This is a genomic window from Streptomyces glomeratus, from assembly GCF_021462825.1.
In the GTDB taxonomy this organism is placed as follows: Bacteria; Actinomycetota; Actinomycetes; order Streptomycetales; family Streptomycetaceae; genus Streptomyces; species Streptomyces glomeratus.
Genome location: NZ_JAKEEB010000016.1, coordinates 1 through 56,065, shown reverse-complemented (window position 1 = coordinate 56,065; position 56,065 = coordinate 1). Strand labels below are relative to the sequence as shown.

Genomic DNA, 56,065 nt, shown 5'->3' with positions numbered 1-56,065 from the left:
CCCCGGCCTGGATCACCAGGCCGTACGGGCGGACGTAAGCGCCGCGCTCCGTAAGCGCCGCGTCCGTGAGCGCGGGAGTCACGGTGGCCCCTGGCAGCGGCCCGGCGCCCTCGCGCCCACCCCGTGAAAAAATCGGCATTGCGTCCCGAATCTTTACGCGTAATCATCGAATTAGCGCCGGGTTAACGCCGGGCAGATTCCCACATTCTTCTGCCCGTTCTTCCGCAGGCTAAACGCAAAGATTCTGCGAACATCAGGCGGCACAATTCGAGCAGATTCCGTGATGATTGCGCGAGTGTGACCGACTCCACAACTCACCTCTTTTGCCCGGTATTTTCCGGGCATTCAGGCCGTAAACGCGCCCCACCTCACGTGCAGGCACGCGCCCGCGCGATAACACACACATCGCCGGTCCGTAACCCCGCCCGGCGATGCAATTTTCAATTCTCCTGGGTAAGTTGCAACGACATGACCGCCGCACAAGCAGACCTGCAAGCGGAATTCCTGGAAATGCCGGAAGGACTGCGGATCGACCGCCCGGAGGTGGCGGACGGGGCCGCACTCTGGCGCATCGCCAGGGACTCCGGAAAGCTCGACCTGAACTCCTCCTACAGCTATCTGCTGTGGTGCCGTGACTTCGCCGGCACCTCGGCGGTGGCACGCAGCGGACCCGAGGGCCGGCCCGTCGGTTTCGTCACCGCCTATCTCCGGCCCGACCGTCCGAGCACCCTCCTGGTGTGGCAGGTGGCCGTGGACGCCGACCAGCGCGGGCGCGGTCTTGCGGCACGGCTGCTGGACGGACTGACGGCACGGGTCGCGCACGAGTACGGGGTCACCGCGATCGAGACGACCATCACACCGGGCAACACCGCCTCCGAGCGCCTGTTCACCTCGTACGCCCGGCGCCACGGCGCTGCCGTCGAGACGGAGGTCCTCTTCGGGACGGACCGGTTCCCCGACGGACCGCACGACCCCGAAGTCCTCTACCGCATCGGTCCGCTCTCCGTCTGACTCCCCCACGACCTCTCCGTCTGGCTCCGCCCACGACACCCCCTCCGCCCACCCGTACTCACCGGACCCACTCCCCCCCCCACGCACGAGGAGCGATTTCGCCGTGACCATCACCCAGCCGGACCTCAGCGTCTTCGAGACCCTCGAGTCGGAGGTGCGCAGCTACTGCCGCGGCTGGCCCACCGTCTTCGACCGCGCGCGCGGCAGCCGTATGTACGACGAGGACGGCCACGAGTACCTGGACTTCTTCGCAGGCGCGGGCTCCCTCAACTACGGCCACAACAACCCCGTACTCAAACGGGCCTTGATCGACTATCTGGAGCGGGACGGCGTCAGCCACGGCCTGGACATGTCCACGGTCGCCAAGCGGTCCTTCCTGCAGACGTTCCAGGATCTGGTGCTGCGGCCCCGCGACCTGCCGTACAAGGTCATGTTCCCCGGGCCCACGGGTACCAACGCGGTCGAGTCCGCCCTCAAGCTGGCCCGCAAGGTGAAGGGGCGCGAGGCCATCGTGTCCTTCACCAATGCCTTCCACGGGATGTCCCTGGGCTCCCTCGCCGTCACCGGCAACGCCTTCAAGCGCGCCGGGGCCGGGATCCCGCTGGTGCACGGGACGCCCATGCCCTTCGATCACTACCTGGACGGCAAGGTCCCGGACTTCCTGTGGTTCGAGCGGCTGCTGGAGGACCAGGGGTCGGGGCTCAACCAGCCCGCCGCCGTGATCGTCGAGACCGTGCAGGGCGAGGGCGGCATCAACGTCGCCCGGCCCGAGTGGCTGCGCGGGCTCGCCGACCTGTGCGCCCGCCGTGACATGCTGCTGATCGTCGACGACATCCAGATGGGCTGCGGCCGTACCGGCGCCTTCTTCTCCTTCGAGGAGGCGGGGATCGTGCCGGACATCGTCACCGTGTCCAAGTCCATCAGCGGCTACGGGCTGCCCATGTCGCTGTGCCTGTTCAAGCCCGAGCTGGACGTCTGGGAGCCGGGCGAGCACAACGGCACCTTCCGCGGGAACAACCCGGCGTTCGTCACGGCCACCGCCGCCCTGGAGACGTACTGGGCCGACGGGTCCGCCATGGAGAAGCAGACCCGGGCGCGTGGCGAGCAGATCGAGCAGGAGCTGATCTCGATCACCGAGGAGAACCTCGCCGACGTCAAGGAGTACCGCGGGCGCGGACTGGTGTGGGGCCTGGAGTTCCACGACAAGGAGCGGGCCGGCCGGGTCGCCCGCCGCGCCTTCGACCTCGGGCTGCTCGTGGAGACCTCGGGCCCCGAGAGCGAGGTGGTCAAGCTGCTGCCCGCGCTCACCATCTCCCCGGAGGAACTGGACGAGGGCCTGAGCACCCTCGCCCGGGCCATCCGGGAAACCGTCTAGCCGTCCGGCCGTCCAGCAAGGAGGAAGAACACCACCGTGATCGTCCGCTCGTTCAAGGACATCGAAGGCACTGACCGGCATGTGAAGGCGGCGTCCGGGACCTGGGAGAGCAAACGCATCGTCCTCGCCAAGGAGCGGGTCGGCTTCTCCCTGCACGAAACGGTCCTGTACGCCGGCACCGAGACGTCGATGTGGTACGCCAACCACGTCGAGGCCGTCGTCTGCGTCGAGGGCGAGGCCGAACTCACCGACCACGAGACCGGGAAGTCGTACTCGATCACCCCCGGAACCATGTATCTCCTCGACGGGCACGAGCGGCACACGCTGCGCGTCAAGGAGGACTTCCGCTGCATCTGCGTGTTCAACCCGCCCGTGACCGGACGGGAGGACCACGACGAGAACGGCGTCTATCCGCTGCTGACCGAGGAGGTGTGAAGTGACCGTGACCACCAACGTCACCGACCTGTACCCCAGCCGCGGCACCACCGAGGTGTCCGTCCCCCGCCAGGACCCCGTCGTCTGGGGCTCCCCCGACACACCCGGCCCGGTCTCCACCGCCGACCTCCAGGCGTACGAGCGCGACGGCTTCCTCGCCGTCGACCAGCTGATCACCCCGGACGAGGTCGAGGTCTACCGCCGTGAGCTGGACCGGCTCGTCGCCGATCCGGCGATCCGCGCAGACGAACGGTCGATCGTGGAGGCGAAGTCGAAGGAGATCCGCTCCGTCTTCGAGGTCCACAAGATCAGCGAGCTGTTCGCGGGGCTGGTCCGCGACGAGCGCGTCGTCGGCCGGGCGCGGCAGATCCTCGGCTCGGACGTGTACGTGCACCAGTCGCGGATCAACGTCAAGCCGGGCTTCGGGGCCGGCGGCTTCTACTGGCACTCCGACTTCGAGACCTGGCACGCCGAGGACGGCCTGCCGAACATGCGGACGGTGTCCGTCTCGATCGCGCTGACCGAGAACCACGACACCAACGGCGCGCTCATGATCATGCCGGGGTCGCACAAGACGTTCCTGGGGTGCGCCGGGGCGACGCCGAAGGACAACTACAAGAAGTCGCTGCAGATGCAGGACGCGGGCACGCCGTCCGACGAGGCGCTGACCGAGATGGCGAGCCGGTACGGCATCAGGCTGTTCACCGGGAAGCCCGGTTCGGCGACCTGGTTCGACTGCAACTGTATGCACGGCTCGGGGGACAACATCACCCCGTTCCCGCGCAGCAACGTCTTCATCGTGTTCAACAGCGTGGAGAACGTGGCCGTGGAGCCGTTCGCGGCACCGGTGCGGCGGCCGGAGTTCATCGGCGCCAGGGACTTCACGCCGGTGCGCTGAGCGGGCGTGAATCCCGGAACGATCCGGGCCGGGGCCTCCTCGTGTGGGACGGGAGGCCCCGGTCCGGTTGTCATCCGGCCAGCGCGTCCAGCAGCCGGTCGACGTCCCCGGGCGTGTTGTACAGGTGGAAGGCGGCGCGGAGATTGCCCTCGCGGTCGGAGACCTCGATGCCCGACGCGCTCAACTCGCCCTGCCGGTGGCCGAGTCCGGGTACGGAGACGATGGGGGAGCCGGGCGCGGGGAGCGGCTCGTGGCCGAGCGGGCGCAGTCCGGCGCGGAACCGTCCGGCGAGGGCGAGGTCATGGGCCCGTACGGCGTCCACCCCGAGTTCCTCGACGAGCTCCAGGGAGCGACGGGCGCCGACGTAGGAGAAGAGGGCCGGACTCTCGTCGAAGCGCCGGGCGGAGTGGGCGAGTTCGCCGACCGGGCCGTAGCAGCTGTCCCAGGGCCGCTCTCCGGCCACCCAGCCCGCGAACAGCGGGCTGAGTCCGCCGAGGTCCTCCGGGACGACCAGGAAGGCCACGCCCCGCGGGCACAGGAGCCACTTGAAGGCCACGGAGGCGACGTAGTCGTACGCGCCGGCGTCGAGGTCCAGCCATCCCGCGGCCTGCGAGGCGTCGAGGTATGTACGCGCCCCGTGCGCGCGGGCCGCGTCGCGGATCGCGGGCAGGTCGGCGACCCGGCCGTCGGCCGACTGCGCGGCGCTCACGGCGACCAGCGCGGTGCCGGGCCGCACCGCCTCGGCGACCTGCTCCAGGGGCACACTGCGCACCTTCAGATCGCGGCGGACGTGAAAGGGGTTCACCACGGAGCTGAAGTCGCCCTCCGCGGTGACCACCTCGGCCCCCTCGGGCAGCGAGGCGGCGATCAGCCCGGTGTAGACGGCGACCGAGGCCCCGGCCGCCACCCGGCGGACGGAGACCCCGGCCAGCCGGGCGAACGAGGCGCGGGCGGCCTCGACGTCCGCGAACATGTCGGTCGGCTGCCCCGCGGCCGCCGCCTCCAGGGCGGTCCGCATGGCGTCCACCGTGCGGGCGGGCATCAGCCCGGTGCTCGCGGTGTTCAGATAGGTGTTCTTCGGGGCGAACTCGGCACGTACGAGGGTCTCGAAGGTCTCCATGGGACAACTGTGCGGCCCCGTGAAGTTCCCGTCCATTGCGGATTCTTGCGTGGTTCCGCGAAGCAACGCTTATACGACCGCCGTGACCTGCGTCGTTGCTCAGCTACGGGGAACCGCGCAGCCGTCCGGACCGCAGGCTTCCGCTCCGCCGTCCTCGATCAGCCGCAGCGGAGAGCGGTCGCCCCACGCCTGCGTCAGCGCCTGGGTGAAGACCTCGGCGGGCTGGGCACCGGAGACACCGTAGGTGCGGTCCAGGACGAAGAACGGTACGCCCCTCGCGCCCAGCTCGGCGGCCTCGCGCTCGTCGGCGCGCACGGCGTCGGCGTACGCGGTGGGGTCGGCGAGCACCTTGCGGGCGTCGTCGGCGTCGAGTCCGGCCTCCACGGCCAGCTCCACCAGCCGGTCGTCGCCCCCGGAGAAGAGGGAACGTTCCTCGGCGAAGTTCGCCCGGTACAGGATCTGGATCAGCTCGTCCTGCCTGCCCCGCTCCCTGGCGAAGTGCAGCAGTCGGTGCATGTCGAAGGTGTTGCCGTGGTCCCGGCCGGTGGTGCGGTAGTCCAGGCCCTCGGCGGCGGCCTGCGCTCCCAGGTTGTTCTCCCCGGCCTGCGCCTGCGCCTCGGTCATCCCGTACTTCTCGGCCAGCAACCCCAGGACCGGCTGGACATCGCCCTTGGCCCGATCGGGGTCCAGCTCGAAGGAGCGGTGCACCACCTCGACCTCGTCCCGGTGCGGGAAGGCCTCCAGCGCCTTCTCGAAGCGGGCCTTGCCGACGTAGCACCAGGGGCAGGCGATGTCGCTCCAGATCTCGACGCGCATGTTCGGCTTCTCTCCACTCCGTACGGGTGCGGAGCCTCCCTCCGCGGCGTACGTGAACGTTCGAGGGCCCCGGATTCATTCCCGGGGAACCGCGTACCGGAGGAAGAGGTGGTGGTCCCCCTCGGCGGGCGGGTTCTCCGGGTCGGGGACCCAGCCCAGACGGCCGTAGAAGGCCTGCGCCCGCCCGTTGTCCACGTGCACGTCGAGGACGGCCGTCCGCCTGCCGTCGGCCTGCCACTGCTCCACACAGGCCGCGTGCAGTGCGCTGCCGATGCCGTGGCGCCAGTGGCCGGGGTCGACATGGAACTGGAAGAGCCTGACGGTGTCGGCGGGGGAACCGTCCGGCGTGCGGAAGGAGGCGATGCCGACGATGCCGCCCTGTTCGACGGCGCACAGCACATGCCCGTCCGGCCGCCGGATGGCGCTCTGCCAGGCGTCGAGCCAGTCGATGCCGTCCTGCGGCAGGCCGTCCGGGTAGTAGGTCGCCCGGGCTCGTGCGTGCAAGTCGGCGACGGCCCGTGCGTCGGCGCGCAGCGCGGTACGGATCACGCGGCGTCCGGTCATACGATCCCCGATCATGCGACGGAGGACGCGGCCGCACCCGGCGCGGTTCCTACGAGCCGTCCCGCAGGCCCTCCGGCCAGGAGTCCCGGTACTCCAGATGGTCGAAGGTGACCACGCACCCCTCCCCCACCGGCGACTGCGCCAGGAAGCCCACCAGCGCCGCCGAGGTCGGCTCCTCGTCGGCCAGCGTGAACAGACGGACGAACGTCCACCGCTTCCCGTCCCTGGACGCGTGGAACGCGAACGCCCGTCCCGTCCTGCTCACCCGGAGCCAGACCGAACTTCCCTCCACCGTGAAGGAGTTCGCGTCGTCGGAGTGGCCGCGGGTGACCACGGTGCAGACGGTGGGCACGTCCGGCGAGTACTCCAGGCACAGCTTCGCCCAGGACCGCTCCCCCACGTGCACATACAGCACGCCCGCGTCGAAGGACGCGCCGAACCCGACCGTGACGCGGGCGATGAGCTGGAAGTCGCCCTCGGGGGCACCGAGCAGCCGGGGTGCGTCCGAGGCCGGGTCGAGCCCCTCACCGGTGGGCGGCACGAAACGGTCCTGCCGGGCCCCCGCCCAGCCGGTGAGCACCCCGTCCTCGTAGGACCAGTGGCCGTCGGGCCCATATGTGCGCAGAGCGAAGAGGAGTTCGGGAAGTTCGAGGTCCATGGGGAGAGTGTCCCAGGCCGGGCCCCGGAGGGCGGGACCGTCAGCGCTCCAGAAGCCCGTCGAACCGCCGCGGCAGTCCCAGCGGGTTGTCGTCCCGCAGCTCCGGTGGCAGCAGCGCCTCGGGGGCGCCCTGGTAGACGACGGGCCGCAGCCACCGCTCGATGGCCGTGCCGCCGACCGACGTGGACGTGGAGGTCGTCGCCGGGTAGGGACCGCCGTGGTGCTGGGCGGGCGCCACCGCCACCCCCGTGGGCCAGCCGTTCACCAGGACGCGGCCCGCGAGCGGGGTCAGCTCCGCGAGGATCTCCGCGCCGCGGCCCTCACCGGCGGCCTCCTCCGTGGACAGGTGCACGGTGGCCGTGAGGTTGCCGGGGAGCCGGGACAGCACGGTGTTCGCCTGGGCCTCGTCCTCGTACCGGGCCACCACCGTGACCGGGCCGAAGCACTCCTCGAGCAGCAGGTCCCAGGCGCCCTCGGCGGTCAGCCTCCCGGCCGGGACCGTCAGGAAGCCCGGCCTCACCGTGTGCTCGCCGCCCGCACCCGGCATCACCGGGGCCTCCACGTCCGGCAGTCCGGCGCGCTCGGCGACCCCGGCGAGGAAGGTGTCGCGCATGCGGTGGTCCAGCAGGAACCCCGCCTCGACGCCGCCCACGGCATCCGTCAGGGACTTCACCAGCCGGTCGCCCGCCGCGCCGGCGGGGGCGAGAACCAGACCGGGCTTCACACAGAACTGGCCGACGCCCAGGGTCATGGAGCCGGCGAGCCCCGCCCCGATCGCCTCGGCGCGCTCGGCGGCCGCCGCCTCGGTGACCATGACCGGGTTGAGCGAGCCCAGCTCGCCGTGGAAGGGGATCGGCACGGGGCGCGCGGCCGCCGCGTCGAAGAGCGCGCGGCCGCCGCGCACGGAACCGGTGAACCCGGCCGCCGCGACCAGCGGATGCCCGACCAGCTCCACGCCCGCTTCGAAGCCGTGGACGAGGCCGAGGACGCCCTCGGGGATCCCGTGCTCGGCGGCGGCCCCGCGCAGGGTCCTCGCGACCTGCTCGGACAGGGCGGGGTGGTCCGGGTGGGCCTTGGCCACCACCGGGCAGCCGGCCGCCAGCGCGCTCGCGGTGTCACCGCCGGCGACCGAGAAGGCGAAGGGGAAGTTGGAGGCGGAGTAGACCGCGACGACGCCCAGCGGGACCTTGTAGCGGCGCAGGTCGGGGATCGGCGGGGTGGCCGTGTCGTCGGGGTGGTTGATGATCACGTCGAGGAAGGCGCCCTCGTCGACGATGTCCGCGAACGCCCGCAACTGGTAGCAGGTCCGGGCGAGTTCGCCGGTGAGACGGGCCGGGCCCAGCGCGGTCTCCGCGTCGGCGGTCTCGACGAGCCCCTCCCCCGCGGCCTGGAGCCGTTCGGCCGCGGTGCGCAGGAAGGCGGAGCGCACCGTGCGGTCGGCGAGGGCTCCGCGCGCGGCGTGGGCCGCGCGGACGGCGGCGTCCACGGCCTGGGCGGTGGCCTCCACCGCAACCTGGTCACGCTGCTTCCCGGTACGGGGGTCGACACTCCAGACTGGTGCTGCTGCCACCTCGGGTCCCTCCAGATGTCATGCCGCAGTTCGTCCGCCGCCCATCAGAGTCGTTCGATATACTGAACGGCGTCTCTGATGATGAATATGCTGCTCGGAGACTATATCTCCGGCTTCCCGTCGAACGAAGGGTCAAGGGCGATGTCGGCAGGCGAGACAGGCGGCGGAGCACAGGTCAAGTCCGCGGTGCGGACGGTCGAGTTGCTCGAGTACTTCGCCGGCCGCCCCGGCATGCACTCCCTGGCCGCGGTGCAGGAGGCGGTGGGGTACCCGAAGTCCAGCCTGTACATGCTGCTGCGCACGCTCGTGGAGCTGGGCTGGGTGGAGACGGACGCGACCGGCACGCGCTACGGGATCGGGGTGCGGGCGCTGCTGGTGGGCACCTCCTACATCGACGGGGACGAGGTGGTGGCGGCGGCCCGGCCCACCCTGGACCGGCTGTCGGACGACACGACGGAGACGATCCACCTGGCGCGGCTGGACGGCACGAACGTGGTGTACCTCGCGACCCGCCAGTCGCAGCACTACCTGCGGCCGTTCACCCGGGTCGGCCGCCGGCTGCCCGCCCACTCGACCTCGCTGGGCAAGGCGCTGCTGAGCACCTTCACGGACGAGCAGGTCCGCAAGATGCTCCCCGAGACGCTCCCCGCGCTCACCGAACACACCATCACGGACCGGGAGAAGCTCATAGAGGAGCTGCACCAGGTCCGCGAGCAGGGCTTCGCCGTCGACCGCGAGGAGAACACGCTCGGGCTGCGCTGCTTCGGGGTCGCCATCCCCTACCGCACCCCGGCCCGCGACGCGATCAGCTGCTCCGTCCCGGTGGCCCGGCTGACCCCGGCCCACGAACAGATGATCAAGGATGCGCTGTTCGATGCCCGGGACCGGCTGACGCTGGCGACGCGGAGGCTGTGACATGGAGGTCGCGCTGCGCGAGGTCCACGACAGCGACCTTCCGGCCTTCCAGCGCCAGATGAACGACCCCGTGGCGCTCCGGATGGCCGCGTTCACCCCGGAGGACCTGGCCGATCCGGCCGGATTCGAGGCCCACTGGGCACGGCTGCGGCGCTCCCGTGACGTCGACGTGCGGACGGTGCTGGCGGACGGTGACGTCGTGGGCAGCGCGGCGGTGTACGGCGAGCCGGGCGAGCGCGAGGTCACGTACTGGATCGACCGCGCCCACTGGGGCCGGGGCATCGCGACGGCCGCCCTGCGGATGCTCCTCGAGCAGGTGCCGGAGCGCCCGCTGTACGCCCGGGCGGCGGCCGACAACGTGGCCTCCGGCCGGGTGCTGCGCAAGTGCGGCTTCGAGGAGGCGGCCCGGGCCAGGGAGTACGCCCAGGCCCGTGGCGAGGAGATCGAGGAGGTCGTCCTCGTCCTGAAGGGCTGAGCGTCCTGAAGGGCTGAGCGCCGGTCCCCGTTCATGAAGTCCCGATGAGAAAACGGGGCGGAAGGGAACGATCCACACGTTCCCGTACGTCTCCTGGACGGGATGAACAAGACGATCAGGCGCGCCTCGGTCTTCGCACTGCTCCTCGTGTTCGCTCTGCTGGTCAGAGCCACCTGGGTGCAGTTCTACGACGGCAAGGCGCTCGCGGATGACAAGGACAACCGGCGGAACGCGATCGACACCTACGCGGCCCCGCTCGGGAACATCATCGTGGCCGGCCGGTCGATCACGGGCTCGGCGCGCACCGACGGCAGCGACCTCGCGTACAAACGCACGTACACGGACGGCACGCTGTACGCGGCGGTGACGGGCTATGCCTCGCAGAGTTACGCGCCGACCCAGCTGGAGGGCATCTACCAGGACGTGCTCAACGGCACGGACAGCCGGCTGAAGACCGCCATGGACGCCCTCACCGGCAAGCGGGCCGGGCCGGGCAACGTGGTGACGACGGTCGACCCGGACGTCCAGAAGGCGGCCTACCGGGCACTGGGGAACAAAAAGGGCGCCGCCGTGGCCATCGACCCCACCACCGGCCGGATCCTCGCGGTCGTGTCGACCCCGTCCTACGACCCGTCGGCACTGACCGACGCCGACACCGCCGGGGCGGCCTGGAAGCAGCTCAACGCCGACCCGGGCAAACCGCTCACCAACCGTGCGCTGCGCCAGCCGCTCCCACCCGGCTCGACGTTCAAGCTGGTCGTCGCGGCGGCCGCGCTGGAGGACGGGCTGTACTCCTCGGTGGACCAGAAGACGAACAGCCCGGACCCCTACACCCTGCCGGGCACGACCCGCGCCCTGTCCAACGAGAACCCCGACGCCCCCTGCACGAACGCCTCGATCCGCGTGGCCCTGCGCTACTCGTGCAACAACGTCTTCGGCAGGATGGCCGTCGACCTCGGCCAGGACAAGGTCAGGGCGATGGCCGAGAGGTTCGGCTTCGACGACGACCGGCAGGACGTGCCGGTGCGCGCGTACCCGAGCGTGTACCCGAAGGGCATGGACCAGGCGCAGACGGCCCTGTCGGGCATCGGGCAGTTCGACGTCACGGCGACCCCGCTGCAGATGGCCATGGTGTCGGCGGCGATAGCCAACGACGGAAAGCTGGTGTCGCCGCATATGGTCGCGCAGATCACCGACAGTGGTGGCGATGTGCTGAAGGACTACGACGACAGCCCCGAGAGCCGGCGGATCGTCAGCTCGTCGACCGCCGAGCAGCTGCGGTCCGCGATGCGGACGGTGGTCGAGCGGGGAACCGGCACGAATGCGCGGATCCCCGGCGCGACGGTGGGCGGCAAGACGGGGACGGCCCAGCACGGCGAGAACAACAGCAAGACGCCGTACGCCTGGTTCACGTCGTACGCGAAGTCCGACACGAACGGCAAGGAGGTCGCCGTCGCGGTGATGGTCGAGCAGTCGGACGCGGCGCGGTCGGAGGTCAGCGGCAACGGGCTGGCGGCACCGGTCGCCAGGGCCATGATGCAGGCGGCTCTGAAGAACTAGAGCCGGTGGGGACGGCCCCGGCCGGGCTCGTCCCCACCGGGGCTCCCCGGCTCACTTGACGCCGAGGATCTGTTCCACCGGATCGATCGCGAAGTACACGAGGAACAGCGCCGACACGGCCCACAGCAGCCAGTTGACCTCCCTGGACTTGCCGAGAACCGCCTTGATGACGACGTACGACACGAAGCCGGCACCGATGCCGTCGGTGATGGAGTACGTGAACGGCATGGCGGCGATGGTCAGAAAGGCCGGGATGGCGATCTCGTACCGGTCCCAGTCGATGTGCTTGACGTGCGTCATCATCAGGAAGCCCACGGCGATCAGGGCGGGCGCCGCCGCCTGCAGCGGCACGATGGTCAGCAGCGGGGTGAGGAACAGCGCGAGGCCGAAGAGACCGCCGGTGATCAGGTTGGCGAAGCCGGTGCGGGCCCCCTCGCCGACGCCGGCCGCCGACTCGATGTAAGCGGTGTTGGACGAACCGGAGGCGACACCACCGGCCACAGCGGCGGCACCGTCGATGAACAGGACCCGGCCGATGCCCGGCACCTTGCCGTTCTCGTCGAGCAGCCCCGCCTCCGCGCTGATGCCGACGATGGTGCCCATCGCGTCGAAGAAGTCCGACAGGATCAGGGTGAAGACCAGCAGGACGACGGTGAGCGCACCGGCCTTCCCGAAGGCGCCGAACAGGCTGAAGTGGCCGAGGAGTCCGAAGTCGGGGGTGGCCACGATCTTGTCGGGCACCTTGGGGGTGGTCAGGCCCCAGTTCGTGATGCCGGCCACGGAGTCGATGACGATGGCGACGACCGTCATGGTCACGATGCTGATCAGGATCGCGCCCTTGACCCTGCGCGCGAGCAGGGCGATGGTCAGCAGCACACCGAGGCAGAACACCAGCACGGGCCAGCCGGTCAGCCGCCCGACGGCACCCAGCTGCACCGGCACCGTGGTGTGGGCTGCGTCCGGGATGCGGCTGACGAACCCGGCGTCGACGAAGCCGATGAACGCGATGAAGAGGCCGATACCGACACCGATGGCCTGCTTGAGCTGCTGCGGGATCGCATTCATGATCGCTTCCCGGAGTCCGGTGACGACCAGGACACAGATCAGCACGCCCTCGATGACGACCAGGCCCATGGCGTCGGCCCAGCTCATCAGCGGGGCGAGCTGGAAGGCGACGACCGCGTTGAGGCCGAGGCCCGCGGCGATGGCGAGCGGCAGATTGCCGCCGACACCCATGACCACGGTCATCACACAGGCGACCAGTGCGGTCGCGGTGACCAGTTGGCCCGCGTCCAGGTGATGGCCGAACTTGTCCTTCCCGCTGCCCAGGATGATCGGATTCAGGACAAGGATGTAGGCCATGGTGAAGAACGTGGCGAAGCCGCCGCGTATCTCACGGCCGAAGGTGGAGCCTCGCTCCGATATCCTGAAGAACCGGTCGAAACCGTTCACTTCGGGGGGTGCGGTGTTCGACCGTTCGGCCACCTGCTGTCTGTCGGGCATGGCGACACTCCTCGTTGCCTGGGGAACCGGTGCGGGATGCTGGCTGGATTGTTCCCCCGGTGAACCCGTTTCAGGTTTTCTTCGTGTTACGGGTCAAGCTCGGTCCGGATGCGTCCGCGCCCCGTGTCTCCGCGGACCGTGTCTCCGCGCCCGCGTCTCCACACCGGAAGAACGTGGGTGGCGCGGGCAACCCCCGCCGCGCCGCTGCCGTCCTACCGGGCGGAGCTGCCGGCCTGAGCCCCCCTCGGCCGGACAGCAGGAACGCCCCCGCCGGTGACGACCGGCGGGGGCGTTCGCCCGGATGGGCCCGTTGAATCGATCAGGTCCGTTCGGGCCCGTGGAGGGGCCTAGCCGACGAAGTACGTCGGGTTCGGCAGCTTGTACGTCTTGTCGGCGTGGCCCCCGTCGAGGTCCGAGTACTGGTCGCCGAAGTCGGCGATGATGTCGTACCCGAGGTCCTCGATGTGCTCGCGGGTGCCGGACTTGTACTGGACGGTCGTGCAGGTCCAGGTGCCCGGAGTGGCGCAGTCCTTGAGGTAGGACGGCGGGTTGTCCGCGTTCTTGAGGAACATGTGCTCGGCGTCGAGGTTGATGTCGGCGCCGACCTTCTTCAGGTTCGCCACGGCCGCGGAGCGCTGCGACTCCTTGAGGCCCGAGTTGTAGAAGACCTCGACGCCCTTGTTCTCGGCGTACCGGACGAGCGCCGGGGTGCCGGGGACGGCCGGGCGGTCGGCCTTGGCCACGTACTCGGCCCAAGTGGTCGAGTTGTACGTGTAGTTGGTCTTCTTCTCGTAGTCGAGGCTGAGCAGCAGCGTGTCGTCGATGTCGAACACGACCGCCGGCTTCTCGCCGTGGCGGTGCGCCTTGCGGGCCGCCCTGTCGATGTAGCGCTTGGCGTCGGACTCGATCCGGGCCAGGTCCTGGGCGTACGGGCTGTCAGCGGACGCCTGGTAGACGCCGTTGCTGTCGAGGGTGGCCCCGTAGTAGGTGTCGATGTCCTTGACCAGGAGCCCGATGTTGTAGGGCTCGTGGGTGGAGTTCGCCGTCGACTGACCGGCGGTGGCCGCGCCGGCGCCGTACAGGGCACCGCCGGCGAGGGCACAGGCGGCGACGAGGGCCGCGATGCGAAGTGGCTTATGCATGACAGGTTTTCTACGCGCGTCACCCCTCCGAGCGCGAGGCTCGTTGCGTGATCGATACCTTTTTGGCCGATGTGACGGGCCGGTGCCCGGGGCACCCGGCGGGCGAGCGCGCTTGTCGTCCCGGTGCCTCCGCATGTCGGCGCCGCAGCCGCGGACTTGGCCCCGCCGGTGACCGGGCACCATGGGACGTCGCGCGTCCCTCAGGCGGCCGTCCGATCGGGGGCGGCGGCGGGCCGCCCGCCGCGCACGAGGTCGCGCAGCGAGGGCCCACCGCGAAGACACCACAGGGCGATCACCGGGTCACAGATCGCGCAGCCCAGCGACGAGTCGTGCCCGAAGGGGATGATGGGGCTGCCCTTGAGATGGTGCACGACGTCCCAGGCGGTGTGCAGCAGCCAGCCGATGCCGATGAAGGTCCACGACTCCAGGCCCCGGTAGGCGACGTAGGTGAGGAGCGCGGTGAACGCGAACTCCCAGCCGCCGAGGCCGCCGCCGCCGATGTAGACGGCGCCCGCGCCGGCGATCATCAGCGCGTTGAAGTGCCTCCGGTGCGGTTCACGGAGAACGGAGTTGAGGAGCGCGTAGAGAACGCCGATGACGACCGGCGTGACGTACTGCATGGGTGCCTCTTCCTGGAGTCGTGCGGGCTGCGCGGCCGGCCTGCGCGGGAACGGACACCCACGTTAGGACCGCGTGCCGGCACACCCCAGGGGCATTACCGACAGGTTCCAACGGGTTCCCGTCCGGCGGCCCGGGCGCGGCGGTGCCGGCGGCCGTGGCACCGGCTCAGAGCACGGCGAGCGCCGTCCGTACGGCCTCCAGGTCGCCGTCGGACGCCAGGCCGGCGTGATAGAGCCGCAGCTGCGTGGCACCCAGCTCCGCCGCCGCCCTCGCGTCCCGCTCCAGCGTCGCCGGGCTGCCTCCCATGCCGGAGACCACGGTGAGATTGGCCGCGAGGACGGCGCCGTCCCGGCACTGGTCCGCGAACGGCGTCAGCAGGCCCGCGCCGCCCGTGCAGGGCACCACCACCCCGTCCGCGAAGGACAGGATGTGCGCGGGGTCGACGCCCGCGTTCGCCCCGCAGTGGTACGACGCCGGGTCCGCGTGCAGCAGCACCTGGAAGCCCTCGGGCGCCACCGCGCGGACCGCCGTCACCGCCGCCTCCTGGAGGGTGCGGGCCATGTGGTCGCGCCACGCGCGCGTGGCGGCCGCCCTGGTCTCGCCGAGGAGCCTCTCGACTCCCGTCCACCCTCCCCCGCTCCCGGCCTCGCCCGCCCGGGCGCCGCCCCCGCCGGAGGGCGCCCCGCGCCAGAGGGGTTCCAGCGCGGCCCGCACCGCCGTCGCGAGCTCGTCGGCGACCAGGCCCCGCGTCGCGTAGCCCTCGCGGCACACGGCGCAGAAGCACAGCGACATCAGGTACTGTCCGGCCTCCCCGAGCCCCACCCCGCCGGTCTTGTCGTGGGCGTGCAGATGGGCGAGGCCGTACCAGCCGAGCGACTCCAGCTCGGTGCCGCGGGCGCCCGGCCGCACGGCCGCCTCGGCCGCGAGGTCCACCAGGTACGCGCGGGTGCCCGGTTGCGCGATGCACGGCGCCCACGGGTAGCGGTCGCCGTAGGCGTTGACGACCGAGGTGGACGGATGCTCCTCCCCCAGGCGGGAGTTGTGCGCCAGCACCACCCAGGTGTGCACGTCGAGGCCGGCCTCGGTGAGCGCCTTCGCCGCCTCGCCGAAGGCGTCGCCCGGAGCCCAGTCCCCGGCGGGGTACGGCCGCAGGGCGCGGCCGTCCCAACGGGCGTCCGGCGGATAGAACACGGCGGCGTGACGGGCCGTCACGACGCGGTGGCGCGGATGGCGGGGCGTGAGGGCGCGCGTGGAGTGGTAGGCGGACGCGAGCGTCGCCTGGCGTACGCCGAGCGCGGCGACGCGGTCCGCCGCTTCCGGGTCACCGGCGATGTCCCAGGGGTAGAGGAACGCCGACGACCTCACATGCCCTCCCGCAGCAGGGCGTGGCCGCGGTCGACGAGGCGGGCGAGCCGTTCGATGTGCTCCTCGCTCGGCTCGTGCAGCGGCGGCCGTACCTCGCCGACGTCCAGACCGCGCAGCCGGACGCCCGCCTTGACGAGCGAGACGGCGTAGCCGAGACCCTCGGCGCGCAGTTCGACGAACGGGCGGTAGAAGCCGTCGAGGAGGCGGTGGACGGTGGTGTCGTCGCCGGCGTTCAGCGCCTTGTGGAAGGCCAGGGCGATCTCGGGGACGAAGCAGAACACCGCGGACGAGTACAGCGTGATGCCGATGCCGCGGTAGGCGAGCTGGGTCTGTTCGGCGGTCGGCAGCCCGTTGAAGCAGAGGAAGTCGCCGGGGACCTCGGTTCGTACGGCGCTGACGATGCGCTGCATGAGGTCCAGGTCGCCGAGTCCGTCCTTGATGCCGATGACACCGTCCGTGTGGGCCAGTTCGACCACGCTCTCGGGGGTGAAGACGGCATTGTCGCGCTGGTAGACGACGACCGGCAGCGAGGTCGCCGCGGCCAGTTCCCGGTAGTGCCGCAGCAGACCCTCCTGACCGGCGACCACCAGATAGGGCGGCATGGCGAGCAGTCCGTCGGCCCCGGCCGCCTCGGCGAGCCGCGCGTAGCGCACCGCGAGCGCGGTCCCGTATCCGGTGCCCGCCACGACCGGCACCCGCCCGTCGGCCGTCTCGACGGCCGCCCGTACGCAGTCCTGAAACTCCTCGGGAGTGAGCGCGTGGAACTCGCCGGTGCCGCAGCAGGCGAAGACGGCGGCGGCGCCCGCCTCGACGCCCTTGCGCACATGCGCGCGGTAGGCGTCGAGGGCGAGGGAGCCGTCGGGTCCGTACGCGGTCACGGGGAAGAACAACGGCCCGCTGGGGATGCTGAGCCGAGCGGCGAGAGGGGCTGACGTCACGGGCTCTCCCTTTGAACAGGCGCGGACACGTGCAACGGTCCCGGATAGGTACACGTTTCTGATCCGTGTCCATATGTCTGAACGCGTCTACGTTAGGGCGCCACCTCGGGGCGGGTCAAGCGCGCAAACCGGCAATAGGGAGGCGTATTCCACGTCGGCGCGCGACACTTGACGGGCCGGTTCGCGGCTCCCTAGCGTGTCCACGAGTGTGAATTCTGTACATGAGTGCGGCCTGTGAGTGGGCCGGAGGGGCGCGCCGGCGCCCCGGAGGCGAACGAACCGGAGAACAAGGAGATCTCGAGGATGCCCGCTCCCCGTACCGTTCTGCTCACCGGCGCCGCCGGCGGACTCGGCACCCTGATGCGGGGACTGCTGCCCCGGTACGGCTACGAGCTGCGGCTTCTGGACCTCAGGCCGATCGAGGACGAGCCGGACGCGATCACCGCGGACCTCGCCGACCGGGACGCTCTGCGGGAGGCCGTGCGGGGCGTCGACGCGATCATCCATCTCGCGGGCATCTCCCTGGAGTCCACGTTCGAGAAGATCCTCAAGGCGAACATCGAGGGCACGTACCACCTGTACGAGGCGGCGCGCGAGGAGGGCGTGCGCCGGGTCGTGTTCGCCTCCTCCAACCATGCGGTCGGCTACACCCCGCGCCCCCGGGGCGACGACCCGCTGATCCCGGTCTGCACCCCGCGCCGCCCGGACACCTTCTACGGACTGTCGAAGTCCTTCGGTGAGGACCTCGCCCAGTTCTACTGGGACAAGCACGGCCTGGAGACGGTCTCGGTGCGCATCGGCTCCTGCTTCCCCGAGCCGACCAGCGTGCGCATGCTCTCCGTCTGGATGAGCCCCGGGGACGGCGCCCGCCTCTTCCACGCCGCCCTGACCGCCGAGAACGTCGGACACACCGTCGTCCACGGCTCCTCCGCCAACACCCGCCTGTGGTGGGACCTCACCAGCGCACGGGCGCTCGGCTACGAGCCGCAGGACGACTCCGAGCCCTACGCCGCCGAGCTGATCGCCGAGCAGGGCGAGCTGGACCCGGGCAACCCGGCGCACGCGTACCTCGGCGGCCACTTCGTCACCGACCCGCCGATCTGGCCGTACTGACCCGGCCCTCCGGGGCGGGCGGGCACCGAACGGGCCCGCCCGCCCCGCACGCCGGGCACGCGGGCTGCCCGATCCCACCGGCCACCGCGCTCCGGCGCAGGTCCGCGACGGGCACCGCATCCGCCGAACGGGCGGGATCGGGCACACACGGGCAGGGAACAGACCTGGTCACCACCGCACACCCGCTGTAGAAAAGCCCCCAAGGGCCCCACCGGGCCCGAACGGGCACCGGCCGGAGCTCCCAGGAACGGAACAAGCCATGGCGAGACCCGGCCACGCGGAACAGCGGATTCAAGGCGGGAGGCGACGATGACGACGAGGACCACGGAAGAACGCCGGCGCGAGATCGTCAGGGCCGCCCGCCGCACGGGCTCGGTCGACGTCACCACACTCGCCGCGGAACTGGGCGTGGCCAAGGAGACCGTCCGACGCGATCTGCGTGCCCTGGAGGACCACGGGCTCGTCCGCCGTACGCACGGCGGCGCCTATCCCGTGGAGAGCGCCGGTTTCGAGACGACCCTCGCCTTCCGCGCCACCAGTCATGTGCCCGAGAAGCGCCGGATCGCGGCCGCCGCGGCCGAGCTGCTGGGGGACGCCGAGACGGTCTTCGTGGACGAGGGGTTCACCCCCCAGCTGATCGCCGAGGCCCTGCCGGCGGACCGGCCGCTGACCGTGGTCACCGCGTCGCTTCCGGTCGCGGGCGCCCTCGCCGGGTCCGGGAACGTGTCGGTCCTGCTCCTCGGCGGGCGGGTCCGCGCCGGCACGCTGGCGACGGTCGACCACTGGACGACCAAGATGCTGGCCGGCTTCGTGGTCGACCTCGCCTACATCGGCGCCAACGGCATCTCCCGCGAACACGGCCTGACCACCCCCGACCCCGCGGTCAGCGAGGTCAAGGCCCAGGCCATCCGTGCCGCACGTCGCACCGTCTTCGCGGGCGTGCACACCAAGTTCGGGGCGGTCAGCTTCTGCCGGTTCGCCGAGGTCGGCGCGCTGGAGGCGATCGTGACGAGCACGCTGCTGCCGGCCGCCGAGGCCCACCGCTACTCCCTGCTGGGCCCTCAGGTCATCCGGGTCTGAGCGTCGAACCCGCCCACCCACAGGGCCGCTCCGTCCCGATGAGCGCCCCTTGTATCCCGATACATCCAGGAGCGATCCATGCGAACCCAGAGCCGACGAAGGCCGCGAGCCATGCTCGCCACGGCCGCCGCAGGGACGCTGCTCGCCCCGCTGATCTCCGGCTGCTGGGTCGGTGCGGGCGGCTCCGGTTCAGGCGGCGACTCCCTCGACGTCCTGATGGTCAACAACCCTCAGATGGTGGAGTTGCAGAAGCTCACCGCCGCGAACTTCACCAAGGAGACCGGCATCAAGGTGAACTTCACCGTCCTGCCCGAGAACGACGTCCGCGACAAGATCAGCCAGGACTTCGCCAACCAGGCGGGGCAGTACGACGTCGCCACCCTGTCCAACTACGAGATACCGATCTACGCCCGCAACGGATGGCTGCACGAGATGGACTCGTACACAGCCAGGGACCCGGCCTACGACGAGCAGGACGTCCTCAAGCCCATGCGCCAGTCCCTCACCGGCGACGACGGCAGGCTCTACGGCCAGCCCTTCTACGGTGAGTCGTCCTTCCTGATGTACCGCAAGGACGTATTCGCCGCGAAGGGCCTGACGATGCCCGCGCACCCCACCTGGCGGCAGGTGGCCGGCCTCGCCGCGAAGGCGGACGGCGCGCAGCCCGGTATGAAAGGCATCTGCCTGCGCGGGCTGCCCGGCTGGGGCGAGCTGATGGCACCGCTCACCACCGTCGTGAACACCTTCGGCGGCACCTGGTTCGACAAGGACTGGAAGGCCCGTCTCGACTCCCCCGAGTTCGAGAAGGCGACAAAGTTCTATGTCGACCTCGTCCGCAGCCACGGCGAGTCCGGCGCGGCCCAGTCCGGCTTCGCCGAGTGCCTCAACGACATGACCCAGGGCAAGGTCGCCATGTGGTACGACGCCACATCAGCGGCCGGACTGCTGGAGGCGGCCGGCTCACCGGTCAAGGGCAGGCTCGGCTACGCCCCCGCCCCCGTGGAGAGGACGGACTCGTCCGGCTGGCTCTACACCTGGGCCTGGGGCATCCAGAAGGCCTCCCGCAATCCCGACAAGGCCTGGAAGTTCGTGTCCTGGGCCTCGAGCAAGGGCTATGAGCAGCTGGTCGGCCGGACGAGCGGCTGGCCGAACGTCCCGGCGGGCAAGCGGGCGTCGACGTACACGAACGCCGACTACCGCAGGTCGGCCGCCGCCTTCCAGGAGATGACCAGGCAGGCCATCGAGAGCGCCCGCCCGAAGGACCCCGGCGTGCAGCCGCGCCCCGCGCCCGGCATCCAGTTCGTCGGCATCCCCGAGTTCACCGACCTCGGCACCAGGGTCTCCCAGGAGATCAGCGCGGCCATCGCCGGGCGCCAGTCCACAGGCGCGGCCCTGAAGAAGTCCCAGCAGCTCGCCGAGAAGATCTCCAAGGAGTACGAGGGACGATGACAGCGACGACGGCTCCCCTCACGACCGCCCCCGTGCGGGCGGTGAAACAACCCTCGGCCCGGCTGCGCGCCTGGGCCACCCGGGCCCCGCTGCTGCCGGCCCTGGTCTTCATGATCGTGGTGACCCAGCTGCCGTTCGTGGCCACGCTGGTGATCTCCTTCTTCGACTGGAACGCCCTCTATCCCAAAGCCCGCCACTTCACCGGCGTCGACAACTACCGCCAGGTGCTGACCGACGCGGCCCTGCGCCACTCGGTGTGGACGACCGTGCTGCTCACGGTGGCGGTGGTGCTGGCCAGCCTGGTCCTCGGCCTGGCACTGGCCCTGCTGCTGGACCGTGGGTTCCGCGGCCGGGGTGTCGTCCGCACCCTGCTCATCGCCCCGTTCCTGGTGGTGCCCGTGGCAGCGGCCCTGCTCTGGAAGCATGTGCTCTACAACCCCGAATACGGCTTGATCAACGGGTTGTTGCACTCTGTGGGCGGCCCCCAGCCGGACTGGCTCTCCAACAGCCCGCTGCTCGCGGTCGAGGCCTCCCTGGTCTGGCAGTGGACGCCGTTCATGATGCTGATCCTGCTGGCCGGGCTGCAGAGCCGGGACCAGCAGCAGATCGAGGCCGCTCGGGTCGACGGCGCGAGCGACTGGCAGATCTTCCGTCATCTGACCCTGCCCCACCTGCGTCGCTACCTCGAACTCGGCGGCCTGCTGGGCTCGATCTACATCGTGCAGAACTTCGACGCGGTCTTCACGATCACGTCCGGCGGACTGGGCACGGCGAACCTGCCGTACACCGTGTACCAGAGCTTCTACCAGGCCCATGAGAACGGCCTCGCCTCGGCCGCGGGCGTCCTGGTGGTCATCGGCTCGATCATCATCACGACCTTCGCCCTGCGCGTGGTCTCGTCCCTCTTCCGCGAGGAGGTGTCCCGCGCATGAGCACCACGGCTCCTCGGCGCCGGGTACGCAGAGGCAGCAGCCTGGGCCTGGTGGCCTGGCTGGCCGGCATCGTCTTCTTCCTGCCCATCGCGTGGATGGCCCTGACGTCCCTCCACTCGGAGGCGGACGCGGCGACCAACCCGCCCTCCTTCACCGCCTCCCTCACCCTGGACGGCTACCGCGAGTTCTTCGGGTCGGGCGGCGGGGCGAGCCCGTGGCCGGCGCTGATCAACTCCACGGTGGCCTCGCTGGTCTCGACGCTGTGCGTCCTGCTGCTCGCCCTGCCGGCGGCGTACGCGCTGTCGATCCGGCCGGTGAGGAAGTGGACGGACGTCCTGTTCTTCTTCCTGTCCACGAAGATGCTGCCCGCCGTGGCGGGCCTGCTGCCCGTCTATCTGTTCGCCAAGAACGCCGGACTGCTCGACAACGTCTGGCTGCTGGTCATCCTCTACACCTCCATGAACCTGCCGATCGCTGTGTGGATGATGCAGTCCTTCCTCGCCGAGGTGCCCGTCGCGGTGATCGAGGCGGCTCGGGTGGACGGAGCGCGCCTGCCGGTGATCCTCGCCCGGGTGGTGGCCCCGATCGCCCTGCCCGGCATCGCGGCGACCGCCCTGATCTGCTTCATCTTCAGCTGGAACGAGCTGCTCTTCGCCCGAGTCCTGACGGGCGTGGTCGCCGAGACCGCCCCCGTCTTCCTGACCGGCTTCATCACCAGCCAGGGCCTGTTCCTGGCGAAGGTGTGCGCCGCGTCGCTCGTCGTCTCCCTGCCGGTGCTCGCCGCGGGGTTCGCCGCCCAGGACAAGCTGGTCCAGGGCCTGTCGTTGGGAGCCGTGAAATGAAGGCCGCCGTCATCGAGTCCGTGGGCCGCGCCGTCGTCACGGAGATCCCGGACCCGGCGCCCGGCGCCCGGGAGGTCGTCGTGGAGGTCGCGGCGTGCGGACTGTGCGGCACGGACCTGCACATCCTGCAGGGCGAGTTCGCACCCAAGCTGCCGATCGTGCCCGGGCACGAGTTCGCGGGCGAGGTGGTCGGGGTCGGCGCACAGGTCACGGAGGTGTCGGTCGGCGACCGGGTGGCCGTGGACCCGTCCCTGTACTGCCACGAATGCCGTTACTGCCGTACCGGCCACAACAACCTCTGCGAGCGGTGGGCCGCGATCGGCGTGACGACGCCCGGCGGGGCGGCGCGGTACGCGGTGGCGCCGGTGGCCAACTGTGTGAAACTCCCCGAACATGTGCGCACCGAGGACGCGGCACTGATCGAACCGCTGTCCTGCGCGGTGCGCGGCTACGACGTCCTGAAGTCCCAGCTGGGCTCGCATGTGCTGATCTACGGTTCCGGGACGATGGGCCTGATGATGCTGGAACTGGCCAAGCGCACCGGCGCGGCGAGCGTGGACGTGGTGGATGTGAACCCGGCGCGCCTGGAGACCGCGCGCCGGCTCGGTGTCACCGGGACCGCGGCGAACGCCGACGAACTGGACCGCCCGCAGGGCTGGGACCTGGTGGTGGACGCCACCGGCAACGCGGCGGCGATCCAGGACGGCCTGGGACGGGTGGCGAAGGCGGGCACGTTCCTGCAGTTCGGGGTCGCGGACTACGCGGCACGGGTCACGATCGACCCGTACCGCATCTACAACCAGGAGATCACGATCACCGGTTCGATGGCGGTGCTGCACAGCTTCGAGCGGGCGGCCGAACTGTTCGCGGGCGGGGTGCTCGATCCGGACGTGTTCATCAGCGACCGTGTCCCGTTGGAGCGGTACCCGGAGGCGCTGGAGCAGTTCGCGGCGGGAGTGGGGCGGAAGATCGTGGTCGTGCCCTAGAGGCCGGGCCGGGGGTCCACGGCCTCAGCCATACGGCCGTCGGTAAGGGAACGGTAAAGCGGCCTCGCTCGTTCACGGGGCATGACAGCTATGACCCCCGGCTCGAACATCCAGCTCGGAGCCACCCGCGTGACCGTCGACGTCGCCGCCCCGGTACGGCTCGACGTATCGGCCCTGCTGCTCACCGCCGACGGCAAGGTGCGCTCCGACGACGACTTCATCTTCTACAACCAGCCCATGGGCCCGGGCGTCACCTACCGCTCCGGGGGCGGTACGAGCCCCGACTCGATCACGGTCGACACGGCCGCCGTTCCCACGGGCATCGAGAAGATCGTCGTCACGGCGAGCCCCGACGCCGCGGGCCAGACCTTCCAGGGCATCGAGCCGACGGCCACCATCCGCAACGCGGACGACAACAGCATCCTGGGCACGTTCACACCGCCGCAGCTCGGCACCGAGACGGCCCTGGTGGTCGCGGAGGTCTACCTCAGAGGCGGCGTGTGGAAGGCCCGCGCGGTCGGGCAGGGGTATGCGAACGGGCTGGCGGGGATCGCCACCGACTTCGGCGTCACGGTGGAGGAGCCGGCCGCGCCTCCGCAGCCCGTTAGCCCGCCCGCGCCCGCGACGCAGCCTCCGGCTCCGCCCGCCACGGTCGCCGCCCCGGTCGCCGGCGCGGGCGCGGGCGCGGGCGCGGGGAAGATCAACCTCGACAAGGGCCGGGTCAGCCTGCAGAAGAACCAGACGGTGTCCCTGGTCAAGGGCGGCCGCCCCCTTCTGTCGCAGGTCAGGATGGGCCTCGGCTGGGAGCCCGCGTTCAACGGCAAGGACATCGACCTGGACGCGTCGGTCATCGCGTACGGCCCGCAGCGCAATCACATCGACAGCTGCTATTTCGGCAAGCTGACCATTCTGAACGGAGCGGTCAAGCACTCCGGCGACAACCTCACGGGCGAGGGCGGAGGCGACGACGAGGTCATCACGGTCGACCTCGGACGCCTTCCCCAGGAGGTCACGGGCCTGGTCTTCACGGTGAACTCCTTCTCGGGGCAGAAGTTCACCGAGGTCGCCAAGGCCTACTGCCGTCTCGTGGACGCCGCGACCGGCCAGGAGCTGGTCCGCTTCGACCTCACGCACGCCGAGCCGCAGACGGGCGTGATGATGGCGAAGCTGATCCGGCAGTTCTCCGGGGAGTGGGACATGACCGCGATGGGCGACTTCGTCGGGGCGCGCACGGTGCGGAACATGGTGAACCCGGCGGCGCAGGCCCTGTAGGCCCGGTCGCACGCCACCCTGCGGGCCCTCGGGTCCGCAGGGTGTGCCCGCCGGTGTCAGGGCCGCAGTCCCTCCGTCAGCAGCGACAGATAGCGGCTGATGTGCCTGCCCTCCCCGTCCGCCAGCTCCGAGGCCGTCGCCACCCCGTGCGCCAGCCGCAGGACCTCGATCGGCTCGACGTCCGGGCGCAGGGTCCCCTCCCGCTGCGCCGCCTCCACCAGACGCGTCGCGGCCCCCTTGATCGAGGTGCCGCAGACCGTGAGCGCCGCCGAGCCGCCATCCGCCACGGCCGACCCGACCAGGGCCTTGAGCCCGCGCACCTGGATGGTTCCGACGCAGAGTTCGTTCAGCCACTCCGTCAGCGCCTCGCCCGGCGGCAGTTCCGCCGCAAGCTCGTCGGCCCTGGCCGCGATCGCCTCGATCCGGCCCAGGTAGGCCGCCTCCAGGAGGTCCTGGCGCGTGGGGAAGTGCCGGTAGAGGGTGCCGGATCCGACTCCCGCCCGCTTGGCGATGTCGTCGAGCGACGCGTTCTCTCCGTGCTCGGCGAAGGCGACGGCCGCCGCCTTCAGCAATCGCTCGTAGTTGCGCCGGGCGTCCGCTCGCATGGGCCTGACCTGTGACATCCGGATACTCCTCGCGAACCGGGGATCCCGCCGTACCCTATCGGGCAACGGCCGGAGACAATCCCCGATTCCCTCGAGCGGAAGCGGTGCCACCCGGTCCGGGCGAGGCCCGGACCGGCTGGCGGTCGCCGGATGTCAGTCGCGCTTCTGGCGCTTCCAGGGGCCGGTGATGGCCAGCATGATGCCGGGCTCCTGGATGTTGGCGAACAGGGTCTTTCCGTCGGGCGAGAAGGTGACGCCCGTGAACTCGCTGTACTCGGGCTCCTCGGCGGAGCCCATGTTCAGCTCGTTGCGTGCGATCGGATACGTGCGGCCGCTGTCGGTGGCACCGAAGAGGTGCTGGACGCCCTCGCCGTCCTCGGCGATGACCAGACCGCCGTACGGCGAGACGGTGATGTTGTCCGGGCCGTCGAAGGCGCCGTCCCGTGCGGGGTCCGTGTTCACGCCGAGCAGGACCTTCAGGGTGAGGGTGCGGCGCCGGGGGTCGTAGAACCAGACCTGGCCGTCGTGCTGGACGGGGCTCTCCTCGCGGGCGAACGAGGAGACGATGTACGTACCGCCGTCGCCCCACCACATGCCCTCCAGCTTGCGGGCGCGGGTGACCTCGCCGGACGCGAACTGCTTGCGGACGGAGACGGTCCTGGCGTCACGGTCCGGGACGTCGACCCAGTCGACGCCGTAGACCGTGCCGATCTTCGTCGCACGGGAGAGGTCGTCCACGTACCGGCCGCCGGAGTCGAAGCACTTGAAGACCTGGAGACGGCCCGCGTCGTCGGCGAGGGTGCGCAGCCTGCCGCGGCCGTGGCTGAAGCCCTCGGGCGGGGTCCAGCGGTACAGCAGGCCGTTCGGGCCGGACGCGTCCTCGGTCAGGTAGAGGTGGCCGCGCTTGGGGTCGACGACGACGGCCTCGTGGGCGTAGCGGCCCAGCGCCTTGATCGGCTTGGGGTCGCGGTTGGCCCGACGGTCCTCCGGGTCGACCTCGAAGACATAGCCGTGGTCCTTGGTCATGCCGTTCTGGCCGGCCTTGTCCTCGGTCTCCTCGCAGGTGAGCCACGTTCCCCACGGGGTGTTGCCGCCCGCACAGTTGGTGGAGGTGCCCGCGATGCCGACCCACTCGGCGACATGGTCGTGGCGAACCTCGACGACGGTGCAGCCGCCGGACGCGGCCGGGTCGTAGACGAGTCCCTCGGTGAGCGGCACGGGGTGCGCCCACTTGGCGCGCGGGCCCTTCAGCTCATGGTTGTTGACGAGGAGGGTCGCGCCGCGCGGGCCGTCGAAGGTGGAGGTGCCGTCGTGGTTGGAGGGGGTGAACTCCCCGGACTCCAGCTTGGTCTTTCCGCTGTAGGTGATGATCCGGTACGAGAAGCCGGCGGGCAGCGCGAGGATGCCGTCCGGGTCGGGGAGGAGCGGTCCGTAGCCGATGCGGGGCTGGCGGTCCTCCTCGTGGTCGCCCGCGGTCTCGGCGTCGGTGGAGGCGAGCGCGCCCGGAGCGGTGGCGAGGGCACCGACGCTGCCGGCGAGGGCGATACCTGCGCCGGTGAGCGCGGACCGTCTGGCGAAGTCCCTACGGGTGAGCGACATGCTGTCTCCTGGGGAAGGCGAAGTCGGTCGGGGGGTGGCTCGGCGGACCTCGATGCCGCGCACACCGTCCCGCCCCGGCCTGAACGCCGGTTGAACACGGACCGACGTCCGGGGACGCAGTTCCATGAACCCCCCAAGCGCTGCCCAGGAAGCGGGCATGCATCTCAACGACGGTCCATGCACCGGCAATGTCCGCGGACCGCCCGCCTCACGACAGGATGTCCGCCCACGTCCGACCGCGGGACGTTCGCCTGTGTCCGACCGTGGGAGGCTCGCCCATGGCCGACCGCGGGACGTTCGCCTGTGTCCGACCGCAGGATGCCCGCCCAGGGGGTCGCGCCCCCGGCGCTCTCAACCCCCGTGCTGCGAACGCGCCTTGAACGCCGCCTTCCGGGCCTCCTTCGCCAACTTCTTGTCCGGATGCAGGCGTCCCATCGCCTCGAGCACCTCCGGGGTCGCCGGATGGTCCACCCGCCACGCCGTGGCGAAGAAACCGCTGTGCTGTGCCGCCAGGCCCTCCACCAGTCCCTGAAGCTCCGTGGAGTTGCCCTCGGCCGCCAGCTGTGCGGCCACGGTGTCGATGGTCAGCCAGAAGACCATCGCCTCGGTGGGTGCGGGCACGTCGGCCGCCCCCCGCTCGGTGAGCCAGACCCGCGCCAGGCCGCCCAGTTCCGCGTCGTCCAGCACCTCGCGCAGCGCGGGCTCGGCCTCCGGCCCGACCAGGGACAGCGCCTGCTGACAGCGCAGCCGGCGCAGTGGCGCGCCGGCGTCCGAGCCGCGCGCCGCCGCGAGCAACTCGCGTACGGCCTCGAGCGGTTCCCGGCGGACCAGCCACTGCTCGGTCTCGGCCTGCGCCGCCGCCGGGGGGAAAGCGGACGTGCCGTCGAGCATCGCGTCCGCGCCCTTGTCCGCCAGTTCCCCGACCGCGGGAGCGGTCATTCCGGCCTCCCGCAGCCGCTCGCGCATCCCGAACAGACCGAGGGGGGTGAGCCGCACCATCCCGTACCGGCTGACGTCCGTCTCGTCGACGGGCGCGGCCGGCTCCTCCTCGGCGCCGGCCATCAGGGCCTCGTCGACCGGCTGGAAGTCGACGAGCCCGATCGGCTCGAGCATCCGGAACTGGTCGTCGAGCCGCATCATGGCGTCCGACACCTGCTCAAGGACGTCATTGGTGGGTTCGCCCATGTCCTCGGGCACGATCATCGACGCGGCGAGCGCGGGCAGCGGAACCGGAGCGTCGCCGGGCCGTTCCGCGCTGACCGACAGCAGGTAGAGATTGCCGAGCACACCGTCCAGGAACTCGGCCTCCGCCTCCGGGTCCCAGTCGAGGGAGGAGAAGTCGATCTCGCTGCCCTCGTCCAGGGCGTCGACAAGGCCGTCGAGGTCGGGCACGCTCGCGTCGGCGAGCACGGTCTCCAGCGCGGTGAGCCACACACCGAGTACGTCGTTCGGGCTTCCGGAGGTCAGCAGCGCGAGCTCGGCGCCCGCGGTGACCGTCCCCTCCTCCTCGTCGACGATCTCGACGAGCCCGGTGTCCACGGCGGTCCGCCAGGCCTCGCCGGCGTAGGCGGCGGCGTCGTCGCCGGTCAGCCCGAGCACCTCGGCCGCGGCGGGCAGCTGCTCCTCGATGAGCTCGCCCCCGCCGCCGACGCGCGTGTCCGGTCCGGCCCAGCGGGCGAGCCGGGCGGCACGGGAGAGCAGCGGTGTGGCGAGCGCGTCCCGTGCGAGCTCCGCTTCGGAGCGCAGCCGAACCGGCGGCAAGGGGGAGCTGTCTGACATCGGCTGGGTCTCCTTGGACGTACGTAGTGACCGAGGGGGCGCCCCGAAACACACGGCTCAGCCTAGACGGATTTCCACCCATGCCGCCCGGTTCATCTGCCCGCCGGGCGGCGTACATGGCCGAAACCTTGACAACTGGCCTTGCTACACAGGAGATTGACGCGCGTAGAAGTCGGCGGACACTTGTTCACCGGGATGCGGTCGACGCTCATCGGGCGTCACCGGCATCCACCGCCTTCTACGCGCGTCGCCACCGCCCCACCGGTCGCGGCCGCCACGGCTCCACATCCACTTTCGTCCCGGCGCCCACGTATGTCCCCGGAGGGATCCCGTTGCCGAGCAAGTCTTCCGCGCGTCTCGCCGCGCTCACCGTCGCCGCCGTCTGTTCCACGCTGTCCGGCGTGGTCCTCATCACGCCGGCGCACGCGGACACCGTGCGTATCCATGACATCCAGGGCACCACCCGTGTATCGCCGCTCGCGGGCCAGAAGGTCACCGACGTGGCCGGAATCGTCACGGGGGTGCGGACCTACGGCTCCTCGAAGGGGTTCTGGGTCCAGGACCCCGACCCGGACGACAACCCGGCCACCAGCGAGGGCGTCTTCGTCTTCACCAGCTCCGCCCCGAAGGTCGCCGTGGGCGACTCGGTCACCGTGACGGGCACGGTCTCGGAGTACGTCCCGGGCGGTGCCTCGTCCGGCAACCAGTCGGTCACCGAGATCACCAAGCCGACGGTGACGGTGGTGTCCAGCGGCAACGCCGTCCCGGCGCCCACGGTCATCGACGCCGGCTCGGTGCCCGCCGAGTACGCCCCGTCGGGCGACGCGGCCGCGAACGGCTCGGTCAACGGTCTCCCCCTCGAGCCGTCGGCGTACGCCCTGGACTACTACGAGTCCCTGGAGGGAATGAACGTCCAGGTCGCCGACGCGCGTGTGGTCACCGCCACCGACCCGTACACCGAGCTGTGGGTCACGGTGAAGCCGCATGAGCACGCCAACCGCCGCGGCGGCACGGTGTACGGCTCCTACGGCTCCCAGAACACCGGCCGGCTCCAGATACAGTCGCTCGGCGCGACCGCCGACTTCCCGGCCGCGAACGTCGGCGACACGCTCACGGGCGCGACCACCGGCCCGATGGACTACAACCAGTTCGGCGGCTACACCCTCGTCGCCGGCAAGCTGGGCACCCTGAAGAGCGGGGGCCTCCAGCGCGAGACGACCCGCAAGCAGGCGCGCGGCGAGCTGGCCGTGGCGACCTACAACGTGGAGAACCTGGACCCGTCCGACACCACCTTCGCGGCCCACGGCTCCGCGATCGTGAACAACCTGAAGTCCCCGGACATCGTGTCCCTGGAGGAGATCCAGGACAACAACGGCGCCAAGGACGACGGCACGGTCGACGCGAGTCAGACGGTGAACAAACTGATCGACGCGATCGTCGCGGCGGGCGGCCCGAAGTACGACTGGCGTTCGATCGATCCGGTCAACGACCAGGACGGCGGCCAGCCGGGCGGCAACATCCGCCAGGTGTTCCTGTTCAACCCCGAGCGGGTCTCGTTCACCGACCGTCCGGGCGGCGGCTCCACGACCGCCGTGGACGTCACCAGGGTGCACGGCCAGGCGGAGCTGACGGCCTCCCCGGGCCGGATCGACCCGGCGAGCGACGCCTGGAAGTCCAGCCGCAAGCCGCTCGTCGGCGAGTTCGTCTTCCGTGGCAGGACGGTCTTCGTGATCGCCAACCACCTCAACTCCAAGGGCGGCGACCAGGGGCTGACCGCGCAGTACCAGCCGCCGGTGCGCAGCTCCGAGACCCAGCGTCACCTCCAGGCGACCGAGGTGAACACCTTCGTCAAGAAGATCCTCGACACCCAGAAGAACGCCAGGGTCATAGCGCTCGGCGACATGAACGACTTCGAGTTCTCCGACACCGCGAAGATCCTCGAGGGTGACGGCGACCTGTGGTCGGCGATCAAGTCGCTGCCGAAGAGCGAGCGGTACACCTACGACTACCAGGGCAACAGCCAGGTCCTCGACCAGATCCTGGTGAGCCCCGCCATCCGCCGCGGCTGTGACCTCGACTACGACAGCGTGCACATCAACTCGGAGTTCCACGACCAGATCAGCGACCACGACCCGCAGGTGCTGCGGTTCCGTCCGTAGCACCCGCGGGCGTGCTGGGCGGGGTCAGGCGTAGACCTCGTCCAGCCACTGCTGCCAGGCGAGTTCGTTCGCCTTGGCGTCGGCGTCCGCGGCGAAGTCGTGGACGCTGATGCCGACCGGGGCGCCCCAGTGGTTGCGGCCGAAGAATCGGATCAGGGCACCCTCGGTGCGCAGCCCGATGAAATACGGGTTGCGGAAGTCCAGCACGGCGTCCAGGAGCTGCCCACCGGGCCCCCGGACGCCGACGGCGGCTCCCTCGGTGGCGTCCTCGGGCAGGCCGAGGGCCCGGGCGACGGCGGTGAAGGCGTCGTCCGCGGTGGACGCCTCGGGGCCGTTCAGGGTCGCGAAGGCCACCGGGCGCGGCGCGAAGTGGGTCAGGTACTCGCGCAGGGTGTGCAGATAGAAGTCGGTGTGCTTGCTCGCGCCGTCGTACTGGTTGTCCCAGTCGTCGACGAAGATGCCGCTGTGCACGTACCGCACCCAGGCGCGACGGCCCTCGTCACGCGGCTCGATGGTGTGGTCGAGCTGGTTGAGGGTCTGCTGGGAGATGCCCTCGACGTTCGCGACGCGGTTGGTGTAGCGGTGGGGCGGGTCCCAGGCGACGACCTCGGAGCCGAAGGGTCCCCTGCCGCCCTCGCGGGGCTCCGGGGGCTCCATGGGCCACAGATACCCTCCGGTGCCGCGGGTGATCGCCTCCCACACCTCCTCGGGCGTGGCGTCGACCTCGAACTCGCGGACGATCTCGAATTCCTTGGACATGGTGGCTCCTGCGCGAAGTGGGCGGTTCAGTCGGTGAGTTCGGCGGCCGGGGACGCGGTCGGCCCGCACTCTGGCCCGGCGGCCTGCTCTTTGAGGGTGGGATGCACGGCGACGACGATCCGGTGGTCGCGGCCGCTCTCGGCGTCCGGGGCGTCGTACTTGCGGATCAGGGCGCTGACGCCCGCCGTCAGCTCCTGGATGAACGCGGCGCGGTCGGCGGCCGTGGCGAAACGCACCTCGCCGTCCAGCGCGTAGGTCGCGAGCCGCTTGCGGGCCTTCGCCGCTCCGGTGATCAGCGACCCGACGTCCCGCACCAGACGGGCGCCGAGGGCGAGCAGCCAGCGGGCGGAGAGCTGGTCGCGGAACCGGTCCGGGTCCGGCTGCACGGAGGCCAGGGCCAGGGGGCTGATCACATACGAGGCTGCGGTGGCCCGCATCAGCCGCTCGGTGACATTGCCCTTGCGGCGTTCGCCGGCCAACTCGACCAGGCCGTGCCGCTCCAGGGCTTTGAGGTGGTAGTTCACCTTCTGCCGGGGCAGTCCGACCCGGCCGGCCAGCATGGCGGCCGACGCGGGCCCGGCCGCCAGCTCGGCGAGCAGCCGGGCCCGCACAGGGTCCAGCGATACGGCTGCGGTTTCGGCGTCCTCGATCACGGTCACGTCCAGCATGGCTCCACCCTCCCACCGAAAACTTTTTTTGTCCAGACGAGGAGAGTATTCGGTGAGGGGGTACGGGCGGGCGGACACCGGAAGACGGCCCCGGAAGACGGCCCCGGAGGACTGCACCGGAGGACCGTGCTTCAGGGACGCAGCGAACAGGAAGGCGAACGCGGGGCGTTGATCACAGGGAGGCAGACGGGCGCTACGCCTTCGGGCCCCGCTCCTCCAGGCGTGCCAGCTGCGTCTGGAACCAGTCGAGCCGCGCCTGGAGCAGAGCCGCCTCGGCCACCAGCTCGGACACACCGAGGCCGGCCGGAGAGCTCACGGCTCCTTGGGCGACCCGCACCCGCAGCCCTTCTCCGGCGAGCCGCTCGAACACGGCGGGCGACAGCGATGTACGGCCACGCACACACCCCGCGCACGCTGCCCTGAGCGCGCGCCAGCCCGGACGCCCCCAGCCGGCGTCGGCCAGGGCGACAGCCGCCCCTCCGCACCCACACGAGCCGACCGTCATGGTCCGCACGCGCTGACGGGCGTACCGGAAACCGCGCTCGAAGCGGATGTACGCGCCGAGAACGGAGACCTCCAGCAGCACGGCCGCGCGATGCTCCCCGGTGCACAGCAGCGCCTCGGCCTCCGCGCGGTCGTGCACACAGTGGAAGCCGCAGTCGCAGCGCCGGTGCGGCGCACGGTGACGCAGCCCGTACACACACCGGGCCTCGCCGAGGACTCCGTAGGGCAGCGCGCCACCCAGGGACACACCTGTGAACCCGGCCCGGGTGCCGTCCTGGGACAGCATCGGGTGGGCGATCTTGTAACCGGTCGGCGGCTCCGTCGGGCGTTCCTGGGGGAGCCGCAGTGTCATCGGGCCGCGGGGACCTCTGCGGGGGCGGATGCCGCGGGCTCCTCGACGACCTCGGTGACCTGGAGGCCCGCCTCTTCCTCATGAGCCTCCGGGTGCTCTTCCGCGACCCCGGTGGCGAGTGCCTTGCCCAGCCTCATGACGCCTCCCGTTGGTGGTTACCGTCCTGGCCATGGTGACCCATGGAATCCGGTTTGGCACCAGCGCATGACGCTCCACGCCCCCTCGGCGCGCCCCGAATGCCCCCGTCACCGCGGCAGGGGACCTCACCGAGCCGATCGGCCCGATCGGCTGATGCGACAGCGTCTCTAACGCTTACCGTGCAGAAGAATTAAGTAGTCCTTTACGATCGCCCCGTCGACACTGTTCCAATGACGACGACAGCCTCCGCGCCCCCGCCTTTCGGCCGCGCCCTGTGCGCCATGGTCACGCCCTTCACCGAGGAGGGCGCGCTCGATCTCGACGGGGCCCAGCGGCTCGCCGACCGGCTGGTGTCCGAGGGGTGCGACGGGCTGGTGCTGAACGGGACGACGGGCGAGTCGCCGACCACCACGGACGCCGAGAAGTCGGCGCTCGTCGGGGCCGTCCGGGAGGCGGTCGGCGACCGGGCGTCGCTCGTGGCGGGCGTCGGCACCTTCGACACCCGGCACACGGTCGAACTGGCCCTGGAGGCCGAGAAGGCGGGCGCGGACGGCCTGCTGGTGGTCAGCCCGTACTACAGCAAGCCCCCGCAGGACGCCCTCGCCTGGCATTTCCGTCAGATCGCGGACGCGTCGGGGCTGCCGCTCGCGCTGTACGACATCCCCGGCCGCACCGGCACCCGCATCGAGCCCGACACGATGATCCGGCTCGCCGAACACCCGAGGATCGTGGCGGTCAAGGACTGCTCCTACGACTTCCTCGGCATCCAGAAGGTGCTCTCCCGGACGGACCTGGCCTACTACGCCGGCTGCGACGAACACATTCTCGCGCTGTACGCGGTGGGCGCCGCGGGCTACGTCAGCACGGTGGCGAACGTCGCCCCGCGCCGGATGCGGTCCGTGCTGGACGCGTTCGACGCGGGCGACACCGCGGGAGCCGCCCGGCTTCAGCACCGGGCCACGCCTCTGATCGAGGCGATGATGGCTGCGGGACTGCCCGGCACGGTGACGGCCAAGGCACTGCTCGGCGCACTCGGCCTGCCCTCGGGCCCGGTCCGCGCACCGCTGCGACCCGCCGGCCGCGAGGCGGTCGACGGGTTGCTGAGGGCGTACGAGCGGCTCACGAGCGGCTGATCACTTGTGGCGCGCGGGACCGCCCGCCGCCACGGCCCCGGCCTCAAAATGCAGTCGGACGTGTGCCGTTGGTGCCGTACGGTGGCCGCGTGGACCGGCCCCTGCTCTTCCTCGACGTCGACGGCCCGCTCAACCCGTGGGCGGCCCAGCCCGAGCGGCGCCCTGCGGGCTATACGACGATCAGGGTCTCCCTGCACCCTGGGCGGGCCCTGCGCGTGTGGCTGAACCCCGAGCACGGCGCGGCGCTGCTCACGCTGGGCTTCGACCTGTGCTGGGCGACCACGTGGATGGACGCCGCCAACCGCTGGATCGGCCCGGTGATCGGCCTGCCGGAGCTGCCCTACGTCGACTTCGGCGCGGGACTGTTCGCACTGCGCCCGGACAGCGTGCACTGGAAGACCGAGGCGATCGTGGCGTACGCCGGGGGCCGCCCCTTCGCCTGGGTGGACGACGAGCAGAGCCCGGCGGACGAGGACTACGTCGCCGCCCACCACCCGGGGCCGGCCCTGCTGCACCATGTGAACCCGCGGATCGGGCTGCGCGGGGACGACTTCGCGGCACTGACGGAGTTCGCGGCCTCCGTGACGGCGTGACCGCCCCCGCCTACGACCGTGCGGGTTGGTTGGCGATGAGAAGGGTGGTGTGGGCAGGACGGAAGCCCAGCCGGGTGTATATGCGGGCGACGGCGTCCTGCGCGTAGGCGAGGAAGACGGTGTGCACGCCTCGGTCGCGGGCGTGGGTGGACAGAGCTGCGGCGACGGCGGCGGCCAGGCCCTGGCGGCGAGCGACGGGCAGGGTGCCGATGCCGCCGATCTCGGTGGCGCCGTCCGCCGGGTGGTAATGGCCGACGGCGAGGGGGGTGCCGTCCGGGTCGAGGGCGGCGATGAGTGTCTTGTGTCCGGCGCGGAGGGCGGGACGGATCGTGTCGACCGTTCCGTCCGCGGTCAGTTCCCCGGCCACCGCCGACAGTTCCGCCCGGCCCGCCGCGCCCACCGCGGTGCCCGCCTCGGCGAAGGCCAGTCGCGGAAGGGCCAGGGCCGCGGGCAGGACCGGGTCGTCAGCGGTCAGCACCCGGAGCGTGACGCCCTCCGGCAGGGGCTGCGGGGGGACCGGGCGATGCGGGTCGAGGACCATCAGCGGTCGTTCTTCCACCGGCAGTCCCGCGTGCTCGATCCGGGAGCGAAGGTCCGGTACCGCCTCGGCAAGCCACTCGAAGGCTTCCGGAACGCCGAGTTCGCGCTGCCGGGCGCGCACCCGGGCGATGTCGGCGGCGCTGACCGTCGCGCCACCCTCCTCGGTTGGCTGAGCATGGCCCGGACCGCCGTAGTAGGGGGCGCCCGGTTCCCTGCGTACGAACAGCCTCAGGGGACCCCACTCTTCGGCCTCGGCGAACAGCAGCGGCACAGTGGCGTAGTAGCGCTCGATACGGGCGCGCAGTGAGTCACTCATGCGGCGCATCCCACCATGGTGAGGCGCCCCGCGGCATCCGAAAAACGGCGGCCGCGGTCCGGGGCGGACGGCGAACGCCCTTCCGGGCCGTCTCGGGGCCGTGGAAGGGCGCTCGCCGACCGACGCCGACCACTGCGGACAGCGCGGCGGCGGGCCGGGACGCTGACCGACGACGCGGCCGCAGGTCACGGCCGCCGATGGTCAGTTGTGGCTGTGCAGGATCTCGTTCAGGCCGCCCCAGACCGCGTTGTTCGGGCGGGCCTCGACCGCGCCCGTGACCGAGTTGCGGCGGAAGAGGATGTTGGAGGCGCCGGAGAGTTCGCGGGCCTTGACGATCTGGCCGTCGGGCATCGTCACCCGGGTCCCGGCGGTGACGTACAGGCCGGCCTCGATGACGCACTCGTCGCCGAGGGCGATGCCGACGCCCGCCTCGGCGCCGATCAGGCACCGCTCGCCGATGGAGATGATCACGTTGCCGCCGCCGGAGAGCGTGCCCATGGTGGAGGCGCCGCCGCCGATGTCCGAGCCGTCGCCGACCACGACGCCCGCCGAGATGCGGCCCTCGACCATGGAGGTGCCGAGCGTGCCGGCGTTGAAGTTCACGAAGCCCTCGTGCATGACCGTCGTGCCCTCGGCGAGGTGGGCGCCGAGGCGCACCCGGTCGGCGTCGGCGATGCGAACGCCCTTCGGGGCGACGTAGTCCGTCATGCGCGGGAACTTGTCGATGGAGGTCACCTGGAGGTGCAGGCCCTCGGCGCGGGCGTTGAGGCGCACCTTCTCGATGTCGTCGACGGCGACCGGGCCGAGCGAGGTCCAGGCCACATTGGCGAGGAAGCCGAAAATCCCGTCCAGGCTCTGGCCGTGCGGCCTGACCAGGCGGTGCGAGAGCAGGTGCAGACGCAGGTAGACGTCGTGCGCGTCGATCGGCTTGTCGTCGACGGAGGCGATGACCGTGCGGACCGCGACCACATCGACGCCCCGACGGGCGTCCGGGCCCATCGCCCGCGCGGCTTCTTCGCCGAGCAGTTCCACGGCTCGCTCGGGAGACAGCCGCTCGGTGCCGGACGGGCCGGGCTCGGCGGCCAGTTCGGGCGCGGGGAACCAGGTGTCGAGAACGGTGCCGTCGGCGGCGATGGTGGCGAGGCCGGCGGCCACGGCACCGGTGGTGCGGGGAGCAGTCGTGTCGGTCATGAGGGAAACCTAACGTGGCGGGGGGCGCGCGGGCGAACCGGTGAACGAGGCGTCTCACGTGCCGGGCGACCGTGCGGCCGGCCGCACGCGGCACCTGGTCATGGAATCACCCGTGCCAGGACCTCCCGGGCGTACCGCTCGTCGTAGGCAGCCCCCGTCAGCAGCACCTGGAGACAGATCCCGTCCATCAGCGCGAGCAGCGCCCGCGCGGTGACCGGGTCCGTGCGCCGGGCCAGCCGCTCGGCGGTCTCCTCCGTCCATGCCGCGGCGACGGGGCGCAGGACGGGGCGCCGCAGGGCCGCGAGATACAGCTCGTACTCGAGCTCGACCCCCGTACGGTCGCCGCCCAGCCACTCCCCCAGGGCCCGGGCGAGGTCACCGGCGAGGTCGCCGTCGGTGTCCTCCAGCAGTCCGCTCGCGGCGAGCACCTTGGCGAATCCCTCGTTGGCCTGCCTGAGCGCGGCGACCGTGAGCTCGTCGAGGGTCGCGAAGTGGTACGTCGTGGAGCCGAGCGGCACGTCCGCCTCGGCGGCGACTGAGCGGTGACTCAGTCCGGCCAGGCCCTTCTTCCCCACCACCCGGATCGCCGCGTCCACGATCCGCTGCCGCCGCTCGGGGTCGTAGCGCCGGGGCATCAGTGAGCACCTCCCAGGTTCAGGACCACGACCCCGCCGACGATCAGCACGATCCCGGCGATCTTCGCCAGGCCGAGGCCCTCGCCGAAGAGGACCAGCCCGATCGCGGCGACGGTCGCGGTGCCGACCCCCGACCAGATCGCGTAGGCCGTGCCTATCGACACGGTCTTCAGGGTCCGGGCGAGCAGCGCGAAGGAGACCACGTACCCGAGCAGGGTCAGCAGCGACGGCCCCAGCCTGCTGAAGCTCTCGCTGTACTTCATGGCGGTGGTGGCGACGACTTCGGCGGCGATGGCCCCCGCGAGGAACGCGTATCCCATGGGGACAAGTGTACGCATCGATATGTACGGCCGTACACAAGCTCGGAAACAGCCGGAAACCGCTCTCTGAAACCGTGCTGAGACCCCGTCACGAGAAACGGCGACGCCCGCAGGGGGCGTCGCCGTTTTCCTCACAGCCGGGGAGGGCCAGGGGATCTCAGACGTTGAAGCCGAGCGCCCGAAGCTGCTCGCGTCCGTCATCCGTGATCTTGTCGGGACCCCACGGCGGCATCCAGACCCAGTTGATCCGCAGCTCGCTGACAAGACCGTCCGTGGCGGACTTCGCCTGGTCCTCGATGACGTCCGTCAGCGGACAGGCCGCGGAGGTCAGGGTCATGTCGACGGTGGCGATGTTCGCCGCCTCGTCGATGTGGATGCCGTAGATCAGGCCGAGATTGACGACGTCGATGCCCAGCTCGGGGTCGACGACGTCCATCAGGGCCTCACGGAGCTCCTCCTCCGAGGCCGGCTTCATCTCCACGGTGTCGCTCATGCCGTCTTCCTTTCGGCGTCGGCGCCGCCCAGCGCCTGGGCCGTCGCGTCCTTCCACGCCATCCAGCTCAGGAGGGCGCACTTGACCCGTGCCGGGTACTTGGAGACACCCGCGAACGCGACCGCGTCCTCCAGGATGTCCTCCATCGCGTCGTCGGGTTCGATCCGCCCCTTGGACTGCATCAGCTCCAGGAAGGTCTCCTGGACCTTCTGCGCATCGGCCAGGTCCTTGCCGACGAGGAGTTCGTTCAGCACGGAGGCCGAGGCCTGGCTGATGGAGCAGCCCTGGCCCTCGTACGAGACGTCCTTGATCGTCGTGCCGTCGTACTTCACGCGAAGGGTGATCTCGTCGCCGCACGTCGGGTTCACGTGGTGCACCTCGGCGTCGCCATCCCGCAAGCCCCGCCCGTGCGGGTGCTTGTAGTGGTCGAGGATGACTTCCTGGTACATGGAGTCAAGCTTCACGGTCTCAGCTCACGCCCTTCAGCCGAAGAAGTTCCGTACGTGCTCCAGCCCCTCGACCAGTGCGTCGATCTCGGTCGGCGTGGAGTACAGATAGAACGACGCTCGCGTGGTCGCAGGAATTCCGTAACGGAGGCACACCGGCCGCGCGCAGTGGTGACCCACGCGCACCGCGATGCCCTGTTCGTCGAGGACCTGGCCCACGTCGTGCGGGTGGATGTCGCCCAGCGTGAAGGAGATCGCCGCGCCTCGGTCCTCGGCCGTGGTGGGGCCGATGATCCTCAGGTCGGGCACCTCGCCCAGCCGCTTCACCGCGTACTCGGTGAGCGCGTGCTCATGGGAGAGGATCTTGTCCATGCCGATCGAGGTCAGATAGTCGATCGCCGCGCCCAGACCGACCGCCTGCGCGATCGGCGGGGTGCCCGCCTCGAACTTGTGCGGGGCGGGGGCGTACGTCGACGAGTGCATCGACACCGTCTCGATCATCTCTCCGCCGCCCAGGAACGGAGGAAGGTCCTCCAGCAGCTCCTGACGGCCCCAGAGGACGCCGATACCCGTGGGACCGCACATCTTGTGGCCGGTGAAGGCCACGAAGTCGGCCTGGAGGGCCTGGACGTCCAGCGGCATGTGCGGCGCGGCCTGCGACGCGTCGACGCAGACCAGCGCGCCAACCTCCTGGGCCCGGCGGACTATCGCGTCGACCGGGTTGACCGTGCCGAGGATGTTGGACACCAGCACAAAGGAGACGATCTTCGTCTTCTCCGTGATGATCTCGTCGATGTTCGACAGATCGAGCCGGCCGTCGTCGGTGAGGCCGAACCACTTCAGCTTCGCGCCCGTGCGCTGCGCGAGCAGCTGCCACGGCACGATGTTGGAGTGGTGCTCCATCTCCGTGATGACGATCTCGGTGTCGCGGTCCACCCGGTAGGGCTCGTCGGCCCAGCCGAGCATGTTCGCCACGAGGTTGAGCGACTCGGAGGCGTTCTTGGTGAAGATCACCTCGTCGCGGCTCGGCGCGTTGATGAACTCGGCGACCTTGTCACGCGCGCCCTCGTACAGCGCCGTGGCCTCCTCGGCGAGCACATGCACACCACGGTGGACGTTGGCGTTGTGCTGCTCGTAGTACTCGGAGAGCACGTCGAGCACCTGGCGCGGCGTCTGCGAGGTCGCCGCGTTGTCCAGGTACACGAGCTTCTTGCCGTCGTGGAGCACCCGGTCCAGGATCGGGAAGTCCTTGCGGAGTGCCTCGGTGTCGAGGAGGCCCGGCAGCTGTGTCACGCGGATGCGCCACCCTTCACGTATGCCTCGTAGCCCTCGTTCTCCAGCTTGTCCGCGAGCTCGGGGCCGCCGGACTCGACGATACGGCCGCCGGCGAACACGTGGACGTGGTCGGGCTTGATGTAGCGCAGGATGCGCGTGTAGTGCGTGATCAGCATGGTGCCGACCTCGCCGGACTCGCGCACGCGGTTGACGCCCTCGGAGACGATGCGGAGTGCGTCCACGTCCAGCCCCGAGTCGGTCTCGTCGAGGATCGCGATCTTCGGCTTGAGCAGTTCGAGCTGGAGGATCTCGTGGCGCTTCTTCTCACCGCCGGAGAAGCCCTCGTTGACGTTGCGCTCGGCGAAGGAGGGGTCCATGTGGAGACGCTCCATGGTCTCCTTGACCTCCTTCACCCAGGTGCGCAGCTTCGGGGCCTCGCCCCGGATCGCGGTGGCGGAGGTGCGCAGGAAGTTGGAGACGGAGACGCCGGGGACCTCGACCGGGTACTGCATGGCCAGGAACAGGCCCGCGCGGGCGCGCTCGTCGACGGACATCTCCAGGACGTCCTCGCCGTCGAGGGTGACGGTTCCGCCGGTGATCGTGTACTTGGGGTGACCCGCGAGCGAGTAGGCGAGGGTCGACTTGCCGGAGCCGTTGGGGCCCATGATGGCGTGCGTCTCGCCCTGCTTCACGGTGAGGTCGACGCCCTTGAGGATCTCCTTCGTGGCGTTGTCGGCCTCGACGGTGACGTGCAGGTCTCGGATTTCAAGCGTTGCCATGGGTGCCTCAGGACTCCTGGGTGAGGGAGACGAGCACGTCGTCCCCTTCGATCTTTACGGGGTATACGGGGACGGGGCGCGTCGCGGGAAGGGCGTCGGGCTTGCCGGAACGGAGGTCGAAGCGCGAGCCGTGCAGCCAGCACTCGATGTGGCAGTCGTCGACCTCGCCCTCGGACAGCGAGACGTTGGCGTGCGAGCAGATGTCGTTGATCGCGAACACCTCGCCCTCGGTCTGCACGACCGAGATCGGCGTGCCGTCGATCTCCACCCGCTTCGGGGTGTCCTCCTCCAGCTCGCTCAGGCCACAGACGCGTACGAACTTCGACGAGTCAGTCATGCGACCGACGCCTCCAGCTCCTCTTCGATCTTGGCGATCAGCCGCTCCTCGATGTCCGCGACACCGATCTGCTGGACCAGCTCGGCGAAGAAGCCGCGGACCACCAGACGGCGGGCCTCGTGCTCCGGGATACCGCGGGCCATCAGGTAGAAGAGCTGCTCGTCGTCGAAGCGGCCGGTGGCGCTGGCGTGGCCGGCGCCGACGATCTCGCCGGTCTCGATCTCCAGGTTGGGGACCGAGTCGACGCGGGCGCCGTCGGTCAGCACGAGGTTGCGGTTCATCTCGTACGTGTCCGTGCCCTCGGCCTTGGCCTCGATGAGCACGTCACCGATCCACACGGCGTGCGCGTCGTCGCCCTGGAGCGCGCCCTTGTAGACGACGTTCGACTTGCAGTGCGGGGTGTTGTGGTCGACGAAGAGCCGGTGCTCCTGGTGCTGGCCCTTGTCGGTGAAGTAGAGCCCGAAGAGCTCGGCCTCGGCGCCGGTGCCCGCGTAGGTCACCCGCGGGTGCAGACGCACCACGTCGCCGCCGAAGGTCACGACGACCGACTTGAAGGAGGCGTCCCGGCCGACGAGCGCGTTGTGCTGCGCAGCGTGCACCGCCTTGTCGTCCCAGTCCTGGACGGAGACGACGGTCAGCTTGGCGCCGTCGCCCAGGAGGTAGTCGACGTTGGCGGCGAGCACCGCGTCACCGGTGTGGTCGATGACGACGACGGCCTCGGCGAAGGCGCCCAGCTCGATCACCTGGTGGCCGTAGGCGGTCCCGCCCTGGCCCTGCACGGCGATGCGGATCGGCTCGGTGAGGACGGTCTCCTTGGGGACGGTCACGACCGAGGCCTTCTCGAAGGCGGAGTACGCCTGGGCGGCGACGCGGTCCACCGGGGCGCCCGCCTTGCCCAGACGGGCGTCGTCACGGCCGACGGTCTCGACGGTGACGCCCTCGGGGGCCTCGACGGTCACCTTCACGCCGTCGCCGTTCGCGACGGCGGTGCCGTCGTGCAGGCCGCGCAGGCGCTCCAGCGGGGTGAACCGCCATTCCTCCTCGCGGCCGTGCGGCACCGGGAAGTCCGTCACGTCGAAGGACGGCGGCGCGCTCATACGGGTGGCGACGGTCGACTCCGCGGCGACCGCGATCGAGCCGGTGGTGGTGCTGCCCACCGGTGGGGGTCCCCCCGCGCGAGCGGAGCCGAGCGTGGGGGAGTTCTGGGCCTCAGCCATGGCTGTCGTTGTGCTCTCTTCCTAAGTCAGTGGTGACCCACGGCCCGCCCCGGAAAGGCGGGCCGCCTGCTGCGGACGAGGACGGTCGTCAGCCGACCGCGCCTTCCATCTGCAGCTCGATCAGCCGGTTGAGCTCCAGCGCGTACTCCATCGGCAGCTCCTTGGCGATCGGCTCGACGAAGCCGCGCACGATCATCGCCATCGCCTCGAACTCGGAGAGGCCACGGCTCATCAGGTAGAAGAGCTGGTCCTCGGAGACCTTGGAGACGGTCGCCTCGTGGCCCATGGACACGTCGTCCTCGCGGACGTCCACGTAGGGATAGGTGTCCGAGCGGGAGATGGTGTCGACGAGCAGCGCGTCGCACAGCACGTTGGACTTGGAACCCGCGGCGCCCTCGCCGATCTCGACCAGGCCACGGTAGGAGGTACGGCCACCGCCCCGCGCCACCGACTTGGAGACGATGTTGGACGAGGTGTTCGGCGCCATGTGGACCATCTTGGAGCCGGCGTCCTGGTGCTGGCCCTCACCGGCGAAGGCGATGGACAGCGTCTCGCCCTTGGCGTGCTCACCCATCAGGTAGACGGCCGGGTACTTCATCGTCACCTTGGAGCCGATGTTGCCGTCGATCCACTCCATGGTCGCGCCCTCGTAGGCCACGGCACGCTTGGTGACCAGGTTGTAGACGTTGTTCGACCAGTTCTGGATGGTCGTGTAGCGGCAGCGGGCGTTCTTCTTGACGATGATCTCGACGACCGCGGAGTGCAGCGAGTCCGACTTGTAGATCGGGGCCGTGCAGCCCTCGACGTAGTGCACATAGGCACCCTCGTCGACGATGATCAGGGTCCGCTCGAACTGGCCCATGTTCTCCGTGTTGATGCGGAAGTAGGCCTGGAGCGGGATCTCCACGTGCACACCCGGCGGCACGTAGATGAAGGAGCCGCCGGACCACACGGCGGTGTTCAGCGAGGCGAACTTGTTGTCACCGGCCGGGATGACGGTCCCGAAGTACTCCTTGAAGAGCTCCGGGTGCTCCTTCAGCGCGGTGTCGGTGTCGAGGAAGATGACGCCCTGCTCCTCCAGGTCCTCACGGATCTGGTGGTAGACGACCTCCGACTCGTACTGGGCCGCGACACCGGCCACGAGGCGCTGCTTCTCCGCCTCGGGGATGCCGAGCTTGTCGTACGTGTTCTTGATGTCCTCGGGCAGGTCCTCCCAGGACTCCGCCTGCTTCTCCGTGGAGCGCACGAAGTACTTGATGTTGTCGAAGTCGATGCCCGACAGGTCCGAGCCCCAGTTCGGCATGGGCTTCTTCTCGAAGAGCCGCAGGCCCTTGAGGCGCAGCTTGGTCATCCACTCCGGCTCGGACTTCTTGCCGGAGATGTCACGGACGACCTCTTCGCTCAGACCGCGCTTCGCCGCGGCACCGGCCTCGTCGGAGTCGGCCCAGCCGTATTCGTACTTGCCCAGGCCCTCGAGTTCGGGGTGGGCAGTCTCCGTGGGGAGAGTCATGCGGGGTTCCTCCCGGCCGTGCTGGCAGATGCGTTGTGGGTGGTCTCGGAAATCTTCGGGGGTTCGGTCGCTCGAGGCGCCTTGGGGATGAACGTCGTGCAGACGCCGTCGCCGTGCGCGATCGTCGCCAGTCGCTGGACGTGCGTGCCGAGCAGCTCGGAGAAGATCTCCGTCTCGACCTCGCACAGCTGCGGGAACTGTTCCGCGACATGGGCGACCGGGCAGTGGTGCTGGCACAGCTGCTCGCCGACCGGGGCGCTGCGCGCCGTAGCAGCGTACCCGTCCGCACTCAGGGCCCTGGCCAGTGCTTCGGTCCGCTGATCGGGGTCGGCGGCCTCGATGGCCCGGCGGTAGGCGGTCGCCTGCTCGGCGAGCCTCGCGCGGGCGAAGGCGACGACGGCCTCGTCCCCGCCGAACCGCTCCCTGATCCAGCGCAGGGCGTCCGCGGCGAGCTTGTCGTACGACTGGTCGAAGGCGTCCCGGCCGCAGTCGGTGAGCGCGAAGACCTTGGCGGGGCGGCCTCGCGTACGCGCCCCGTACACACGCTGCTCACGCGGCTGGACGACGTCGTCCGCGACCAGGGCGTCCAGGTGACGTCGTACGGCCGCCTGGGTGAGCCCCAGCCGTCCGGCCAGGTCGGCGACGGTCGACGGGCCGTGGTCCAGGATGGACCGCGCGACCCGGTTGCGCGTGGAGCGCTCCCCGGTCGCGAGTTCCTCCTGAGGGGTCCCCGTAGGGGTCTCCCGAGCCTCGCCGACGTTTTTCACAACGCCATTGTTGCGTAATTCCTCGGAGGCTGACAAGCGACGTCCGGACCGCCCGCCGGTGCGGTACATCACTTAGGCATACCTAAGGTGACCTGCGCAAACGATCTGTGATCGATCAAACGGGTGGCGGTTCCAGGCGGCCTCCGGGAGACTCCCGGACCATGCCCACACCCCCTCCGACCGGCCCTCTTGTCACACGGGACACGGTTTTCAGCCGGCTGCGCACCCTCGGCGTCCAGCCCGGTGAGACCCTCCTCGTGCACTCCTCGCTCAGCGCGCTCGGCTGGGTCTGCGGTGGCGCCGTCGCGGTCGTCGGGGGACTGCTCGACGCCCTCGGGCCGGACGGCACGCTGGTCGTCCCCACCCAGTCGGGAGACCTTTCGGACCCGGCCCTGTGGGCCCGTCCGCCGGTACCCGAGGAGTGGTGGGACACGATCCGCGCCACGATGCCCGCCTACGACCCGCTCGTCACCCCCTCGCGCGGGGTCGGCGTGATACCGGAGACGGTCCGCGGATGGCCCGGCGCGCTGCGCAGCGCTCACCCGCAGACCTCGTTCGCGGCCGTCGGAGCGCGGGCGGCGGAGGTGGTCGCCGGACACGCCACCGACTGCCGGCTCGGAGAGCGGAGCCCGCTGGCGCGGCTGGAGGCGATGGCAGCACGCGTCCTCCTGCTGGGCGCGGGCTACGACACCTGCACCAGCTTCCATCTGGCCGAGTACCGGACCCCCTCGCCCCTGGTCCGGGTGGGACGGCCCGGACCGGACGGCTGGGAGGAGGTGACCGAGGTCTCGATCACCTCCGAGCGGTTCGACGAGCTGGGCCACGACTTCGAGCGGGACCGTCCGGTGGTCCGCGGGAAGGTGGGCGCGGCCGACGCCCGGCTCTTCCCGGTGGCGGACGCGGTGGCCTACGCCGAGCGGTGGCTGGGCGTGCACCGGCCACGCGACGAGTAGTTTTCGGACCCCCCGCTCCGGTGCCCGGCGCGCCTACCTAGACTCTGGACCCATGCGAAGTGAGCCGGTCATCCAGGTGCAGTCCCTGGTGAAGCGGTACGGCACGAAGACCGCGGTGAACGGCCTCGACCTGGTGGCCCGGCCGGGTGTCACCGCCGTACTCGGACCCAACGGGGCGGGAAAGACGACCACCGTCGAGACCTGCGAGGGATACCGGCGGCCGGACTCGGGAACGGTGCGCGTCCTCGGCCTCGACCCGGTCCGCGACGCCGCCGCGCTGCGCCCCCGCATCGGCGTGATGCTCCAGTCCGGCGGCGTCTACGCGAGCGCCCGCGCCGACGAGATGCTCCGCCACATCGCGAAGCTGCACGCACACCCCCTGGACGTGGACACGCTCATCGAGCGGCTGGGGCTCGGCAGCTGCGGACGGACGCCGTACCGGCGGCTGTCCGGCGGCCAGCAGCAGCGGCTCGCACTGGCGATGGCCGTGGTGGGCCGCCCGGAACTGGTCTTCCTGGACGAGCCCACCGCCGGCCTGGACCCGCAGGCCCGCCGGGCCACCTGGGACCTCGTACGCGATCTGCGAACCGACGGCGTCTCCGTGATCCTGACGACCCACTTCATGGACGAGGCCGAGCAGCTCTCCGACGACGTCGCGATCATCGACGCCGGCCGGGTCATCGCCCAGGGGTCCCCCGAGGAACTGTGCCGCGGGGGTGCCGAGAACACGCTGCGCTTCACCGGCCGCCCGGGCCTCGACCTGGGGTCCCTGCTCAAGGCCCTCCCCGCGGACTGCACGGCGGCGGAGCTGACGCCGGGCGCGTACCGGGTCGTCGGCAAGGTCGACCCGCAGCTGCTGGCCACGGTCACCTCCTGGTGCGCCCAGCACGGGGTGATGCCGGACCGGATCTCCGTCGAACGGCACACCCTCGAAGACGTCTTTCTGGAGCTGACGGGCAAGGAGTTGCGCTCATGACGGCGGCATGCGGGGCCTTCGGCCGGGGGTCCGGGGGTCGCCCCCCGGGAAGACACAGCCTGGAGCCGACGGGCAAGGAGTTGCGCTCATGACCAGCGCCGGTACCTACACCCCCGAGCCCGGTGCCGCGCCGCTGCCGCGGATGATCGCGGCGCAGGCCGCGCTCGAGACGAGGATGCTGCTGCGCAACGGCGAGCAGCTGCTCCTGACGGTCGTCATCCCGACGCTGCTGCTGGTCCTCTTCAGCTCCGTCGACGTCGTGGACACCGGCGCCGGCAAGGCCGTCGACTTCCTCGCTCCCGGCATCCTCGCGCTCGCCGTGATGTCCACCGCGTTCACGGGACAGGCCATCGCGACCGGGTTCGAGCGCCGCTACGGCGTGCTGAAGCGGCTCGCCTCCTCGCCGCTGCCCCGCTGGGGGCTGATGACCGCGAAGACGGCCTCCGTCCTGGTGACCGAGGTCCTCCAGGTGGTCCTGCTGACGGTCATCGCCCTCGCGCTGGGCTGGTCGCCGCACGGCAACCCGCTCGCCGTCCTGCTCCTGCTGGTCCTCGGTACGGCGGCCTTCTCCGGTCTCGGCCTGCTGATGGCCGGCACGCTGAAGGCGGAGGCGACCCTGGCCGCCGCCAACCTGGTCTTCCTGCTGCTGCTCGTCGGCGGCGGTGTGATCGTGCCGCTGGACAAGTTCCCCCCCGGCGCCCAGGACGTGCTGGGCCTGCTCCCGATCTCCGCCCTGTCGGACGGCCTGCGGGACGTGCTCCAGCACGGGGCGGGCACGCCCTGGGGCGACCTGGGGATCCTCGCGGTGTGGGCCGTCGCCGGGCTGGCCGCGGCGGGCCGGTTCTTCCGCTGGGAGTGACACCCGAGAGCCGCGGGGGTGACGCTGCCGCCTGCGGGAGGCCGACCCCTCGTGAAAGCGTGCACAAGCGGACCCCTACCATGAAGGGCGTGCCAAACGTGACCCGCGCCGATGCCGTAGCGGCCGTGCGCAACCCGCTCGCCTTCATCGCCGCACGCTGGACCCCCGATCCCCGGACGGTCAGGCGGGCGGCGCTCGCCGCGCTCGTCATGTCGGTGGTCATCGTGGTCACCGGCGGTGCCGTACGCCTGACCGGCTCCGGGCTCGGCTGCCCGACCTGGCCGCAGTGCACGGACGACTCGCTGACCACGACCAGCGCCATGGGCGTGCACGGCGCCATCGAGTTCGGCAACCGCATGCTGACGTACGTGCTGTGCGCGGCGGTCGGCTGGGCGATCGTCGCCGCCCGCTCGCAGAAGCCGTGGCGACGGGGCCTCACGCGGCTCGGCTGGGCGCAGTTCTGGATCGTCATGAGCAACGCGGTCCTCGGTGGGATCGTGGTGCTCGTCGGCCTCAACCCGTACACCGTCGCCGCGCACTTCCTGCTCTCCACCGCGCTCATCACCGTGGCCGCGGTCATGTGGCAGCGCACCCGGGAAGGGGACGGGGAGCCCCGCCCGCTGGTCGGCAAGGCCGTGCAGCAGCTGGTGTGGTTCCTCGTGACAGCCTCGGCGCTGCTGATCGCGGTGGGCACGGTGGTCACGGGTGCGGGACCGCACGCGGGCGACTCCAGGGAGGTCGCGCGCATCGACATCGACTGGGAGACCGTCGCCAAGCTGCATGCCGTGCTCGCGTGGATCGTGGTGACGCTGACCTTCGCTCTCTGGTTCGTCCTCAGGGCGGTCGACGCGCCCAAGGGCCCGCTGCACCGCACACGCGATCTGTTCCTGATCCTGCTGGGCCAGGGTGTGATCGGCTATGTGCAGTACTTCACGCATCTGCCGGAGCTGCTGGTGGCGCTGCACATGTTCGGGTCCTGCCTGGTGTGGATAGGGGTGCTGCGGGTGCTGCTGTCGCTGCGTGAGCGCCCCGAGGTGACGGCGGGACTTCCGGGTCCCTCGGCGGAGTCGGCCCTTACGGCGGCGTGAGTCGGGAAGGCCGGGAGCCACCGCGCGCACCGCTCCCGGCCGCCTGACGGGGGTACGGGCAGTCGGGCCCGCACACCGCCCTGCTCACGGGCGCACGGATCATGTCAGGCCGTACACCCGCCGGGCGTTGCCCGCGGCGATCATCTCCGCCACCCGCTGTGCGTCCTCCAGCGACCATGCGCCCTCGGAGACCCAGCCGCCCAGCACCCGGGAGAGCGCCTCGCGGAACAGGCGGGCGCCGATCACATGCAGCTCGGGCAGGCCGTGGGCGCCGCTGGAGAAGAGGAGCTTGCCGAAGGGGGCCAGTTCCAGGAGTTCCGCCAGGACGGCTACGGCCCGGGCCCCCGTGCGGGCGAGCGCCGCGCCCAGGTCGGCGTACACATGCGGGAACACCCCCGCCAGATGCGCCGCGTGCCGGTGGTACGGATAGCCGTGCAGCAGCACCAGGTCCGTGCCGAGCCCGGCCGTGGCGCGTACGAAGTCGGTGAGCAGGACCGGGTCGGTGCGGTCGATGCGCAGGCCCGGTTCGCCGAGCCCCGCGTGGAGCTGGATCGGGCGGCCCGAGGCCACCGCGCTCCACAGCAGATGACGGAGCAGAACCGGATCCGCCAGGGCGCCGCCCACCCGGCGGCCGGCGAGCCAGCGGCCGGCCGCGCCCCGCACCTCTCCCGGCCCCGGCGGCTCCGGCGCCAGCGCCAGACCGTGCCGTACACCCGCGAGGGAGGTGAACGCCACCGCGTGCGCCGCCGCCCCGTGGATCGACTCGGCGAGATTGGCGAGAAACGCCTCGACCGTGCCGGAGGTGTCGGCCACCTGCTCGGCGAGCAGCTCCAGGCGGACGATCTCATGCGCCTCGGCGTCCCCCGCCGACGCCATCTCGGCGGGCCCGGTCAGATCGCCGGGCAGCCCGGTGTCGACCAGATAGGTGGTGATGCCGCTGCCCCGCAGCAGTCTGCGCCCCGCCTCCAGGACGCCGAGTTCGCGGCGCCGGGCCAGATAGCGAGCGGGCGGGCAGTGCGGTTCCAGGCCGAGCAGCGGCGGGCACCAGCGGCGTACGGCGAAACCGGTCTGGGTGTCGAAGAGGGTGGTGCCGGCGGCGGGCGGCCCCTCGGTGCGGGCGAGGTGGGCCTCGAACGTGCCGAGGCCCAGCTCGGTGCGGAGCACGCCGTGGCAGTACTGGTCCACCAGGGACGGCGTTTCGATCATCCGGACTCCCCGCGACTGGACCGTTCCTTCGAAGGTCCTAACGGGTGAACCGGCGTGAAGTGTTGCTCTCAGGCGGTTCGCTTGCCGCCCACCTGGATCCCCGCCATCCGCGTCCACTCGTACGGGCCGGTCTTCACCTTGCCCGCGAACTCGCCGTCGAAGGCCTCGTGGACGGTGATTCCGGCCTTCTGCACCGCCTTCTCGGCGATGTCGTACGTCGGCGCGACGAGGTCGCCCCAGCCGCCGTCCTCGCCGACGAGCACGATCCGGGCGCCGCGCTCCCCGATGTACGCCACCTGGCCCTCGGCACCGCCGTGCGCCTTGGCGAAGGCGTTGATCTCCTTGGCGAGCCGGGCCGCCCTGCGCTCGGCCTTGGCGGCCTGCTTGGCCCCGATGGCCTCGTCAACCTGCTGCGTGTCTGCCATGGCCAGGATGCTACCGACGAGTAGATCAAACGGCGACGGGAGGGGTGCGTGGCTTTGACCACGCTCCCCCGGCCTCTCGGCTTCGCTCGCTACCGCAGGAAGGGGTCGACGGCCACCGCGACGAACAGCAGCGAGACATAGGTGATGCTCCAGTGGAAGAGGCGCATCTCCTTCAGTTTTACGCCCGTGGTCTCCGCCTTCGCGCGGTTCTGCAGCGCGTGCGCCTCCCACAGCCACCAGCCGCCGGCCGCGAGGGCGACCACCGTGTAGAACCATCCCGTGTAGCCGAGCGGGGTGAGCAGCAGCGACACCGCGACCATCACCCAGCTGTAGACGACGATCTGCCGGGCGACCACCTTGTTGGAGGCGATGACCGGCAGCATCGGCACGCCCACGCGCGCGTAGTCGTCCTTCACCTTCATGGACAGCGGCCAGTAGTGCGGCGGCGTCCAGAAGAACATGACGAGGAAGAGAACGACCGGCGCCCATGAAAGGGAGTCGGTGACGGACGACCAGCCGATGAGGACGGGCAGGCAGCCGGCGATGCCGCCCCACACGATGTTCTGCGACGTACGCCGCTTGAGGATCATCGTGTAGACGACGACGTAGAAGAGCAGCGCTCCGAGCGACAGCCAGGCGGACAGCCAGTTGACGGTAAATCCGAACAGCAGCGTCGAGACGACCGCCAGCGTGATACCGAAGGCGAGGCACTCACGGGGGCTCACCATGCCGGTGACCAGGGGACGCTGCGAGGTGCGTTCCATGAGCGCGTCGATGTCGCGGTCGATGTACATGTTCAGCGCGTTGGCGCCGCCCGCGGAGAGATAGCCGCCGATGCAGGTGAGCAGCACCAGTCTCAGACTCGGCACGCCCTGCTGGGCGAGGAACATCACCGGGACGGTGGTGATCAAGAGCAGTTCGATGATCCGCGGCTTGGTCAGCGCCACGAACGCCTTGACACGGGCCCCAAACGGCCGCTGGCCCCGGCTGCTGCTCGTTTCGAGCACTCCCGGCGGACGGGATTCGACGGCCGTCACGTACACCCCTGACAGAGACATCCCAGCGAGCCCGGGCTGTGAACTTGCGGTAAAGGCTCGCGCGTACCCACGCAACTTTAGACGTTGCCCCGAGCCCGCCCTTCGCGGGGGTGGGTCGTGTTGGAGCCGTCGCCCGGTGCCCGCGTGAGCTGCGGGGCGCACCCGCCGGATCGGCCGAGAGGCGGGAAAAGCACGAGCCGGGTACCGCTCGATTGAGCAGTCGGATGAGCGGCCCCGTATTCATTTGCCGAATAGCGTTCCGGCCGGTCGGGAGGCGGATCGTGGCGACTCCCGGCAGTCTGGAATGACTCGAAAAGACGCACGTACTCACGGGGGTAGGCTCAGCAGCGGCCGGTGGCGCCCAGGGCACCGGCATTCGACATGTGGAGAGGAGCCCTGACTCAGGGTGAGCACCAAGCCGACCACCACAGACCTCGAGTGGACCGAGTTGGACCAGCGGGCCGTGGACACCGCCCGCGTCCTGGCCGCCGATGCCGTACAGAAGGTCGGTAACGGCCATCCGGGTACGGCGATGAGCCTGGCTCCGGCCGCCTACACCCTCTTCCAGAAGGTGATGCGCCACGACCCGGCGGATCCCGGTTGGGTGGGGCGCGACCGCTTCGTGCTGTCCGCCGGCCACTCGTCCCTGACCCTCTACACCCAGCTCTACCTGGCCGGTTTCGGTCTGGAACTGGACGATCTGAAGACGTTCCGCACCTGGGGCTCGAAGACCCCGGGGCACCCGGAGTACGGGCACACCAAGGGTGTGGAGACGACGACCGGCCCGCTGGGTCAGGGTGTGGCCAACGCGGTGGGCATGGCGATGGCCGCCCGTTACGAGCGCGGCCTGTTCGACCCGGACGCCCCGCAGGGCGCTTCGCCCTTCGACCACTTCATCTACTGCATCGCCGGTGACGGCTGTCTTCAGGAGGGCATCTCCGCGGAGGCGTCCTCGCTGGCCGGCCACCAGAAGCTCGGCAACCTGATCCTGCTGTGGGACGACAACCACATCTCGATCGAGGGCGACACCGAGACCGCGGTCTCCGAGGACACGGTCAAGCGGTACGAGGCGTACGGCTGGCATGTGCAGCGCGTGGCGCCGAAGCCGGACGGCGACCTGGACCCGAACGCGATCTACGACGCGATCGAGGAGGCCAAGAAGGTCACGGACCGGCCGTCCTTCATCGCGATGCGCTCGATCATCGCCTGGCCCGCCCCCAACGCGCAGAACACCGAGGCGGCACACGGCTCCGCGCTGGGCGAGGAAGAGGTCGCGGCCACCAAGCGCGTCCTCGGCTTCGACCCCGAGAAGGACTTCGAGGTCGCGGACGAGGTCCTGGCGCACACCCGCAAGGCGCTGGACCGGGGGCGTGAGGCCAAGGCCGAGTGGGAGAAGAGCCTCCAGGAGTGGCGGTCCGGCAACCCGGAGCGCGCCGCCGAGTTCGACCGCATCAGCAAGGGCGAACTGCCCACGGGCTGGGAGGAGAAGCTCCCGGTCTTCGAGGCGGGCAAGGCGGTGGCCACCCGCGCCGCCTCCGGCAAGGTGCTCCAGGCCCTGGGCGCGATCATCCCCGAACTGTGGGGCGGCTCGGCCGACCTGGCCGGCTCCAACAACACCACCATCGACAAGAACAGCTCCTTCCTGCCGGCGGACAACCCGCTGCCGGAGGCCGAGCCGTACGGGCGCACGATCCACTTCGGTATCCGTGAGCACTCCATGGCCGCGGAGATGAACGGCATCACGCTGCACGGCAACACCCGCGTCTACGGCGGCACCTTCCTGGTGTTCTCCGACTACATGCGCAACGCCGTGCGTCTGTCGGCCCTGATGCACCTGCCGGTGACGTACGTGTGGACGCACGACTCCATCGGTCTGGGCGAGGACGGCCCGACCCACCAGCCCGTCGAGCACCTGGCCAGCCTGCGCGCCATCCCGGGCCTGAACATCGTCCGCCCGGCCGACGCCAACGAGACCGCGATCGCCTGGCGCGAGATCATGCGCCGCTGGACCAAGGAGTTCGGCAAGGGCGCCCCGCACGGTCTCGCGCTGACCCGTCAGGGCGTGCCCACGTACGAGCCCAACGAGGACACCGTGCGCGGCGGTTATGTGCTGGCCGAGGCCGAGGGCGGCGAGCCCCGGGTGATCCTCATCGCCACCGGTTCCGAGGTGCATGTGGCCGTCGAGGCCCGTGAGCAGCTCCAGGCCGAGGGCATCCCGACGCGGGTCGTGTCGATGCCGTCGGTGGAGTGGTTCGAGGAGCAGGACCAGGGGTACCGGGACAGCGTCCTGCCGCCGTCGGTGAAGGCACGGGTCGCGGTCGAGGCGGGGATCGGCCTCACCTGGCACCGTTTCGTCGGGGATGCGGGCCGCATCGTTTCCCTGGAGCACTTCGGTGCTTCGGCCGACGGAAAGGTGCTCTTCCGCGAGTTCGGATTCACTCCCGAGAACGTCGCATCCGCCGCCCGGGAATCGATCGCCGCAGCCCAGCGCTGACGCTCATATACAACACGTAGGAGATGCATTTCCCATGACAGACGCACTCAAGCGCCTCTCCGAGGAAGGCGTCGCGATCTGGCTGGACGACCTGTCGCGCAAGCGGATCACGTCCGGTAACCTCGCCGAACTGATCGACCAGCAGCACGTGGTGGGCGTCACCACGAACCCGACGATCTTCCAGAAGGCGATCTCGTCGGGCGACGGTTACGAGCAGCAGCTCACCGACCTCGCCGCCCGCAAGGTCACGGTCGAAGAGGCGATCCGCATGATCACCACGGCGGACGTCCGGGACGCCGCCGACATCCTGCGTCCGGTCTTCGACGCCACGCAGGGTCAGGACGGCCGCGTGTCGATCGAGGTCGACCCGCGCCTGGCGCACAACACCCGGGCCACCGTCGCCGAGGCCAGGCAGCTGGCCTGGCTGGTCGACCGCCCGAACACGCTCATCAAGATCCCGGCCACCGAGGCGGGTCTCCCGGCGATCACCGAGACCATCGCCAACGGCATCAGCGTCAACGTCACGCTGATCTTCTCGCTGGACCGCTACCGCAAGGTCATGGACGCCTACCTGACCGGCCTGGAGAAGGCCAAGGAGCGCGGCCTGGACCTGTCCAAGATCCACTCGGTGGCGTCCTTCTTCGTGTCCCGTGTGGACACCGAGATCGACAAGCGGATCGAGGCGCTCGGCACCCCCGAGGCCAAGGCGCTGCGCGGCAAGGCGGCCGTCGCCAACGCGCGACTCGCCTACCAGGCGTACGAGGAGGTCTTCAGCGGCGACCGCTGGGACGCCCTGGACAAGGCGCAGGCCAACAAGCAGCGTCCGCTGTGGGCGTCCACGGGTGTCAAGGACCCGGCCTACAAGGACACCATGTACGTCGAGGAACTGGTGGCGCCGAACACGGTGAACACCATGCCGGAGGCCACCCTGCTGGCCACCGAGGACCACGGCGAGATCACCGGAGACACCATCACCGGCACCTACGAGCAGGCGCGCGCCGACCTCGACGCGATCGAGAAGCTCGGGATCTCGTACGACGACGTGGTCCAGCTCCTGGAGGACGAGGGCGTCGACAAGTTCGAGGCCTCCTGGAACGACCTCCTGAAGTCGACCGAGGCGGAACTCGAGCGCCTCGCCCCCTCGGAGGGCTGAGATCTTGACATCCGTACACGGAGCGAACCCGCTTCGTGACGCCGCGGACCGACGGCTCCCGCGTATCGCGGGGCCGTCGGGCCTGGTCATCTTTGGCGTTACGGGCGATTTGTCACGTAAAAAGCTGATGCCTGCGGTTTACGACCTGGCCAACCGCGGCCTGCTGCCGCCGGGCTTCTCGCTCGTCGGCTTCGCCCGCCGCGAATGGAAGGACGAGGACTTCGCGAAGGAGGTCCACGACGCGGTCAAGGAGCACGCCCGCACCCCCTTCCGTGAGGAGGTCTGGCAGCAGCTCATCCAGGGCATGCGCTTCGTCCAGGGCACCTTCGACGACGACGACGCGTTCGAGCGGCTGCGCGCCACCATCGAGGAGCTGGACAAGGCCCAGGGCACGGGAGGCAACTTCGCCTTCTACCTCTCGGTGCCGCCGCGGTCCTTCCCCGTCGTCATCCAGCAGCTGAAGAAGCACGGCCTGGCCGACCCCCCGGAGGGCTCCTGGCGCCGGGCCGTCATCGAGAAGCCCTTCGGCCACGACCTGAAGTCGGCCGAGGAGCTCAACAAGGTCGTGCACGAGGTCTTCGCCCCGGACCAGGTCTTCCGCATCGACCACTACCTGGGCAAGGAGACCGTCCAGAACATCCTGGCGCTGCGCTTCGCCAACCAGCTGTTCGAGCCGGTCTGGAACAGGTCGTACGTCGACCATGTCCAGATCACGATGGCGGAGGACATCGGCATCGGCGGCCGGGCCGGCTACTACGACGGCATCGGCGCCGCCCGGGACGTCATCCAGAACCACCTGCTCCAGCTGATGGCGCTCACGGCCATGGAGGAGCCCTCCTCCTTCGACGCGGACGCGCTCGCCGCCGAGAAGACCAAGGTCCTCGGAGCCGTCCGGCTGCCCAGGGACCTCGGCCGCGCCACGGTGTTCGGGCAGTACGCGGCCGGCTGGCAGGGCGGCGAGAAGGTCATCGGGTACCTCCAGGAGGAGGGCATCGACCCGCAGTCGAAGACCGACACCTACGCCGCGGTCAAGCTGGGGGTGGACAACCGCCGCTGGGCGGGCGTCCCCTTCTATCTGCGCACCGGCAAGCGGCTGGGACGCCGGGTCACCGAGATCGC

General features: G+C 70.4%; 56 protein-coding genes. 24 read left to right on the top strand and 32 right to left on the bottom strand.

The window, feature by feature from the left end:
* The first annotated feature begins 468 nt into the window (after positions 1–468).
* The 4 genes from ectA to thpD all read left to right on the top strand — a co-directional run bounded on the left by ectA (position 469) and on the right by thpD (position 3,719).
* Positions 469–1,011, top strand: coding sequence for a diaminobutyrate acetyltransferase (gene ectA, locus LZ604_RS20100; RefSeq protein ID WP_234516785.1), 543 nt, complete (start codon positions 469–471; stop codon positions 1,009–1,011).
* A 103-nt stretch (positions 1,012–1,114) separates the two neighbouring features.
* Positions 1,115–2,386 carry a diaminobutyrate--2-oxoglutarate transaminase gene (ectB, locus tag LZ604_RS20095; protein ID WP_234516784.1) on the top strand — a complete coding sequence of 424 codons (1,272 nt, stop codon included), beginning with the start codon at positions 1,115–1,117 and terminating at the stop codon, positions 2,384–2,386.
* Between the two features lie 36 nt (positions 2,387–2,422).
* The gene (locus LZ604_RS20090) at positions 2,423–2,821 is read left to right on the top strand and encodes an ectoine synthase (RefSeq protein ID WP_234516783.1); all 399 of its coding nucleotides are present in this window, start codon (positions 2,423–2,425) and stop codon (positions 2,819–2,821) included.
* Position 2,822: 1 nt separating this feature from the next.
* Positions 2,823–3,719, top strand: a complete 897-nt coding sequence (gene thpD / locus LZ604_RS20085; protein ID WP_234516782.1) for an ectoine hydroxylase — start codon at positions 2,823–2,825, stop codon at positions 3,717–3,719.
* A 70-nt stretch (positions 3,720–3,789) separates the two neighbouring features.
* Here thpD and LZ604_RS20080 read toward each other — a convergent pair whose 3' ends face one another.
* From LZ604_RS20080 to LZ604_RS20060, 5 genes are all read right to left on the bottom strand, one after another.
* Positions 3,790–4,875 (bottom strand): aminotransferase class V-fold PLP-dependent enzyme, encoded by a 1,086-nt coding sequence (locus LZ604_RS20080; RefSeq protein WP_234516781.1) that lies wholly within the window; start codon positions 4,873–4,875, stop codon positions 3,790–3,792.
* A gap of 63 nt (positions 4,876–4,938) precedes the next feature.
* Positions 4,939–5,655, bottom strand: a complete 717-nt coding sequence (locus LZ604_RS20075) for a DsbA family oxidoreductase (RefSeq protein WP_234516780.1) — start codon at positions 5,653–5,655, stop codon at positions 4,939–4,941.
* A gap of 75 nt (positions 5,656–5,730) precedes the next feature.
* Complete coding sequence (locus tag LZ604_RS20070; protein ID WP_234516779.1) at positions 5,731–6,234, bottom strand: GNAT family N-acetyltransferase; 504 nt, start codon at positions 6,232–6,234, stop codon at positions 5,731–5,733.
* A gap of 34 nt (positions 6,235–6,268) precedes the next feature.
* Entirely contained in the window at positions 6,269–6,877 is a 609-nt protein-coding gene (locus LZ604_RS20065; protein WP_234516778.1) for a DUF1349 domain-containing protein, read from the bottom strand.
* Positions 6,878–6,917: 40 nt separating this feature from the next.
* Positions 6,918–8,447, bottom strand: a complete 1,530-nt coding sequence (locus LZ604_RS20060; RefSeq protein WP_234516777.1) for an aldehyde dehydrogenase (NADP(+)) — start codon at positions 8,445–8,447, stop codon at positions 6,918–6,920.
* A gap of 141 nt (positions 8,448–8,588) precedes the next feature.
* Here LZ604_RS20060 and LZ604_RS20055 point away from each other — a divergent pair, with 141 nt between their 5' ends.
* From LZ604_RS20055 to LZ604_RS20045, 3 genes are all read left to right on the top strand, one after another.
* Entirely contained in the window at positions 8,589–9,362 is a 774-nt protein-coding gene (locus LZ604_RS20055; RefSeq protein WP_234516860.1) for an IclR family transcriptional regulator, read from the top strand.
* 1 nt (position 9,363) lies between these two features.
* Positions 9,364–9,837, top strand: coding sequence for a GNAT family N-acetyltransferase (locus LZ604_RS20050; protein WP_234516776.1), 474 nt, complete (start codon positions 9,364–9,366; stop codon positions 9,835–9,837).
* Positions 9,838–9,939: 102 nt separating this feature from the next.
* Positions 9,940–11,397 (top strand): peptidoglycan D,D-transpeptidase FtsI family protein, encoded by a 1,458-nt coding sequence (locus LZ604_RS20045; RefSeq protein ID WP_234516775.1) that lies wholly within the window; start codon positions 9,940–9,942, stop codon positions 11,395–11,397.
* Between the two features lie 51 nt (positions 11,398–11,448).
* Here the strand turns inward: LZ604_RS20045 and LZ604_RS20040 are convergent, their stop codons facing one another.
* The 5 genes from LZ604_RS20040 to LZ604_RS20020 form a co-directional block, all read right to left on the bottom strand.
* Positions 11,449–12,900 carry an NCS2 family permease gene (locus LZ604_RS20040; RefSeq protein ID WP_234516774.1) on the bottom strand — a complete coding sequence of 484 codons (1,452 nt, stop codon included), beginning with the start codon at positions 12,898–12,900 and terminating at the stop codon, positions 11,449–11,451.
* A 347-nt stretch (positions 12,901–13,247) separates the two neighbouring features.
* The gene (locus LZ604_RS20035; protein ID WP_234516773.1) at positions 13,248–14,042 is read right to left on the bottom strand and encodes an HAD family acid phosphatase; all 795 of its coding nucleotides are present in this window, start codon (positions 14,040–14,042) and stop codon (positions 13,248–13,250) included.
* 200 nt (positions 14,043–14,242) lie between these two features.
* Positions 14,243–14,662 carry a DUF6010 family protein gene (locus tag LZ604_RS20030; protein ID WP_234516772.1) on the bottom strand — a complete coding sequence of 140 codons (420 nt, stop codon included), beginning with the start codon at positions 14,660–14,662 and terminating at the stop codon, positions 14,243–14,245.
* A gap of 166 nt (positions 14,663–14,828) precedes the next feature.
* Positions 14,829–16,028 carry a hypothetical protein gene (locus LZ604_RS20025; RefSeq protein WP_234516771.1) on the bottom strand — a complete coding sequence of 400 codons (1,200 nt, stop codon included), beginning with the start codon at positions 16,026–16,028 and terminating at the stop codon, positions 14,829–14,831.
* Positions 16,025–16,966: a 5-dehydro-4-deoxyglucarate dehydratase gene (locus LZ604_RS20020; RefSeq protein ID WP_234516770.1), complete on the bottom strand. Its 942-nt coding sequence runs from the start codon at positions 16,964–16,966 to the stop codon at positions 16,025–16,027. Before LZ604_RS20020 ends, LZ604_RS20025 begins: the two co-directional genes overlap by 4 nt.
* A 303-nt stretch (positions 16,967–17,269) precedes the next feature.
* Here LZ604_RS20020 and LZ604_RS20015 point away from each other — a divergent pair, with 303 nt between their 5' ends.
* The 7 genes from LZ604_RS20015 to LZ604_RS19985 all read left to right on the top strand — a co-directional run bounded on the left by LZ604_RS20015 (position 17,270) and on the right by LZ604_RS19985 (position 24,640).
* Positions 17,270–18,079 carry an NAD-dependent epimerase/dehydratase family protein gene (locus tag LZ604_RS20015; protein WP_234516769.1) on the top strand — a complete coding sequence of 270 codons (810 nt, stop codon included), beginning with the start codon at positions 17,270–17,272 and terminating at the stop codon, positions 18,077–18,079.
* Positions 18,080–18,388: 309 nt separating this feature from the next.
* On the top strand, positions 18,389–19,159 hold the full coding sequence (locus LZ604_RS20010) for a DeoR/GlpR family DNA-binding transcription regulator (RefSeq protein ID WP_234516768.1): 771 nt from the start codon (positions 18,389–18,391) through the stop codon (positions 19,157–19,159).
* Between the two features lie 78 nt (positions 19,160–19,237).
* Positions 19,238–20,608, top strand: a complete 1,371-nt coding sequence (locus LZ604_RS20005; RefSeq protein ID WP_234516767.1) for an ABC transporter substrate-binding protein — start codon at positions 19,238–19,240, stop codon at positions 20,606–20,608.
* Positions 20,605–21,540 carry a carbohydrate ABC transporter permease gene (locus LZ604_RS20000; RefSeq protein WP_234516766.1) on the top strand — a complete coding sequence of 312 codons (936 nt, stop codon included), beginning with the start codon at positions 20,605–20,607 and terminating at the stop codon, positions 21,538–21,540. Before LZ604_RS20005 ends, LZ604_RS20000 begins: the two co-directional genes overlap by 4 nt.
* Positions 21,537–22,382, top strand: coding sequence for a carbohydrate ABC transporter permease (locus tag LZ604_RS19995; RefSeq protein ID WP_234516765.1), 846 nt, complete (start codon positions 21,537–21,539; stop codon positions 22,380–22,382). Before LZ604_RS20000 ends, LZ604_RS19995 begins: the two co-directional genes overlap by 4 nt.
* Positions 22,379–23,368 carry a zinc-dependent alcohol dehydrogenase family protein gene (locus tag LZ604_RS19990; RefSeq protein ID WP_234516764.1) on the top strand — a complete coding sequence of 330 codons (990 nt, stop codon included), beginning with the start codon at positions 22,379–22,381 and terminating at the stop codon, positions 23,366–23,368. The genes LZ604_RS19995 and LZ604_RS19990 overlap by 4 nt, the downstream gene beginning before the upstream one ends.
* Before the next feature lie 90 nt (positions 23,369–23,458).
* Entirely contained in the window at positions 23,459–24,640 is a 1,182-nt protein-coding gene (locus LZ604_RS19985; RefSeq protein WP_234516859.1) for a TerD family protein, read from the top strand.
* A 56-nt stretch (positions 24,641–24,696) separates the two neighbouring features.
* On the opposite strand, the gene LZ604_RS19980 is transcribed toward LZ604_RS19985, so the two are convergent.
* From LZ604_RS19980 to LZ604_RS19970, 3 genes are all read right to left on the bottom strand, one after another.
* Positions 24,697–25,263, bottom strand: coding sequence for a TetR/AcrR family transcriptional regulator (locus LZ604_RS19980; RefSeq protein WP_234516763.1), 567 nt, complete (start codon positions 25,261–25,263; stop codon positions 24,697–24,699).
* A 135-nt stretch (positions 25,264–25,398) separates the two neighbouring features.
* On the bottom strand, positions 25,399–26,844 hold the full coding sequence (locus tag LZ604_RS19975; RefSeq protein ID WP_234516762.1) for an alkaline phosphatase PhoX: 1,446 nt from the start codon (positions 26,842–26,844) through the stop codon (positions 25,399–25,401).
* 351 nt (positions 26,845–27,195) lie between these two features.
* A complete protein-coding gene (locus LZ604_RS19970; RefSeq protein WP_234516761.1) occupies positions 27,196–28,623 on the bottom strand; it encodes a hypothetical protein in 1,428 nt (475 codons plus the stop codon).
* Between the two features lie 332 nt (positions 28,624–28,955).
* Between LZ604_RS19970 and LZ604_RS19965 the strand changes: the two genes are divergently transcribed.
* Entirely contained in the window at positions 28,956–30,782 is a 1,827-nt protein-coding gene (locus LZ604_RS19965; protein ID WP_234516760.1) for a DUF8508 domain-containing protein, read from the top strand.
* Positions 30,783–30,806: 24 nt separating this feature from the next.
* Here LZ604_RS19965 and LZ604_RS19960 read toward each other — a convergent pair whose 3' ends face one another.
* The 4 genes from LZ604_RS19960 to LZ604_RS19945 all read right to left on the bottom strand — a co-directional run bounded on the left by LZ604_RS19960 (position 30,807) and on the right by LZ604_RS19945 (position 33,202).
* A complete protein-coding gene (locus tag LZ604_RS19960) occupies positions 30,807–31,541 on the bottom strand; it encodes an SRPBCC family protein (protein ID WP_234516759.1) in 735 nt (244 codons plus the stop codon).
* A gap of 26 nt (positions 31,542–31,567) precedes the next feature.
* Positions 31,568–32,209 (bottom strand): ArsR/SmtB family transcription factor, encoded by a 642-nt coding sequence (locus LZ604_RS19955; protein ID WP_234516758.1) that lies wholly within the window; start codon positions 32,207–32,209, stop codon positions 31,568–31,570.
* 193 nt (positions 32,210–32,402) lie between these two features.
* Positions 32,403–33,065 carry a hypothetical protein gene (locus LZ604_RS19950; RefSeq protein WP_234516757.1) on the bottom strand — a complete coding sequence of 221 codons (663 nt, stop codon included), beginning with the start codon at positions 33,063–33,065 and terminating at the stop codon, positions 32,403–32,405.
* Complete coding sequence (locus tag LZ604_RS19945) at positions 33,062–33,202, bottom strand: hypothetical protein (protein ID WP_234516756.1); 141 nt, start codon at positions 33,200–33,202, stop codon at positions 33,062–33,064. Before LZ604_RS19945 ends, LZ604_RS19950 begins: the two co-directional genes overlap by 4 nt.
* Before the next feature lie 231 nt (positions 33,203–33,433).
* Between LZ604_RS19945 and dapA the strand changes: the two genes are divergently transcribed.
* Positions 33,434–34,336 (top strand): 4-hydroxy-tetrahydrodipicolinate synthase, encoded by a 903-nt coding sequence (gene dapA, locus LZ604_RS19940; RefSeq protein ID WP_234516755.1) that lies wholly within the window; start codon positions 33,434–33,436, stop codon positions 34,334–34,336.
* An 89-nt stretch (positions 34,337–34,425) separates the two neighbouring features.
* Positions 34,426–34,929: a hypothetical protein gene (locus LZ604_RS19935; RefSeq protein ID WP_234516754.1), complete on the top strand. Its 504-nt coding sequence runs from the start codon at positions 34,426–34,428 to the stop codon at positions 34,927–34,929.
* Between the two features lie 10 nt (positions 34,930–34,939).
* Here the strand turns inward: LZ604_RS19935 and LZ604_RS19930 are convergent, their stop codons facing one another.
* The 12 genes from LZ604_RS19930 to LZ604_RS19875 all read right to left on the bottom strand — a co-directional run bounded on the left by LZ604_RS19930 (position 34,940) and on the right by LZ604_RS19875 (position 44,755).
* Positions 34,940–35,785, bottom strand: coding sequence for a GNAT family N-acetyltransferase (locus tag LZ604_RS19930; protein ID WP_234516753.1), 846 nt, complete (start codon positions 35,783–35,785; stop codon positions 34,940–34,942).
* Positions 35,786–35,986: 201 nt separating this feature from the next.
* The gene (dapD, locus tag LZ604_RS19925; protein ID WP_234516752.1) at positions 35,987–36,976 is read right to left on the bottom strand and encodes a 2,3,4,5-tetrahydropyridine-2,6-dicarboxylate N-succinyltransferase; all 990 of its coding nucleotides are present in this window, start codon (positions 36,974–36,976) and stop codon (positions 35,987–35,989) included.
* A 98-nt stretch (positions 36,977–37,074) separates the two neighbouring features.
* Positions 37,075–37,611: a TetR/AcrR family transcriptional regulator gene (locus LZ604_RS19920; protein WP_234516751.1), complete on the bottom strand. Its 537-nt coding sequence runs from the start codon at positions 37,609–37,611 to the stop codon at positions 37,075–37,077.
* Complete coding sequence (locus LZ604_RS19915; RefSeq protein WP_234516750.1) at positions 37,611–37,931, bottom strand: DMT family transporter; 321 nt, start codon at positions 37,929–37,931, stop codon at positions 37,611–37,613. The genes LZ604_RS19920 and LZ604_RS19915 overlap by 1 nt, the downstream gene beginning before the upstream one ends.
* A 157-nt stretch (positions 37,932–38,088) precedes the next feature.
* Positions 38,089–38,424 carry a metal-sulfur cluster assembly factor gene (locus LZ604_RS19910; protein ID WP_234516749.1) on the bottom strand — a complete coding sequence of 112 codons (336 nt, stop codon included), beginning with the start codon at positions 38,422–38,424 and terminating at the stop codon, positions 38,089–38,091.
* Positions 38,421–38,888 (bottom strand): Fe-S cluster assembly sulfur transfer protein SufU, encoded by a 468-nt coding sequence (gene sufU, locus LZ604_RS19905; RefSeq protein ID WP_234516748.1) that lies wholly within the window; start codon positions 38,886–38,888, stop codon positions 38,421–38,423. The genes LZ604_RS19910 and sufU overlap by 4 nt, the downstream gene beginning before the upstream one ends.
* A gap of 18 nt (positions 38,889–38,906) precedes the next feature.
* The gene (locus tag LZ604_RS19900) at positions 38,907–40,163 is read right to left on the bottom strand and encodes a cysteine desulfurase (RefSeq protein WP_234516747.1); all 1,257 of its coding nucleotides are present in this window, start codon (positions 40,161–40,163) and stop codon (positions 38,907–38,909) included.
* Complete coding sequence (gene sufC / locus LZ604_RS19895; RefSeq protein WP_234516746.1) at positions 40,160–40,924, bottom strand: Fe-S cluster assembly ATPase SufC; 765 nt, start codon at positions 40,922–40,924, stop codon at positions 40,160–40,162. Before sufC ends, LZ604_RS19900 begins: the two co-directional genes overlap by 4 nt.
* A 7-nt stretch (positions 40,925–40,931) precedes the next feature.
* Complete coding sequence (locus tag LZ604_RS19890; RefSeq protein WP_234516745.1) at positions 40,932–41,261, bottom strand: non-heme iron oxygenase ferredoxin subunit; 330 nt, start codon at positions 41,259–41,261, stop codon at positions 40,932–40,934.
* Positions 41,258–42,478, bottom strand: a complete 1,221-nt coding sequence (sufD, locus tag LZ604_RS19885) for a Fe-S cluster assembly protein SufD (protein WP_234516744.1) — start codon at positions 42,476–42,478, stop codon at positions 41,258–41,260. The genes LZ604_RS19890 and sufD overlap by 4 nt, the downstream gene beginning before the upstream one ends.
* Positions 42,479–42,566: 88 nt before the next feature.
* The gene (sufB, locus tag LZ604_RS19880) at positions 42,567–43,988 is read right to left on the bottom strand and encodes a Fe-S cluster assembly protein SufB (protein WP_234516743.1); all 1,422 of its coding nucleotides are present in this window, start codon (positions 43,986–43,988) and stop codon (positions 42,567–42,569) included.
* A complete protein-coding gene (locus LZ604_RS19875) occupies positions 43,985–44,755 on the bottom strand; it encodes a helix-turn-helix transcriptional regulator (RefSeq protein WP_234516742.1) in 771 nt (256 codons plus the stop codon). Before LZ604_RS19875 ends, sufB begins: the two co-directional genes overlap by 4 nt.
* Positions 44,756–44,916: 161 nt before the next feature.
* On the opposite strand from LZ604_RS19875, the gene LZ604_RS19870 reads away from it, so the two are divergent.
* The 4 genes from LZ604_RS19870 to LZ604_RS19855 all read left to right on the top strand — a co-directional run bounded on the left by LZ604_RS19870 (position 44,917) and on the right by LZ604_RS19855 (position 48,631).
* The gene (locus tag LZ604_RS19870; RefSeq protein WP_234516741.1) at positions 44,917–45,708 is read left to right on the top strand and encodes an AAC(3) family N-acetyltransferase; all 792 of its coding nucleotides are present in this window, start codon (positions 44,917–44,919) and stop codon (positions 45,706–45,708) included.
* 52 nt (positions 45,709–45,760) lie between these two features.
* Positions 45,761–46,684: an ABC transporter ATP-binding protein gene (locus tag LZ604_RS19865; protein ID WP_234516740.1), complete on the top strand. Its 924-nt coding sequence runs from the start codon at positions 45,761–45,763 to the stop codon at positions 46,682–46,684.
* Positions 46,685–46,772: 88 nt separating this feature from the next.
* Positions 46,773–47,543, top strand: a complete 771-nt coding sequence (locus LZ604_RS19860) for an ABC transporter permease (protein WP_234516739.1) — start codon at positions 46,773–46,775, stop codon at positions 47,541–47,543.
* Positions 47,544–47,623: 80 nt separating this feature from the next.
* A complete protein-coding gene (locus LZ604_RS19855) occupies positions 47,624–48,631 on the top strand; it encodes a COX15/CtaA family protein (protein WP_234516738.1) in 1,008 nt (335 codons plus the stop codon).
* Between the two features lie 99 nt (positions 48,632–48,730).
* Here LZ604_RS19855 and LZ604_RS19850 read toward each other — a convergent pair whose 3' ends face one another.
* The 3 genes from LZ604_RS19850 to LZ604_RS19840 all read right to left on the bottom strand — a co-directional run bounded on the left by LZ604_RS19850 (position 48,731) and on the right by LZ604_RS19840 (position 51,305).
* Complete coding sequence (locus tag LZ604_RS19850) at positions 48,731–49,837, bottom strand: amidohydrolase family protein (protein WP_234516737.1); 1,107 nt, start codon at positions 49,835–49,837, stop codon at positions 48,731–48,733.
* Between the two features lie 68 nt (positions 49,838–49,905).
* Positions 49,906–50,262 carry a hypothetical protein gene (locus LZ604_RS19845; protein ID WP_234516736.1) on the bottom strand — a complete coding sequence of 119 codons (357 nt, stop codon included), beginning with the start codon at positions 50,260–50,262 and terminating at the stop codon, positions 49,906–49,908.
* An 89-nt stretch (positions 50,263–50,351) separates the two neighbouring features.
* Positions 50,352–51,305: a heme o synthase gene (locus tag LZ604_RS19840; RefSeq protein WP_234516858.1), complete on the bottom strand. Its 954-nt coding sequence runs from the start codon at positions 51,303–51,305 to the stop codon at positions 50,352–50,354.
* 400 nt (positions 51,306–51,705) lie between these two features.
* On the opposite strand from LZ604_RS19840, the gene tkt reads away from it, so the two are divergent.
* From tkt to zwf, 3 genes are all read left to right on the top strand, one after another.
* Complete coding sequence (gene tkt, locus LZ604_RS19835; RefSeq protein WP_234516735.1) at positions 51,706–53,793, top strand: transketolase; 2,088 nt, start codon at positions 51,706–51,708, stop codon at positions 53,791–53,793.
* Positions 53,794–53,827: 34 nt separating this feature from the next.
* Positions 53,828–54,946 carry a transaldolase gene (tal, locus tag LZ604_RS19830; RefSeq protein ID WP_234516734.1) on the top strand — a complete coding sequence of 373 codons (1,119 nt, stop codon included), beginning with the start codon at positions 53,828–53,830 and terminating at the stop codon, positions 54,944–54,946.
* Positions 54,947–54,950: 4 nt separating this feature from the next.
* On the top strand, positions 54,951–56,065 hold a 1,115-nt coding region (gene zwf / locus LZ604_RS19825; RefSeq protein ID WP_234516733.1), incomplete at its 3' end, for a glucose-6-phosphate dehydrogenase.

Coding starts and splice junctions, on each gene's coding strand:
- ectA (WP_234516785.1), top strand. CDS start 469: ATGACCGCCGCACAAGCAGACCTGCAAGCGGAATTCCTGGAAATGCCG.
- LZ604_RS20080 (WP_234516781.1), bottom strand. CDS start 4,875: ATGGACGGGAACTTCACGGGGCCGCACAGTTGTCCCATGGAGACCTTC.
- LZ604_RS20075 (WP_234516780.1), bottom strand. CDS start 5,655: ATGCGCGTCGAGATCTGGAGCGACATCGCCTGCCCCTGGTGCTACGTC.
- LZ604_RS20070 (WP_234516779.1), bottom strand. CDS start 6,234: ATGATCGGGGATCGTATGACCGGACGCCGCGTGATCCGTACCGCGCTG.
- LZ604_RS20065 (WP_234516778.1), bottom strand. CDS start 6,877: ATGGACCTCGAACTTCCCGAACTCCTCTTCGCTCTGCGCACATATGGG.
- LZ604_RS20055 (WP_234516860.1), top strand. CDS start 8,589: ATGTCGGCAGGCGAGACAGGCGGCGGAGCACAGGTCAAGTCCGCGGTG.
- LZ604_RS20050 (WP_234516776.1), top strand. CDS start 9,364: ATGGAGGTCGCGCTGCGCGAGGTCCACGACAGCGACCTTCCGGCCTTC.
- LZ604_RS20045 (WP_234516775.1), top strand. CDS start 9,940: ATGAACAAGACGATCAGGCGCGCCTCGGTCTTCGCACTGCTCCTCGTG.
- LZ604_RS20040 (WP_234516774.1), bottom strand. CDS start 12,900: ATGCCCGACAGACAGCAGGTGGCCGAACGGTCGAACACCGCACCCCCC.
- LZ604_RS20035 (WP_234516773.1), bottom strand. CDS start 14,042: ATGCATAAGCCACTTCGCATCGCGGCCCTCGTCGCCGCCTGTGCCCTC.
- LZ604_RS20030 (WP_234516772.1), bottom strand. CDS start 14,662: ATGCAGTACGTCACGCCGGTCGTCATCGGCGTTCTCTACGCGCTCCTC.
- LZ604_RS20015 (WP_234516769.1), top strand. CDS start 17,270: ATGCCCGCTCCCCGTACCGTTCTGCTCACCGGCGCCGCCGGCGGACTC.
- LZ604_RS20010 (WP_234516768.1), top strand. CDS start 18,389: ATGACGACGAGGACCACGGAAGAACGCCGGCGCGAGATCGTCAGGGCC.
- LZ604_RS20005 (WP_234516767.1), top strand. CDS start 19,238: ATGCGAACCCAGAGCCGACGAAGGCCGCGAGCCATGCTCGCCACGGCC.
- LZ604_RS20000 (WP_234516766.1), top strand. CDS start 20,605: ATGACAGCGACGACGGCTCCCCTCACGACCGCCCCCGTGCGGGCGGTG.
- LZ604_RS19995 (WP_234516765.1), top strand. CDS start 21,537: ATGAGCACCACGGCTCCTCGGCGCCGGGTACGCAGAGGCAGCAGCCTG.
- LZ604_RS19990 (WP_234516764.1), top strand. CDS start 22,379: ATGAAGGCCGCCGTCATCGAGTCCGTGGGCCGCGCCGTCGTCACGGAG.
- LZ604_RS19985 (WP_234516859.1), top strand. CDS start 23,459: ATGACCCCCGGCTCGAACATCCAGCTCGGAGCCACCCGCGTGACCGTC.
- LZ604_RS19980 (WP_234516763.1), bottom strand. CDS start 25,263: ATGTCACAGGTCAGGCCCATGCGAGCGGACGCCCGGCGCAACTACGAG.
- LZ604_RS19975 (WP_234516762.1), bottom strand. CDS start 26,844: ATGTCGCTCACCCGTAGGGACTTCGCCAGACGGTCCGCGCTCACCGGC.
- LZ604_RS19970 (WP_234516761.1), bottom strand. CDS start 28,623: ATGTCAGACAGCTCCCCCTTGCCGCCGGTTCGGCTGCGCTCCGAAGCG.
- LZ604_RS19960 (WP_234516759.1), bottom strand. CDS start 31,541: ATGTCCAAGGAATTCGAGATCGTCCGCGAGTTCGAGGTCGACGCCACG.
- LZ604_RS19955 (WP_234516758.1), bottom strand. CDS start 32,209: ATGCTGGACGTGACCGTGATCGAGGACGCCGAAACCGCAGCCGTATCG.
- LZ604_RS19950 (WP_234516757.1), bottom strand. CDS start 33,065: ATGACACTGCGGCTCCCCCAGGAACGCCCGACGGAGCCGCCGACCGGT.
- LZ604_RS19945 (WP_234516756.1), bottom strand. CDS start 33,202: ATGAGGCTGGGCAAGGCACTCGCCACCGGGGTCGCGGAAGAGCACCCG.
- dapA (WP_234516755.1), top strand. CDS start 33,434: ATGACGACGACAGCCTCCGCGCCCCCGCCTTTCGGCCGCGCCCTGTGC.
- LZ604_RS19930 (WP_234516753.1), bottom strand. CDS start 35,785: ATGAGTGACTCACTGCGCGCCCGTATCGAGCGCTACTACGCCACTGTG.
- dapD (WP_234516752.1), bottom strand. CDS start 36,976: ATGACCGACACGACTGCTCCCCGCACCACCGGTGCCGTGGCCGCCGGC.
- LZ604_RS19920 (WP_234516751.1), bottom strand. CDS start 37,611: ATGCCCCGGCGCTACGACCCCGAGCGGCGGCAGCGGATCGTGGACGCG.
- LZ604_RS19915 (WP_234516750.1), bottom strand. CDS start 37,931: ATGGGATACGCGTTCCTCGCGGGGGCCATCGCCGCCGAAGTCGTCGCC.
- LZ604_RS19910 (WP_234516749.1), bottom strand. CDS start 38,424: ATGAGCGACACCGTGGAGATGAAGCCGGCCTCGGAGGAGGAGCTCCGT.
- sufC (WP_234516746.1), bottom strand. CDS start 40,924: ATGGCAACGCTTGAAATCCGAGACCTGCACGTCACCGTCGAGGCCGAC.
- LZ604_RS19890 (WP_234516745.1), bottom strand. CDS start 41,261: ATGACTGACTCGTCGAAGTTCGTACGCGTCTGTGGCCTGAGCGAGCTG.
- sufD (WP_234516744.1), bottom strand. CDS start 42,478: ATGGCTGAGGCCCAGAACTCCCCCACGCTCGGCTCCGCTCGCGCGGGG.
- sufB (WP_234516743.1), bottom strand. CDS start 43,988: ATGACTCTCCCCACGGAGACTGCCCACCCCGAACTCGAGGGCCTGGGC.
- LZ604_RS19870 (WP_234516741.1), top strand. CDS start 44,917: ATGCCCACACCCCCTCCGACCGGCCCTCTTGTCACACGGGACACGGTT.
- LZ604_RS19865 (WP_234516740.1), top strand. CDS start 45,761: ATGCGAAGTGAGCCGGTCATCCAGGTGCAGTCCCTGGTGAAGCGGTAC.
- LZ604_RS19860 (WP_234516739.1), top strand. CDS start 46,773: ATGACCAGCGCCGGTACCTACACCCCCGAGCCCGGTGCCGCGCCGCTG.
- LZ604_RS19855 (WP_234516738.1), top strand. CDS start 47,624: ATGAAGGGCGTGCCAAACGTGACCCGCGCCGATGCCGTAGCGGCCGTG.
- LZ604_RS19850 (WP_234516737.1), bottom strand. CDS start 49,837: ATGATCGAAACGCCGTCCCTGGTGGACCAGTACTGCCACGGCGTGCTC.
- LZ604_RS19845 (WP_234516736.1), bottom strand. CDS start 50,262: ATGGCAGACACGCAGCAGGTTGACGAGGCCATCGGGGCCAAGCAGGCC.
- tal (WP_234516734.1), top strand. CDS start 53,828: ATGACAGACGCACTCAAGCGCCTCTCCGAGGAAGGCGTCGCGATCTGG.